The sequence below is a fragment of the Microbacterium sp. H37-C3 genome, from assembly GCF_027157935.1.
Lineage (GTDB): Bacteria > Actinomycetota > Actinomycetes > Actinomycetales > Microbacteriaceae > Microbacterium > Microbacterium plantarum.
In genome coordinates, this window is sequence record NZ_JAPVLR010000003.1 from 510287 (window position 1) to 567190 (window position 56904).

Here is a 56904-nt window from a genome sequence, read left to right on the forward strand (position 1 = left end):
GGTGAAGATGTCGCGCAGGTTCTCGGCCATCTTGAGCGTGACGGTCCGGTTGGCGGCGATCACCCCGCCGAATGCGGACACGGGGTCGCACTCGTGCGCGCGCAGGTGCGCGGATGCGATGGGGTCGAGCGCCTGCGGTGCGGTGACGGCGATGCCGCACGGGTTCGCGTGCTTGATGATCGCGACGGCGGGCTTGACCATGTCGAACGCGGCGCGCAGTGCGGCATCCGCGTCGACGTAGTTGTTGTACGACATCTCCTTGCCCTGCAGCTGCTCGGCCTGAGCGATGCCGTGGCCGCCCGCGCGCGTGTAGATGGCGGCGCGCTGATGCGAGTTCTCTCCGTAGCGCAACGTCGCCAGACGCTCGGCGCGGATCGTGAGGTGCTGCGGCAGCTCGTCGCCCTCGAGGGTCGACTCGGCGAACCACGTCGCGACGGCCCGGTCGTACTCCGCCGTGTGCGCGAAAGCGCGGGCAGCCAGGTCGCGGCGCTGCGCGAGGCTCGTGCCGCCGGCGGAGACCGACTCGATGATGGCCGGGTACGACGAGGGCGAGACGACGATCGCGACGTTGGCGAAGTTCTTCGCCGACGCGCGCACCATCGCGGGCCCGCCGATGTCGATCTGCTCGACGACGTCGTCGGGCGCAGCGCCCGAGGCCACCGTCTCGACGAAGGGGTACAGGTTCACGACGACGAGGTCGAACGCCGAGATGCCGAGCTCTCCGAGCTGGGCCTCGTGGCTCTCGAGTCGCAGGTCGGCGAGAAGACCGGCGTGAACGCCCGGGTGCAGCGTCTTCACTCGCCCGTCGAGCGACTCCGGGAACCCGGTGACCTCGGCGACATCGGTCACGGTCAGGCCCGCATCGCGGAGCAGCGCGGCCGATCCACCGGTCGAGACGATCTCGACACCGGCATCGGCGAGAGCCTGTGCGAGCGGCAGAAGATCGGTCTTGTCGCTCACCGAGATGAGCGCTCGGCGGACGGCGACGAGGTCGCGCGCGCGGTAGAGGGCGGGGTCGTGGCTCGGTCCGGCCATGGCGGTTCTCCTCGGGTGCGGTGTGGGGCCTGCGGTGCGTCAGGCGGTCGGAGCGGTCGGGTTCGGGGATGCGGGCGCGGCGAGGTCGATCTCGCCGGTGGCGATGCGCCGCACGACGTCGATGAGCAGTCGGCGTTCGACGGGCTTGATGCGCTCGTGCAGCGACGCCTCGTCGTCGGAGGGGAGCACGGGCACGCGCTCCTGGGCCAGGATCGGCCCGGTGTCGACGCCCGCATCGACGACGATGACGCTTGCCCCCGTCAGCTCGGCACCGGCGGCGAGCGCATCGCGCACGCCGTGAGCGCCCGGGAACTCGGGCAGATACGCCGGGTGGGTGTTGATGATGCGGGGCGACCACGCGTCGACGACCGCGGCGGGCAGCAGCCGCATCAGCCCGCTGAGCACGATGAGGTCGGGGGCCCAGGCCGCCAGCTGGCGAGCGAGCTCGTCACCCCACTCCTCACGCGTCGGGTACTCGCGGAACGGGACCGCGAAGGTCGGGATGTTGTACGCGTCGGCATGGGCGAGACCGTCGGCGGGCCGGTCGGCTCCGACGACCACCACGCGGGCGGGGAAGTCGGGCTCGGCCGCGGCGTCCAGGAGGGCCCGCAGGTTCGACCCGCCACCGGAGATGAGGACCGCGACCGTCAGCACCGTCCTACTCTACCCACGCCTTTCCGGCGGTCTGAGCCGGGTGTTCGGCATCGGCTGCCGAGGGGGCGTCGCGCCCGGGTTCGCGATGCGACGACCGCGGGCCGAGGAGGGCGATCGCGGCACCGATGCCGATCTCGACCGCGAAGGCGAGGCCGACGGCGCCCGCGGACGGGCCGATCTGGTCGAGCCGGTCAGGACCGAACGCGCCGGATGCCGACATCGACAGCACCGCGACGGCGAGACCGCCTCCGACCGCTAGAATCGCGGCGGCGATGAGCCGGGGCGCGACGGGCTCGGCGGCGAGAGCGGATGCCGGCGCCGGAAGCCTGCGCCGTGCCGCCGCCCCGGCGACGAACCCCACCGCGACGAACAGCAGCGCCGCGAGCAGCAGCATCGGCGGCGTCGCCGGCGGGACGGCTCCCAGCACGGGGATACCGGGGATCACACCCAGCTGCGTACCGGAGGCGGCGACCGTCGAGCCGGCGCCGAGCGAGAACCCCGGGCCGGCCGCGAACGCGCCGCCCCACACGAAGAAGGTCGGCAGGTACGCCGCCTGGCCGATGGTGATGACCGTCGCGCCGATCGCGTCGACGTTGGCCGCCTGGAAGAGCGCCACGATCTCTCCGCCGCGGACGAGCACAGCGACGCCGACGAGGAGGGCACCGACCGCGACGAAGCCGAGAACGGCGATCGCGAGGCCGCGAGCCCCCGCCGATACCGCGGCGGCATGACCGCTGCGGTCGAGCCGCACGAAGAGCGAATCGACGGGGCCGTCGTCGCCGTCGCGCCACGCGCGGGTCACGGAGCCGAGCAGGGCCGGCACCGCGAAGACGGCGGTGGGCAGCAGGACGGCCTGCCAGGTCTCGACGACGGCGTACGGAGTCGAGGCTGTCGCGGCGAGGATGGCCGAAACGACGGCGACCGTCGCCGCCCCCGCGAGCACCCCCGTGAAGCCGGCTCCGGCTCCGGCGGCGCGCGATCCCGACCGCGCGGCGAAAAGCGCCATGAGCAGCGCCACGGCGAGGGGCGCGAGCGAGAGCGAGAACGACATCGCGTCGGCGCCGATACCGGTTCCCACCGTGTACTCCTGCGGCAGCGTCACCTGCAGCGGCACCAGGTTCCCGAACTGCCAGAGGCGCACCGACGCGGGCCAGAGCGACGACCAGTCGGCTCCACCACCGAAGGCGACGGCCCAGAGGACGGTCAGCGGCGCCAGGGCCGCGGCAACGCCGACGGCCACCGCGACGAGGGCGTCGAAGGCGGAGAGGAGGGCGACGAGCAGGCGATTCATGCCTGATCGACCCTACCCAGCGAGCCTGTGCGTGTCGGGCGGACGCGCGCGGGGCGCTACCGTCTTCTCGGAGGATTTTGTGAACACTACGCAATCGCGCGCGCCCCAGGGTGCCATCGACCGCTTCTTCGACATCAGCCGACGCGGCTCGACGATCGGCACGGAGGTCCGCGGCGGCCTCGTGACCTTCGTCACGATGGCCTACATCGTGATCCTGAACCCGATCATCCTGTCGGGCAAGCCGGATGTCGCGGGGACCACCCTCGACTTCGCGGCGGTCAGTGCCGCGACCGCTCTGACGGCGGGTGTCATGACCATCCTGTTCGGGCTCATCACGCGTCTGCCCTTCGCCTTCGCCGCCGGCCTGGGCATCAACGCCTTCGTCGCGTTCGGGGTCGTCGGCGAGGTCACGTGGGCAGAGGCGATGGCGCTCGTCATGATCAACGGCGTCATCATCGTGCTGCTGGCGGCCACCGGCCTGCGCAAGCTCATCTTCGACGCGGTGCCCGTGCAGCTGAAGCTCGCGATCACGGTGGCCATCGGCCTGTTCATCGCGTTCATCGGTTTCGTCAACTCCGGGTTCGTGACCTCGACCGGACAGGCCTCTCCCCCGGTCGGTCTCGGCGTCGGCGGGTCCGTCGCGTCGGTGCCGACCCTGATGTTCGTCATCACCCTCCTGCTGACCGGCATCCTCGTCGCTCGCAAGGTCAAGGGCGGCATGCTCATCGGCATCGTCACGGGCACGGTCCTGTCGATCGTCGTCGAGGCGATCTGGCACCTCGGCGCGGCCACCGAGAACCCCGGCGGGTGGGGACTGACCGTCCCGGCCCTCTCCGGCTCGCCTGTCAGCGTCCCCGACCTGAGCCTCATCGGCGCAGTCGACTTCGGGTTCGACCTCGGCAAGGTGAGCATCGTGACCCTCGTCATGCTCGTCTTCACCCTCGTCTTCTCCAACTTCTTCGACGCGATGGGCACCATGACCGGACTCGCGAAGGAGGCGAACCTCGCCGACGCGAAGGGCGACTTCCCGCGCATCAAGTCGGCGCTGATCGTCGAGGGCGTCGGTGCGATCGCGGGTGGCGCGACGAGCTCGTCGTCGGCCACGGTCTTCGTCGAGTCCGGCTCGGGCATCGGCGAGGGCGCGCGCACGGGCCTCGCCAACGTCGTGACGGGCCTCGTCTTCCTGCTGGCGATGTTCTTCACGCCGCTGACCTCGATCGTGCCCACCGAGGTCGCCGCGGCGGCACTGGTCATCGTCGGAGCCATGATGCTGTCGCAGATCGCGCACATCGACCTGACCGACTTCCGCGTCCTGCTGCCGGTGTTCCTCACGGCGACCGTCATGCCGCTCACCTACTCGATCGCCAACGGCATCGGTGCGGGCTTCATCTCGTGGGTGCTCGTCAACGCTCTCTCGGGCCGCGTCAAGCAGATCAGCCCGCTGCTGTGGGTCGTCGCCGGCGGATTCGTGATCTTCTTCGCCCGCGGGCCCCTCGAGGCGCTCCTCGGAGTCTGACCCGACCGCGGCGCGCCGCCGCCGGGCGCAACTCCGGAGAACAGCGAAGGGGCGGATGCCGCAGCATCCGCCCCTTCGTCGTATCCCGAAGTCAGAGCTTCTCGATGATCTCCCGCATGAGCGCGGCGGTCTCGGAAGGCGTCTTGCCGACCTTGACTCCGGCGGCCTCGAGGGCCTCCTTCTTCGCCTGCGCCGTGCCCGCCGAGCCCGAGACGATGGCGCCGGCGTGGCCCATGGTCTTGCCCTCGGGGGCGGTGAAGCCCGCGACGTAGCCGACGACCGGCTTGGAGACGTGCGCCTTGATGTACTCGGCCGCGCGCTCTTCGGCGTCGCCGCCGATCTCGCCGATCATGACGATGGCCTTCGTCTCGGGGTCGGCTTCGAACGCCGCGAGGGCGTCGATGTGCGTGGTGCCGATGATCGGGTCGCCGCCGATGCCGATGGCGGTCGAGAAGCCGAGGTCGCGCAGCTCGAACATCATCTGGTAGGTCAGGGTGCCCGACTTCGACACGAGGCCGATCGGGCCCTTGCCCGTGATGTTCGCCGGCGTGATGCCCGCGAGAGCCTCGCCGGGCGTGATGATGCCGGGGCAGTTCGGCCCGATGATGCGGGTCTTGTTGCCCTTCGACTTCGCGTAGGCCCAGGCTTCGGCCGACTCGCCGACGGGCACGCCCTCGGTGATGACGACGAGGAGGGGGATCTCGGCGTCGATGGCCTCGACCATGGCGTCCTTGGTGAACGCGGGCGGCACGAACGCGACCGAGACGTCGGCGCCGGTCTTCTCGATCGCCTCGGCGACCGATCCGAACACGGGCAGCTCGACGGCGTTTCCGTCGGCATCGGTGTGCGAGACGGTGGTGCCGGCCTTGCGGGCGTTGACGCCGCCGACGATGTTGGTGCCCGCCTTGAGCATCAGCGCGGTGTGCTTGGTGCCCTCACCGCCCGTGATGCCCTGGACGATGACCTTGGAGTCCTTGTTGAGGTAGATAGACATGTCGTTGGTCCTTTTCGCGTCCGGAGCTCAGGCGTTCGCCAGCTCGGCGGCCTTGTCGGCGCCCTCGTCCATACCGGCGGCGAGGGTCACGAGCGGGTGGTTCGCGTCGGCGAGGATCGCGCGGCCCTCGTCGACCTGGTTGCCGTCGAGACGCACGACGAGCGGCTTGGTCGCCGAGTCGCCCAGGATCTCGAGGGCCTTGACGATGCCCTCCGCGACGGCGACGCACGACGTGATGCCGCCGAAGACGTTGACGAAGACGCTCTTGACCTGCTCGTCGCCGAGGATGACGTCGAGACCCGAGGCCATGACCTGGGCGTTCGCGCCGCCGCCGATGTCGAGGAAGTTCGCGGGCTTGACGCCGCCGTGCTTCTCGCCGGCGTAGGCGACGACGTCGAGGGTCGACATGACCAGACCCGCACCGTTGCCGATGACCCCGACCTGACCGTCGAGCTTGACGTAGTTCAGGCCCGATTCCTTGGCCTTGGCCTCGAGCGGGTCTGCGGCGCCCTTGTCCTCGAGCTCCTCGTGCTCGGGGTGGCGCACTTCGCTGGCGTTCTCGTCGAGCGAGACCTTGCCGTCGAGGGCGACGATGTCACCGGCGCCCGTGCGGACGAGCGGGTTCACCTCGACGAGGGTCGCGCCCTCGCCCTTGTAGACGTCGTAGAGCTTGACGAACACGTCCGAGACCTTCTCGACGAGGTCGTCGGGGAAGTTCGCGGCCCGGGCGATCTCGACCGCCTTGTCCTTGTCGATGCCCTGCAGCGGGTCGACCTCGATGCGCGCGAGCGCCTCGGGACGCTCGACGGCGAGCTCCTCGATCTCCATGCCGCCCTCGACCGAGCACAGGCTCAGGTACGAGCGGTTGGCGCGGTCGAGCAGCACCGAGAAGTAGAACTCCTCGGCGATGTCGGCGCCCTGCGCGATCATGACGCGCTGGACCACGTGGCCCTTGATGTCGAGGCCCAGGATGGCCTCGGCTGCGGCGTATGCCTCGTCGGGGGTCTTGGCGACCTTGACGCCGCCGGCCTTGCCGCGACCTCCGGTCTTGACCTGAGCCTTGACGACGACGACACCGCCGATCTTCTCGGCCGCCGCCTTCGCCTCCTCAGGGGTGTCGGCGATGATGCCGGCGAGCACCGGCACCTCGTACTTCTCGAACAGGTCTCGGGCCTGGTACTCGTAAAGGTCCACTGCAATCCTTCGCTGGGCGACGGTGGGTGATGGGCGTGAAGAATCTCGATGTCGAGAGATCGCCCGATCGGAAAGCCTACTACCCGCGCCTGACGGCCCCGTGTCCGCTCCCCGCCGAACGGAGGGGGCGGTGTCAGATCCAGCCGCGCTCGCGCGCCATGATCGCCGCCTGCTGCCGGGTGGCGAGATGGAGCTTGCCCAGCACCGACGAGACGTGGTTGCGGACCGTGCCCGCCGACAGATGCAGCGTCGCCGCGATCTCGGCGATCGTCTCGCCTCGGGCACCTGCCCGCAGCACGTCGAGCTCCCGATCGGTGAGGGGGCTCCGCTCGTCGCTGAGGGCATCGGCGGCGATCTCGGGGTCGACGTAGCGTCGCCCCGCGGCGACCTCGCGGATGACGGCGGCGACGTCGTCGGCGCGGCGGGATTTCGGCACGAAGCCGTCGACGCCGGCGCTCAGCGCGCGTCGCAGCACGCCCGGCCGCGCGTGCCGGGTGACCACGACGCAACGCGCCGGAACCCGCTGCCGGATGCGGGCCGCCGCCTCGACCCCGTCGATGCCGGGCATCTCGAGGTCGAGCAGACAGACGTCGGGGCGCAGCTCGAGCGCCCGCTCCACCGCGCTCTCGCCGTCGCGGCATTCGGCGATCACCTCGAGGTCGTCCTCGAGCCGGAGCAGCGCGGCGAGGGCGGAACGGATCATGTCCTCGTCGTCGGCGATGAGCACGCGGATCATCGCGGCATCCCCTCGTCCGCTCGCCCCCGCCTCGCGGCGGCCACCGGGGTTTCCGCCGGCACCGAGACGACGACCTCGAACCGGTCGTGCTCGCGGCGGGTCCGCAGATCGCCGCCGGCCACCCCGACCCGGTGCGAGATGCCCGCGAGCCCCGAGCCTGCGCCGAGCGACGACGTCGGACCCGGGTCGTTGGCGAAGACGAGGCGCCAGTATCCGCCGTCGCGATCGAGCCGCACCTCCGCCCACCGGCCGCCGCCGTGCTTGAGGACGTTCGTCGTGCACTCCCGGATCACCGGACCCAGAAGGTCTGCGGGCGCGAGGACCGCATCGGCGTCCACATCCGACCGCACCGCGATTCCAGCCGCGCGCAGCAGATCGGCGGCGTTGGCCAGCTCGTCGGGCAGGGGCACGCCGCGGAAGCGTCCGGCGAGCTCGCGCGTTCCCGCACGCGCCGCATCGACCGAGGCGCGGGCCAGACGGATCTGTTCGCCCGCGGCATCCGGATCGCGCTCGAGCATCCGCTCGGCGAGTTCCAGCTGCAGCGCGATCACCTGCAGATGGTGCCCCTGCAGGTCGTGCAGCTCCCCCGCCAGGCGCAGCCGCTCCTGCGTCGCGGCCAGGCGCGACTCGGTCGCACGCGCACGATCGAGCTCGAGCACGACGTCCCAGGACCACAGCGACAGGGCGATGGAGGCCGGCAGGGCGACGGCGAAGACGAGGAGAGCGAACGTCAGCGAGCCTGCGCCCTCGATACGGGCGCGCTCGGCGAACCAGAGCGCGACGAGCGCGGCCTCGACGAGGATCACACCGCGCCACCGGATGCCGGGCCCCCAGCGCACCAGGCACAGGATCGTCGCCAGGACCGAGGCCGCGAACAGCACCGACACGGTCGCCGCGCCGAGCAGCACCGACCCGCCCACACCCAGCAGAACCGGCCACGACAGGAAGCGGCGCAGGCGGGGCGGGCGATCGGCCTCGCCGACATCGCCGTCGGTGCGGTATCGAACGAGCAGCACGACCGTCGAGACCAGGACGGCGACCGAGCCGACCGCGTACCCGACGATCACCGCCGGATCCTCCAGGCGGGTACGGACCAGCAGCGCCCACAGGCCCCAGATGCCGAGCGCCGAGATCATGAAGAACACCACGGATGCGGCGATGTACCACGAGGTGGCCACGACCTCGCGGGCGAGCGTCGTGCTGCGCGGCGCGGCTGCCGGTCGGGGGTCGCGGTCGTTCACGAGGCCCACAGTACGACCATGACGTTTGTCACGGTCCGGGTCGCGGAACCTCCCGGACTCCCGTGACGCCCCGGCACTCCCGCGAGCGTCGGGCCGCCGCTGGGATGGATCCATGACCAATCCCTTCGCAGACCTCATCCTCGGCTTCCAGGACCTCGTCGCCCGGATGCCCGACATCCTCCAGCCCGTCATCGTCGCCCTCGCCGGCGCGGTGCCTTTCATCGAGGGCGAGGGCGCCGCGGGCATCGGCATCATCGGCGGCATCCACCCCGTCGTCGCCGCGCTGGCCGGCGCCATCGGCAACTTCGTCTGCGTCGCGGTCGTCGTGCTCGTGGCCGCTCGTGTCCGCACGGCTGTGACGACGCGCGGCGGGGCGTCCGAGAAGCCGAAGTCGGCCCGAAGCGAGAAGTTCCAGAAGGCGTACCACCGCTACGGCACCCCGGGCGTGAGCCTACTCGGTCCGCTTCTGCTGCCCACGCAGTTCACCGCCGCCGCCCTGACCGCCACCGGAGTGCCCCCGCGCACCGTCCTGCTCTGGCAGGGAGCGGCGATCGCGATGTGGACGACGATCATCACGCTGTTCATCACCGGAGTGCTCTACGTCGCCACCTGACGCGCACGCAACCCCCAGGCCGTATTCAGCGGCGGGCATGCCGCGGAATGCAGGATGGGGACATGACCGCCCTCGAGTCCCGCCCGTGGCTGTCGGCCTACGCCGACGGCGTCCCCGCCGAGATCGACGAGGTGACGCAGACCCTGCCGGAGATGCTCGCCGCGACCGTCGAACGGCACGGCAACCGGACCGCTCTGGGATTCTTCGGCGCCACCATGACGTATCGCGAGCTCGGCGCGAACGTCGACCGGGCCGCCGAGGGGCTGCGCCGGCTCGGGGTGACCGCGGGCGACCGGGTGGCGATCGTGCTGCCCAACTGCCCGCAGCACGTCGTCGCGTTCTACGCCGCGCTGCGCCTCGGCGCGATCGTCGTCGAGCACAACCCGCTCTACACGGCCCGCGAGCTGCGCCACCAGTTCGAGGACCACGGCGCGCGCTTCGCCATCGTGTGGGACAAGACCGTCGACACCATCGCCGACTTCCCGACCGATCTGCGCGTCGAGCGCATCATCAGCGTCGACGTCACCGAGGCGCTCCCCCGCGGCAAGCGGATGCTGCTCCGGCTGCCGATCGCGAAAGCACGGGAGTCGCGCGCCCAGCTGACCGCGAAGCCGCGGACCAAGGATGCACTGCCCTGGTCGAAGCTCGTCGACCACCGCCCCCTGTCGCGTCGTGTGGCGGGCCCGGCCCTCGACGACACGGCGTTGCTCCAGTACACCAGCGGCACGACCGGCATCCCCAAGGGCGCCGTCCTGAGCCACCGCAACCTGCGGGCCAACGCGATGCAGGGGCGAGCGTGGGTTCCCGGGCTCGTCGAGGGCGAGGAGACGTTCTACGGCGTCCTGCCGCTCTTCCACGCCTACGGCATGACGCTCTGCCTGACCTTCGCGATGAGCATCGGAGCCAAGCTCGTGCTCTTCCCGAAGTTCGATGTCGGCCTCATGGCGGATGCCGCGAAGAAGAGCCCGCCGACGTTCCTCCCCGCCGTGCCGCCGATCTACGACCAGCTCGCCCGCGCAGCATCCCGCGGCACCATCGACCTCTCGCGCGTGCGGTTCGCGATCTCGGGAGCGATGAGCCTGCCGGTCGCCACCGTCCGCCGCTGGGAGGACACCACGGGCGGGCTGCTCGTCGAGGGCTACGGCATGACCGAGTCCTCGCCCGTCGCGCTCGGCAATCCCATGGGTCCCTCACGCCGCCCCGGCACCGTGGGGGTGCCGTTCCCGAGCACGGACATCCGCATCGTCAACCCCGACGACCCGTCGGTCGACCGCGAACCGGGCGAGGAGGGCGAACTGCTCCTGCGCGGTCCCCAGGTGTTCTCGGGCTACTGGCGCCGCCCCGCCGAGACCGCCGACGCGCTGCTGCCCGGCGGCTGGCTGCGCACCGGAGACATCGCCGTCGTCTCGCCCGACGGTTTCGTCACGATCGTCGACCGGCTCAAGGAGCTGATCATCACCGGCGGGTTCAACGTCTCGCCCAGCGAGGTCGAAGACACCCTGCACGCGCACCCCGACGTGGAGGCGGCGGCCGTCGTCGCGGCTCCCCGCTCATCCGGTGGCGAGGAGGTCGTCGCCGCGGTCGTGTTGCGCGAGGGCGCTTCGCTCGACGTCGAGGGGCTCCGCGACTTCTGCCGGACGCGTCTGGCCGCGTACAAGGTCCCGCGCCGCATCGTCGCGGTCGACGACCTGCCCCGGTCGCTCATCGGCAAGGTGCTGCGACGTCAGGTGCGCGAACAGCTGCTCGCGCGGGACTGACATCTCGGGTCAGCGCAGACGTCGCAGGCCCGTCGAGGCGGGACCCTCGATGCGCTCGCCGTCGGGGGTGAAGCGCGACGCGTGCAGCGGGCAGTCCCACGTGCACTCGAGGTCGTTCCACTCGAGCACACCGCCCATGTGCGGGCAGATCGCGCTGACCGCCCGCGTCTGACCGTCGACCGTCGAGACGCCCACCGGCCGAGCGTGGTGCTGCGCGACGGTCCCTTCGCCTTCCGCGGGCTGCGCGACCGGGGTGGACCGGGCCAGCGCCGCGGTCCAGCCCTGCGCGGCGACGGCTCCGACCTTCGCGTTCTCGGACACCCCGCGCGCCAGGTCTGCGGGCACCGTCAATCGCGTTCCGATGACCGTCATCCAGGTCGGCCGCTCGCGCATCTTCTCGCCGCGCAGTTCGCTGGCGATCCGCAGGGCCGCTGCCGGCGCGTTCGTGAGCCCCCACTTGGCGTAGCCGGTCGCGAAGCGCACGCGACCGAGCGAGCGCGGCATCGAGCCGATGAACGGCACGAGGTTGTGCGAGGTGTAGTCCTGCGCCGACCAGCGGTGGGTCTCCGCGCCCACCGGGAACGTGTCCCGGGCCCACGCGATGAGCTCGTCGAGCTTCGCGAGCTCGCTGTCGATCCGGCCGACCGGGTGTCCGGCGCCGCCGACGATGAGCTGCGGTGACCGCTCCGGGCCGGCGCCGTCGGCGGCCGTCGCGGTGCGCACCGACCGGGTGGGGCTGTCGGCCGACAGGTACATGCCGGCGTGCACCTCGCCCTCGAGGTCGAACGACACGCACGCCGACCGCATCCCGCTCACCTTGGCGAAGTAGAGCCCCCGATCGGTGATGGGGGCGCCCGTGGCGAGCACGATCTTCCCGGCGAACAGCGGGCCCGCCTCGGTGTCGACCCGCGGCCTCGGCACGACCCGTACCCGGCTCGCCGCCGTGCCCAGGTGGAGCCGACCTCCGGCCGCGACGAACGCGGTCGCCAGTGCCGCCAGCAGGCTCATGGGGTCGATCGCGCGCTGATCATCCAGAGCGACGGCGCTGGTCATGTGGACGGGACTAGCGGCGAGCTCGTCGGCGCTCGCGAGCCGCACGTCGAGGCCCGCCTCCCGGGCCGCCCGGTACTCCTCGGTCACGGCCGCCACGCCCTCGGCCCCCTGCGCATGCGTGTACGCGGTGCGGGTCGTGGTCGAGACCCCGAGCTCGTCCGCGGCGCGGGTGATCCACTCGAAGCCGTCGCGGTTCGCGTCGACGTAGGCCCGGACGAGGGATGCCGGGTGGTGACGGCGGAGCGATGACAGCGTCGTGCCCTGCAGAAGCGAGATCTTGCCGGTGTTCGAGCCCGAGGCGAGCTCGCCGATGCCGCCGCGCTCGACGATCGCGACATCCATGCCGCTCCGGACCAGCTCGAGGGCGGTGGCGAGGCCGGTCAGCCCCGCGCCCACGATGATCACGTCGTGGCGTCGACCGGGTTCGAACGGCGTTCCGGCGGGCACGGCGACGTCGGACTTCCAGAGCGCGGTCATCCTCGCAGTCAACGCCGAGCGCCGGACGGCGGCAAGCGACTTGACACTAGGCTCGGTGCCCATGACCGAGGCCTCCCGCACCCCCGGCGACCCTCTGGTGGCCGCGGCCGTCGCGATGTTCGACGAGCAGGGGTACGAGCGCACCTCGGTCGACGACATCGCGCGGGCGGCGGGTCTGTCGCGGTCGACGTTCTTCCGGCAGTACGGCGGCAAGGACGACGTGGTCTTCGCCGACCACGACGTCGCGATCGCGACGCTGCGCACGCTGCTCGAGACGCCGCACGAGAGCCCGTGGCGGGCCGTGTGCGACGCCGCCCTCGCCGCCTTCGACCACTTCGCGGGCGACGTCGAGCTGGCGCGGCGTCGATACCGGGTGGTGCGAGGCGTCCCCGCGTTGCGCGAGCGCGAGATCGTGATGGTCTTCCGGTACGAGCGGCTCTTCGGCGACCACCTGCGCGAACGCCTGCCCGGCCTCGACCCCGCCGAGGCCGTCGCCTTCAGCGCGGCCGTGACCGCGGTGCACAATCATGTCCTGCGCCGCCTCTTGCGCGGCGACGACGCCGTCACGCGAGCCACGGTGGAAGCCGCGCTGGACGACCTGCTGCATCGCTTCGGCGTGCACCCCGACGGTCAGGCGCCCGCCGCCGACGACGTCGTGGTGGCCGTCTTCCCCCGCCGCATGCCGCTCGCCGAGGTCACCCGCCGTCTCCGCGCCGATCTCTCCTGAGTGCAACCGGTGACACTCAGTGCCATTCGAGGCGATACTGGATGTCATGAGCGATGAAGCCGACCGTGATCTCGACGCGCTCCCCGGCGAGCGCGTCGCCTCGTATGTCCTGACGGGACGCCGCGACACCGACTACTACGGCGTCTTCGCCGACGTCGACGACGAGGACCGGGCCGCCTGGAACCGCGCCCGCGCCTTCGTCGACGAGGTGGGCGACCGGATGCAGCAGGCCTGGGACGCCGCGACCTATCCGCTCGATCTCGTGCGGCGGATGGGTGAGCTCGACCTCTTCGTCGACGGCATCGAGCATGCGGACCTGACGCGCATCACGCCGCTCGGGGCGGGCCTGGTGACGATGGAGATCTCCCGCGGCGACGGCTCGCTCGGCACGGCGCACGCGGTGCAGGGCGGGCTCGCGCTGCGCACCCTCGCGCTGTTCGGCTCGCCCGCCCAGCAGGAACGCTGGCTGCGCCCCCTCGCGACGGGCGAGGTGCTGGGCAGCTTCGCCCTCACCGAGCCCGACCACGGCTCCGACTCGGTCTCGCTCGAGACCGTCGCCCGCCGCGAGGGCGACGAGTGGGTGCTCCGCGGCGCCAAGAAGTGGATCGGCAACGGCGCCTCGGGCGGCATCACGTTCGTGTGGGCACGCGTCGACGACGAGGGCGATGATCTGCACGGCTCGGTGCGCTGCTTCCTGGTCGAGCAGGACCGCCCGGGCTACACCGGCACTGTCATCGCGGGCAAGGCATCGCTCCGCGGCATCCACCAGGCTCACGTGGCCCTGCGCGACGTGCGGCTTCCGGCCGACGCGGTGCTGGCGGGCACGAGGTCGTTCCGGGATGCCTCGACCGTCCTCTACGCCACCCGCTCGGGGGTCGCGTGGTCGGCGCTCGGCCACGCGACGGCCTGCTACGAGGCGGCGGTCACCTATGCCGGCGAACGCATCCAGTTCGGGCGGCCGCTCGCCCGCTCGCAGATGGTGCAGGAGCGCCTCGCGCAGATGCTCGACGAGCTCACCGCGATGCAGCTCTACTGCCGCCGCCTCGCCGACCTCGAGACCGCCGGCGGCCTGCGCCCGACCCAGGCCTCCCTGGCGAAGTACCACAACACCCGCGCCGCACGGCGGATCGCCCAGGTCGCGCGCGACCTGCTCGGCGGCAACGGCATCCTGCTCGAGAACGGGGTCATGCAGCACATGGCCGACATCGAGGCGATCCACACCTACGAGGGGACCGAGAGCGTGCAAGCGCTGTTGCTCGGCCGCGACATCACCGGCGTCGGCGCGTTCACCTGAGCGCCGGCCGGCGAACTGCGGCTCAGCGCGCGCGCCGGCGCAAAACGATGACCGCCACGAGCGCGATGATCCCCGCGCCCAGCACGACGACGGCGATCGACGACCAGGGCACAGCCGGCGTCGAGAACCCCGAGGATGCCGCTTCGGGCAGCGGCACGCGATCGTCGCCGAGCGAGATCGGGGTCACTGCGACCTCGCCGGCGGCGAAGAACAGCGGCGTAATCGGCAGCTCGATGCGCTGCGTCGCCGAGCCGCCGGGCAGCACCTCGAGCGCTTCACCGGCGCCGCCGCCCGGCATGAGTCCGAGCGGCCCCGCGGCCTCGGCGGCGGCGCTCGCCCCGAACCGGACGTTGCCGGTATTGGTCACCTGATACTCGACCGTCAGGGTCCCGGGCGCGAACGGAATCCACGACGGTGTGAAGCTCGCCGTGGCGGCGTCGATCCGCAGCGCGGGGGCGATATCGCCGGCAACCTGCAGGTGCACGCGCACCCCGACCCGGTGCGTCACCGTCACCCCCGCCTGGTCGGCGCTGAGTCCGACGACGATCCCCGCGGGGTGGTCGCCGGGTGTCGCGTCCGCCGGGACGGTGATCGTCACCGGCAGCACCCGGGTCTCGCCCGCCGCCAGGGCCAGCGACCCGCCGTCGAGCCCGTCGACATCGATCCAGGCGCCGCCCGCCGCCGGCGCGTCCGTGCGGACGTCGTAAGCACCGTCGGCGCCGACGACCCCGTCACCGGCGGTGACGGCGAAGACGGCGGGTTCGGCGGAGTGGTTGGTGACCGCGACGGCGTCGGTGATCGCGGCGCCCGGGTCGATGGTGTGCCGCAGCGACACCCGGCCGTCGGGTCCTGCAGCGTCGGCGGGGACGACGCCCCACTCGATCGCGGGGGACTCCGGCGCGGCAGCCGATGCCGGAACGACGGTGAGTGAAGCGGACGCCGTGAGCGCGACGAGGACGCCGGTCGCCAGCAGCACGGCACGGACGAGAGGGATGCGGGGCATGGTGTCTCCGGTGAGCGTGGGCGGGGACGGGCGGGAGCCCGCCCCCGCCGATGGGGGTGTGCTGCGCGGGACGCTCAGTCCTGCGCGAACAGGGTGAGCGTGATCTCGCTGCCGTAGCGACCGCCCGCTGCCTCGGCGGGGATCGACAGGTCGAGATCAGCGCCCACGACCGTCGCGCCCAGGCGCGACGTGCGGTCCGCCGCCGCCAGAGTCGCGGGAGCCTCGAGGGTCGCGCGCCCGCCCGCGGCGGCGCCCGACTCCGACCGGACCACGCGCGGCGTCCAGGCGAGGTTCTCTGCCGCGAGCGTGCGGTTGCCCGCGACGAAATCGGTCGCGGAGCCCGCGAGCGTCCAACCGCGTCCCTGAGCGCGGACCTCATTGCGCGTATCGGCGACCGTCACGAGCGGCAGAGCGGCGTCGAGCCCCTCCCCCGAACCGCTGAACGACACGCGCTCGCCGTGGCCGGCGACGCTCAGGCTCAGGGCCCCCTCCGCCTGACGCCCCGCGACCGTGGCCTCGAGCGCCACCGCATCCGCCGAGCTGCGCTCGCCGTGTCCGAGGAAGTCGAAGATCGTCTCGCCGATCGCGGTGTTGTCGAGATAGGCGCCGCGGACGACGTCCCACTGATCGGCGCGCGCCTCGAGCACCTCGGCCCCGGCGCCCTTGGCGAAGAGCGGAACGAGCGCGTTGGTGTGTCCACCCGAGTGCCAGGTGAGGTCCGGCAGCTGACCCGCCGTTCCGGTCATCGGCGTCCATCCGGCCTCGGGACCGGCGCCCGCACCCGCGAGGTAGCCGGTCTCGTGGTCTGCGGTGACGACGACGAGCGTCTCGTCCCAGCTGCTGTTCTCCTCGACCCACGCCTCGACGGCCTCGACGGCGTCGTTGAAGGCGATCTGCTCCTCGATCAGGCGCGTGGTCTGGTTCGCGTGGCCGGCCCAGTCGACCGCCCCGCCCTCGACCATGAGGAAGAAGCCCTCGTCGCCCGTGTCGAGCACGTTGAGCGCGCCGCGAGCGAGCGTGTCCAGGTCGGGGACGTCGTTCGCGGGATCGGTGTACGGCAGCACGGCATCGTTGGCGAGACCGGGACGGTTGTACTGCAGCGTCTCGGCCACCTGCGCGAGGCCGAACACCTTCTCGGGGACGGCGGTGCCTGCGGCGAGAGCTTCGAAGTCGGCTCTGTCGTCGATGAAGCTGTAGGGCGTGGCGCCCGTCGACACCCGCTCGTAGTCGTTCTGCGCGATCCAGGTCCAGTCGGCGGCACGCGACTGGTGTCCGTCGGTGTACATCGGGTGCCCGCCGCCCATGAGGACGTCCACGCCGCTGTCGATCATCTCCGCCGCCAGGCCCTGGTAGTCGTTGCGGTCGGCGTTGTGGGCGATGAAGCCCGCGGGGGTGGCGTGGTTGAAGGGCACGGAGGTGACGAGCCCGACCTTCTTACCGACCTCCTGCGCCTGCTCGCCGACGGTGAGCAGGCGGTCCCCGCCCGGCTCGAAGCCGAGGGTCCCGTTGTTCGTCTTCACACCGGTTCCGAGCGCCGTGCCCGCTGCCGCGGAGTCGGTGGCGCCCGAAGCGACCCAGTCGAAGTCTCCCCACGCCTTCTCGGTGACGTACTCCGCCCGACCCGAGGCCGAGTAGTGCGACTGGGCGACCTGAACGGGCCAGGTCTCGTAGGCCTGACCGGGCGTGGCCGCCTCGTGCGCGATCGCGCCGGTCGCGGGATCGACGGTGACCTGGTGCGCGCTCGTTCCGTGCTCATACAGGCTCGCGGCGTCGAACTGGTTGTAGCCCGCGCCGTCCGAGATCATCAGGATGACGTTCTTCGGAAGGGATGCCGGGTCGGCCTCGGTCGCGCCCGCGGCGATGGCGGGTGCCGACGCGAGGGCGAGGCCGGTGACGATGCTCGTCGCCGTCAATGTGCAGGCGCGCGTGTGCGCTCTCCGTTGCATGGAGATCCTCTTTCGTATCTGGGGGGAGGTGCGAAAGCCGCCGCGTGCGGGCGGCCCTTCAACGGTGGTCGGCGCAGGTGGCCACCCGCCGACACCTGAGCGACGGGTCGGTGAACGGGAGGAGCCGCGGACGTGACCGCCGTCGCCGCTGCCCTGCCCCGCGAGCGCCTCGAGCGCAACCCCGCGTCAGGGGCGTCGCGGTCCGCTAGCGTCGTCGTCATGAGCCTGTTCCGACGGAGACCGCGGCCCGAGATCGTGCTGGCGGATGCCATCGACCGCGACGCCGAGCGACCTCCCGCAGGCCTGTGGGCCGACGGCTTCGGGCGGCTGGCCATCCGCGGAGTGCAGATCATCGTCCTGGTAATCCTCGCGATCGGCGTCGTCTACGTGCTGCGCCAGGTGTCCGTCGTCGCGATCCCGCTGATCCTCGCGCTCATCTTCGCGTGCGCGTTCGCGCCGGCCATGAGCTGGATGCGTCGGCACGGCGTACCGTCGCTGCTCGCGACGATCATCACCCTGCTCACGATCGTGCTGCTGCTCAGCGGCCTCTCGTGGCTCATCGTGTGGGCGGTCCGCGACCAGTGGGACGATCTGTACTCGCAGGCCGAGGAAGGATTCCAGCAGCTCGTCGCGTGGGCGCAGACCCTTCCCTTCTCGATCGATCAGAGCCAGATCGACGAGTGGCTGGGCGCCCTCGGCGACTTCGTCACCAGCGCTCAGTTCGGCTCGGGCGCCATCGCCGGCGTGAGCGCGGTCGCGACCTTCATCACCGGCGCGGTGCTGATGGTGGTGATCCTGTTCTTCTTCCTCAAGGACGGCCCGCGCATGTGGGAGTTCCTGCTGCGCCCGTTCCGCGGGGCGAACGAGCAGCGGGCTCGCCGTATCGGCGACAAGACGGTCGTGGTGCTCGGCTCCTACATCCGCGGCACCGCCGCCGTCGCCTTCGTCGACGCGGTCGGCATCTTCATCGCGCTGCTCGCCCTCCAGGTTCCGCTCGCCATCCCCCTGGCCGTGCTCGTCTTCCTCCTGGCCTTCATCCCCATCGTCGGTGCGACGCTCGCCGGCATCCTGGCCGCGCTCGTCGCACTCGTCGCGAACGGCCCGCTCAATGCGGTCCTCGTCGTCGGTGCCGTCGTGCTCGTCAACCAGCTCGAGGGCAATTTCCTGCAGCCGGTCCTCATGGGCCGCACGATGAAGCTGCACTCGTTCGTCGTGCTCGTCGCTCTGACCGCCGGCACCGCGATCGGCGGCATCCTGGGCACCCTGCTCGCCGTGCCCATCACCGCCGTCGTCTGGGGGATCGTGCAGGTGTGGGACGGGCCGAACCTGCCCGCCCGCTGGGCCCGACCGAAGCCGCGCGAGCAGCTGCGCGCCTGAGGAACCGCGATGACCTACGACATCCCCGCGCCGATGCTGGCCAAAGCGGTGCCCGCCATTCCGGATGCCGGGCCCCGCGGCGCGGGGCTGTCGTTCGAGCCGAAGTGGGACGGATTCCGCGCGATCGTCTCCTGGGACGGCGAGAGGGTCGAGATCGGAAGCCGCGGTTCGAAGCCGCTCACCCGGTACTTCCCCGAGCTCGTCGACGCCTTCTCGAGGCTGCTCCCCGAGCCGTGCCTCATCGACGGTGAGATCGTCGTGGCCACCGACACCGGTGCCGGCCGGCGGCTGCAGTGGGAGGCTCTGTCGCAGCGGATCCACCCCGCGGCCTCGCGCGTGGCGCTGCTGAGCGAGCAGACACCTGCCATGTTCATCGCGTTCGATCTCCTGGCCCGCGGCGAGCGAGACCTGCAGGCCGAGGCCTTCTCACGGCGGCGTGAGGAACTCGTCGAGCTGCTGCGTGACGTGCCCGATCCGATCCACGTGACGCGCGCGACCGACGACGTGCGCACCGCGCGTCGCTGGCTCGCGGAGTTCGAAGGCGCCGGCCTCGACGGCGTCGTCGCCAAGCCCGTGGATCAGCCCTACGCCCCGGGCAAGCGCACGATGCTCAAGATCAAGCATGCCCGCACGGCGGACGTCGTCGCGATCGGATACCGCATCCACAAGTCCGGCACCGGGGTCGGCTCCCTGCTCGTCGGGCTGTACGGCGATGACGGCGAGCTGCACGGGGTCGGCGGGGTGTCCGCGTGGAGCGACAAGCGGCGCCGTGAGCTGATCGACGAGCTCGAGCCGCTGGTCGAGCGGGATGCCGCCGGGGCGGCCGTCACCGGCGAATCCGACCGCTCGCGCTTCGCATCGTCGAAGGATGTCTCATTCGTGAGGCTGCGACCCGAGCTCGTGCTCGAGGTGCGCTACGACCAGCTCGAGGGGCGGCGGTTCCGCCACACCGTGCAGTTCGAGCGGTGGCGCCACGACCGGGATGCCCGCTCGTGCACCTTCGACCAGCTCGAGACCGTCGCCGCCTACGACCTGGCCGACGTTCTGGACTGACGGCGGGCGACACCGGCCGTTCACGCCGCGGCCACCGATCGTTGTCGGCGCCTTCCTAGCGTTCGGGGGTCGATCCCCCCTGCATCCGAAGGACACTGCATGCACCTCGCTCCCTCTGGTTCCGATCCATCCCGGCGCCGCACGGGCATCCCCCTGGCCGTGGCGGCCCTCGCCGTCACGACCCTCGCTCTCGGCGTCGCCGCGCCCGCGAACGCGGCCGCCGGCGATCTGCTCGACGAGAACGCGATCGCACCGCACGCCGCTCCCTACGGCACGTTCGTCGACGTCTACACCGCGAACAGCTCCGCCAACACCACGCCCGAGACGAACCCCGCGATCGGTGTGCTCTCGGGAATGCTCGACCTCTGGCAGCCGGGAGCCACCTGGGACACCGGCCGGGCGACGGCTGCCGGCTCGGCGGTGCTCGACGCCAACATCGCGCGCAACGTGGAGGTCGCGCGCACCCGTACCGCAGCGGATGAGACCGCCGCGTGGATCTTCGACCGCCGTCATCAGAGCTACAGCGCCATCGACGGACTCGGCCCGGCAGCCTCCGCCTTCCGCGAGGCGATGAATGCCGGCACCACGATCCCCGACGCCATCCCCGCCGACGCCACGACGGTGCGCTACGACGACGCCGGCAACGCCTCGGGCCGCTGGGCAGACCCGAACTCCGAGCTCGGCTCGGTCGTCGCGCTCGTCGACACGGTGCGCGGTCCCTCGGCCTCGTCGAACCCGTCGAAGAACTTCTTCAGCTACAAGCGCCCCTTCCGCTGGGTGGACGACTCGATCATCGTCCCCGCGCTGATGCCGGTGCGAAAGCCCGACAGCGAGGCGGCGAGCGACGGCGGCTTTCCGAGCGGTCACACCAACGCCGCCTACCTCGCCTCGTTCGCCCTCGCCGACGCGGCGCCGCAGTACCAGGACCTCCTCATCGCGAACGCCGCCGAGATCGGCGACAGCCGCACCGTCGCCGGGATGCACTCGTCGCTCGATGTCATCGGCGGTCGCGTGCTGGCGACCGCCCTCGCCGCCGCAAGCCTGAACGATCCCGCCAACGCCGAGCTGCGTGCCGCCGCGTCGACCGAGGCCCAGGGTCTGATCGACACGCTGCCCGCCCCGGCATCCACATCCACGCTCGACGATGCCGACTACGACGCGCTCGCGCAGCAGTACCGCGATCGCATGACCTACGGGCTGCCGAGCACGGGCATCGCCGGCCTGCCCGCACGCGTCCCGGCAGGCGCCGAAGTGCTGCTCGAGCACCGGCTGCCCTACCTCGACGCCGAGCAGCGCCGCTGGGTGCTCCACTCCACCGCCATCGACTCCGGCCACGCCGTGCTCGACGACCCCGAGGGCTGGGGACGACTCAACCTGTTCGAGGCGTCGAACGGCTACGGCGCCTTCGACACCGATGTCACGGTGACGATGGATGCCGGCTCCGGCGGCTTCGCCGCAGCCGACGAGTGGCGCAACGACATCGACGGTTCCGGGTCGCTGACGAAGGACGGCTCCGGCACCCTCGTCCTGTCGGGCGAGAACACCTACACCGGCGGCACCATCGTCGGCGACGGCATCGTGCAGGCGACCTCCCCGACGGCCCTCGGCACGGGCGACCTCTCGGTCACCGGCGGATCGCTCGTCGAGGCGACCTCCGGGCTCGCCGTGGGCGGCGACTTCACGCAGGCGAAGGATGCCGCGCTTGAGCTGTCGGTCGAGGACGCAGCGCCGGCCCTCTCGATCGCGGGCACCGCCACGCTCGGAGGCACCCTGCGCGTCGACCTTCCCGCGGAGGCTCCGACCTCTCCCCTGCGGCTGATCGCGTACGGCGCGCGTGCCGCCCACACGACGTTCGACGCGGTCGAGCTCACCGGCGCCGGCGCGGGCTTCGACGGCGCACTCGAGTACCGCGCCGACGGGGTGTATCTCGTCGACGTCACCGCCCCCGGGGAGACGCCCGGCGAGACGCCCGGCGCCCCGGCGCCCGGCATCCCGGCGCCCGGCGTTCCGATGCCCGGAGCTTCCGACACCGCTGCCGGAGGCGACTCCGCTGCGGCGATCGGTACGAGCGCGGCGCGACCCACCACCGACCGCATCGCGCGGACCGGCGGCGAGGGCTCGCCGGCCGGTCTCCTGATCGGCGGAGTCCTCCTGGTCTCCGCCGGAGGCGTCGTGCTGCTCTCGCGGCTCCGTCGCCTCGCGCGCCGCTGACAGCACGGCGACCCGATCGACCCGATTGGTCCGGCCGATCCTCCCACCCGAGCAGCCTCCTCGGGTGGGAGGATCGAACCATGCGGGATGACCAGCGCGACGACGTCCCCGACGGCACCGCCGAACTGCACCTCGAGCCCCTGCGGTTCATCGCGCGGACGGATGCGGTCCTCCGCCTCGGCACGCTGATGCTCGGCGCGGGCGCTTCCTCGGCCCGTGTGCGCGACACGATGGACCGCACCGCTCACGGGCTCGGCCTCGATCGCCTCGAGTCGCGCGTCGGGATGACCGACATCGTCATCACCGCGCAGCGGGGACAGCTCTTCCGCACGAGGGTGGCCGACGTGCGGCATCCCGTCGTCAACTCCGAGCGGATCGCCGAGGTCATGCACCTCTCCCATCGCGTCGCCGGCGGCGTCACCGCGGACGACCTGCAGCGCGAGCTCGACCGGATCGAACGGATGCCGCCGCGTTACCCGACCGCGGTGCGGGTGCTGGCCGCCGCGGCGGCCTGCACGGCCTTCGCGTTCCTCAACAACGGCGGATGGGCCGAGTGCCTGAGCGTGGCGCTGGCCGTCGCGCTCGGCCAGTACGTGCGCGTTCGCGGAGCCCGGCTGCAGGTCAACGAGTTCTTGCTGGTGTTCCTGTCGGCTTCGGCCGCGCTGCTCACCTTCCTGGGCGTCTCGCATCTGATCGAGCTGCTCGGTGCGCCCTCGCCGCAGTACGGCGCCGCGCTGACGAGCGCCGTGCTCTACCTGGTGCCCGGATTCCCCCTCGTCACGGGTGCCCTCGATCTCGCCCGCCTCGATCTCAACGCGGGAGTGAACCGCGTCGTGTACGCCTGCCTCGTGCTGCTCTCGACAGGCTGCGCCGTGTGGGCCGTGGCCGCCGTGTTCCAGACGAGTGCCGTCGCCGTCGCGGCCCCCGAGCTGGCGGAGCCGCTGCTCTCCCTCGGTCGCCTCATCGCGGGGTTCGTCGGCGTGATGGGCTTCGCTCTGCTGTTCTCGACGCCCTGGCGCATCGCCCTCGCGGCCGCGGCGATCGGCACGGTCGCCAACGTGGGCCGCCTCCTCATGATCGACCACGGCACGATGCAGCCGGTCGCGGCCGCCGCAGCCGGTGTCGCGGTCGGATTCGGAGCGTTCGCCGTGTCGCGCTTCGTCCGGGCGCCGCGCATCACCCTCACCGTGCCCGCCGTGCTGATCATGGTGCCGGGGGCCTCCGCCTACCGGGCCATCGTCGGGACCATCGAGAGCGACACCATCAGCGCGGTGCAGTACGGGGTGACGGCGGTGTTCGTCGTCGTCGCTCTGGCGGTGGGCCTCACCGTTGCGCGCGTGGTCACCGAGCGCGAGTGGCAGCGACCCTCCGCCCGGTGAGCGGCGGGATGCCGGCTAGTCGGCGCCGGGCTGTCGGGCACGACTCGGCTGCACGCGCGGCGGCTCTCCCGGCATCTTGGGGAACTCCGGCGGGAAGGGCAGCTCGCCGAGACCGGCGTCGAGGTCGCGCTGCCACCACTCCAGCAGGGTGTCGATGCGGCCGGGGTCGGCCTGCAGCTCGGCCCAGGGATCGCCGATGTCCGCCAGCCGCTGCGGCACGGTGCGGACCGTGAACGAGGACGGTTCGACTCCGGCCTCGAGCTCCTCCCAGGTGATCGGTGTCGCCACCGTCGCCGCCGGCAGCGCGCGTGCGCTGTAGGCGCCCGCCATCGTGCGGTCGCGGTTCGCCTGGTTGAAGTCGACGAAGACGCGCTTGCCCCGTTCCTCCTTCCACCAGTTGGTGGTCACCCGGTCGGGCATCCGGCGTTCGAGCTCGCGCCCGGCGGCGATGACCGCGTGCCGCACATCGAGGAACTCGTGCGTCGGCTCGATCGGACAGAAGACGTGCAGGCCGCGATTGCCGCTCGTTTTGAGGAACGCCGTCAGGCCGGCCTCGGCGAGGACTTCACGCAGAGCCGGCGCGACGGATGCGGCATCCGCGAAGTCCGTGCCCGGCTGCGGGTCGAGGTCGATCCGCAGCTCGACCGGGTTGTCCGTGTCGGCGGCGAGCGAGGCCCACGGATGGAAGACGACCGTGTTCATCTGGACCGCCCAGACGACGGCGGCGGTCTCGTTCAGCACGACCTGGGGATGCCGCCGCCCGCTGTTGTAGGTGCACACGACCTGATCGACGTAGCCCGGGGCGCCCTTCGGCGGATTCTTCGAGAAGAATCGCTCGCCGTCGATCGAGTCGGGGAAGCGCTCCAGCGAGACGGGCCGATGACCGTTCGCACGGAGGAACGGCTCGGAGACGGCGATCGCGTACTCGGCATACTCGTGCTTGGTGATGCCGAGCTCGGGCCAGAGCACCCGATTGGGACTCGAGAGGCCGACCTCACGGTCGCCCTCGGGGCCGGGCACGGTCAGGGTGATGCGCTCGCTCGCCATGGCCCGACCCTAGGGCGTCGGCGCCCGGTGACCTACCCCCTGGACAATCCCGTCGGCGGAATGCTCGGCGACGGAGCGAGCGGATTGATACACCTGCCGGACCGGCGGTGCTGGTGAGCCCTCGCACGCGGCGTGTGGGCTCAGCGGCACCGGCGGCCCGACGGATGTATCAGCGCGAGGACGTCGTCAGGACGCCGGCGGCTCGGAGGCCGGCTCAGCCGGTGCGGCCGGAGCGGGCTCGGGGTCGGGCTCGTCGGCCCGCGCGAGGACGGGACCGAGGTCGGCGCGGTCGACATGGATCCAAGGCCCACCCGGGTCGACGATGACGCCGTTGAGCGCGGGGTTGGACTGGAGGGCACGCGCCAGCTGGGGTGCGGTCACCGGCACGGGGCGGTCGCCGCGCTGCAGCACGAGCACCTCGAGCGGGTGCGAGTAGACCTCGAGGCGCCGCTCGCCCGATACGGTGCGCGACTCGGCGAGACCGAGCTGGCCGCTGTCGCCCGCGAGACCGGCGGCCACCCACAACGGTGCCTGCGCGAGAGCCTCGCCGACCGCAGCCGCCGTCTCGGCGCTGCGTGGTCCGGCGAGCAGGTTCTTGATCGTGAAGGCGGGATCGCCCTCTTCGAACGCCTTCGTGATGAGCTGCACGGGCAGGACGATGCGCGATCCGGCGACCGCGTGATCGATGATGAGGCCCTCGTACGGACCCTCGATCGCGTTGCGGAACACGTTCGCGACGGGAAGCCCCAGCGCCGAGGTGTCACGGTCGCCGTCGGCCTCGACGCTCGCCCGCAGCGATGCACCGCCGGTGAAGGCGAGGAGGAAGCGGGCACCGTCGATCTGCGAGACCGCGAGCGTGATCGGCTTGCCTTCGGCCGTCAGGGCCCGCGCGTCGCCGCGCACGCGAACGTACATCGTGCCCTGCATGCTCTGACGCATGACGTTCATGACGTCGACGTTGCCGGGCTTCTCCGGCAGCGACGCCAGGGCCGCCTGCACGAGGGTGTTATCGGGCATGCCCGTCACCGTCTCGGTGCGGGCGGGGGCCTCAGCCGGCGGGCGTGTGACCGTCCGCTCGGGCTGCGCCGGGGCTGCGGCCTGAGCGGGCGCACCGAAGGTCGACACCGAGATGCCCACGTGGGGCACCACCTCGGCAGGTGTCTCGGCGTCGGGGGTGACGGCGGAGTCGCCGTCGACGTCGGCAGCGCCCTCGTCGGCGTTCGCGGGCTGGCTCGTGGTGTCTCGCGCGGAGCGCTTGAAGATCGCCATGTCCCCGAGCCTAACCCGCACCCCCGCGCCGCGCGGAGGGTTGCGTCACAGCTTGACGATCGGTGCGATCTTGATGAGCAGCTTCTTCGGGCCGGCCGAATCGAAGCGGACGTGCGCGACGCGCTTCGCCCCCTCGCCGGTGACCGCGTCGACGCGACCCTCGCCGAAATCGTCGTGTCTGATGCGGTCGCCGGGACCGAGCTCGAGGTCGCCGTTGTCGCGGACCTTCGCCGGGATACGGTTGGCGAACTTCGCGATGTCGCCGCTCTTCTCCTTGCGCGGAAGGGGCACGAGGTCGTCGCCGTAGCGCTTGCCCGAACCGCCGAACCCGCCACCGGAGCCGCCGGAACGGCGTCCGTTGAGCGCACGCGACTGCGAGCCCCCGCGCGAGTTCACATCACCGGGCGACTGCCGCCAGTCGATGAGGTCGTGCGGGATCTCCTGCAGGAACCGGCTCGGCATCGCAGCCGAGACCTCGCCGAACTGGGCACGGGTCATCGCGAGCGAGAGGTGCAGGCGCTTGCGGGCACGGGTGAGTGCGACGTAGAAGAGCCGCCGCTCTTCCTGCGGGCCGCCGGGCTCGTTGGCCGAGATGCGGTGCGGAATGAGGTCTTCCTCCACGCCCGTGACGAAGACGGCGTCGTACTCGAGCCCCTTGGCGGTGTGCATCGTCATCAGCGAGACGGTTCCGGACGCATCGTCGAGGTCGTCGGCGTCGGCGACGAGAGCGACCTCGGTGAGGAAGTCGAGGATGGTGCCCTCGGGGTTGTTCCGCGCGAACTCGCGGGTCACGGCGATCAGCTCGTCGAGGTTCTCGAGGCGCGCCTCGTCTTGCGGGTCGCGGCTCGCCCGGAGGGCGTCCATGTACCCTGACTTGTTCAACAGCACCGTCAGACCTTCGGTCACGGAGGTCGGCGGGGCGATCTCGCCCGAGCTCGGCAGCATGATCTCGGACGCCTCGGCGAGCACGGCGTCGAGCTGCGCGATCGCGGCTTGAATCTTCGGACCCACGCCCAGCGCCGAGGCGTTGGCGAGCGCATCGCGGAAGGTGATCTGCTGGTCGGCCGCGTACCGGGCGATGGACGTCTCGGTGACGTCGCCGATGCCGCGGCGCGGGCGGTTCAGGATGCGGCGCACCGCGAGCTCGTCGGCGGGGTTCGCCACCGCGACGACGTAGGCCAGCGCATCCTTGATCTCGGCACGGTCGTAGAACTTCGTGCCGCCCATGATCTTGTACGGGATCGCCGCGCGGATGAAGATCTCCTCCAGCGCTCGCGACTGCGAGTTCGTGCGATAGAAGACCGCCATCTGCGAGTACGGCACCGACGAGCGGTGCAGCGCTTCGATCTCGTCGGCGACGAACTGCGCCTCGTCGTGCTGCGAGTAGCCGGTGAAGCCGACGATCGCGTCGCCCGCGCCGACATCCGTCCAGAGCTTCTTGTCTTTGCGGTCGAAGTTGTTCGAGATGACGGCGTTCGCGGCGGAGAGGATGTTCTGCGTCGAGCGGTAGTTCTGTTCGAGCAGCACGACCTTCGCGCCGGGATAGTCGCGCTCGAACTCGGTGATGTTGCGGATGTCGGCGCCGCGGAACGCGTAGATGGACTGGTCGGAGTCGCCGACGACGGTCAGTGACGCTGCCTCGACCTCGGGGGCCGACTCGGGCTCGAAGATCATCATGCCGCCCGACGAGAACGCGTCGCCGCCCTGCCCCTGGACGGGGCGCGTGAGCTCGTGGATCAGCGCGTACTGGGCGTGGTTGGTGTCCTGGTACTCGTCGACGAGGATGTGCCGGAACCGCTTGCGGTACACATCGGCCACATGCGGGAACGCCCGGAACAGGTAGACCGTCTGGGCGATGAGGTCGTCGAAGTCGAAGGCGTTGGCCCGCTGCAGGGCGGACTGGTAGGCGCCGAAGAGCTCGACGAAGACGCGCTCGGCGGGATCCGACATGTTCGCCTGGCGCGCGTACGAGTCGGCGTCGGCGAGCTCGTTCTTGAGCTTCGAGATGCGGCTCTGGACAGCCGCCGGCGTGAGTCCGAAGGCGTCGGCCTCGTGCTCTTTCACGAGACGCTTGATGAGCGCGCGCGAATCGCCCGAGTCGTAGATCGTGAAGTTCTTGGTGAAGCCGAACTGCTGCGCCTCGCGCCGGAGGATCCGCACGCACGCCGAGTGGAACGTCGAGATCCACATGCCCTGTGCGCTGTCGCCGATCAGCTGCTGCACGCGCTCGCGCATCTCGCCGGCGGCCTTGTTGGTGAAGGTGATGGCGAGGATCTGGCTCGGCCACGCCTCGCGGCCTCGGAGCAGCGACGCGATGCGATGTGTGAGCACCCGGGTCTTGCCCGAGCCTGCGCCCGCGACGATCAGCAGCGCCGGGCCGCGATAGGTCACCGCCTCGCGCTGGGGCGGGTTGAGCCCCTCGAGGAGGTCGGCGTCGGGACGCTCGCCCGAGGAGGCGCCGGGGCGCACGGATGCGGCGGACCCGACGATGACGGGCTTGATGGGCTCTGGCATGACCACTCGATTCTACGTTCGGCCACCGACACCCGTCCGGCCCGCGACGCCGGACGAGTCTCCGCGGGGTCCGCGCTCGAGCCTGCGAGACGCCGGAGCGTCACACGACGTAGCACGGCGTCTCCGGCCTTCACACCCCTGGCGACCCGGCGGACGCCCACGTAGCGTGAAGGCATCGCGGCGATCCGGGTGGTCCCGGGCATCGGCTCATAACCGATCGCGTTGCGGGTTCGACTCCCGCCGTCGCGTCCATTCGGGTCTCAATCCCCGTCGAGCGCATCGAGTCGCCGCAGCGCGTCCCGCGCCCGCGCGAGGCGGTCGCCCTCGGGCTCGTCCCACCAGTACGGTCCGCGCTCTCCCAGGCCATGCTTGGCCAGGCCCACGCGCTTGCGCGCTGCGGCGACCGCCTCGTCGTCTCCGCGCCGCTTCGCGGCTCCCACCGCCGATCGGCCGCGTCCGAGGTGGGACTTCAGCGCAGCGACGAGATCATCGGGCAGCGAGGGGTCGGTGCGCCGCCAGCGTCTCCCGTCGATGACGAGCCAGCGTTCGGAATCGACTTCGGCCACGGACTCAGTATGAGCCGTGGCCGACGTCGAGGGATGCTGCGCCTCAGGCGCGACGGAACTCCGCGCGCATGGGGCAGTCGAACGGGTCGCGGGCGGCGAGTCCGACGCGGTTGAGGTAGTCGATGACGATGGCGTAGGAGCGCCAGAGTGTGGTCTCGGTGTACGGCACGTTCAGGGCGTCGCACTGGTCCTTCACGATCTCGCGAGCGCGGGCGAGTGCCGGCCGCGGCATGTTCGGGAAGAGGTGGTGCTCGATCTGGTAGTTGAGGCCGCCCATGAGCCACGTCGCCCACCAGCCGCCGCCGATGTTGCGCGAGGTGCGCACCTGCTTGCTGAAGAAGTCGAGCTTCGCGTCGGGCGCGATGATCGCCATGCCCTTGTGGTTCGGCGCGAAGGAGGCGCCCATGTACAGCCCGAAGACGGCGACCTGCACGCCGAAGAAGGCGAAGGCCATACCGATCGGCAGGAAGATGAAGATCGGAGCGACGAAGACCGCGAACCGCGCGATGATCAGCGTGATCTCGACCGCACGCTTCTTCACCGGGCCTCGGCTGAAGAGGTGGCGCATCGACAGCGCGTGAAGGTTCAGGCCTTCGAGCAGCAACAGCGGGAAGAAGAACCAGCCCTGGCGCTGCGTGATGAATCGGCGGATGCCGCGCGCAGTGGCCGCGTCCTCTTCGATGAACGAGATCGTGTCGATCTCGATGTCGGGATCCTTGCCCACCTTGTTCGGGTTCGAGTGGTGCCGGGCGTGCTTGGACGTCCACCACGACAGGCTCATGCCGACGACGCCGACGGCGAGGAAGCGGGCCAGGCGGTCGTTCGCGGGGCCGGAGGCGAGAACCTGCCGGTGGTCGGCCTCGTGTGCGAGGAAAGCCACCTGGGTGAAGACGATGCCGAGGGCTGCCGCGATGAGCAGCTGGAACCAGCTGTCGCCGAGCAGGACGAATCCGGTCACGCAGCCGCCGATCGCGAGGATCAGGGCGAGGCCGACGAGGCCGTAGAACCAGGGTGTGCGCCGCAGCAGACCCGATTCCCGAACGACGCGGGAGACATCGGTGAAGGCCTTGGCCATCGGCGGGAAATCGGCGGTTCCGGCGTAAGTGGTGCGGATGGGGCCGAGACGCGACTCGACGACGGATGAAGCGATGAGAGCACCTGCTGACTCGTTCGTGACCGGGAAGGTCGGGAGCAGAAGGCGGATGCCGACGGCTGTGGCTCACACTACGGAGCGCTGGATCGCCGGAGCGGTATATGCCCCGGTCTCACCGGCGATGCACGGCGGTCGCACAGGCGGGACGCTCGGCGCCCCGCTACTCCGCGCCGTCGAGGAACGCGCCGTTACGGGGCGATTCCGGCGGCTCGGGAACGACGTACAGGCCCGTCGGCGAGTTCGCCGTGTATGTCAGCGCCTCGAGCCATGCGCGATTCAGCGACGGCGTCCGGCTGCCGTAGTACTTGAAGACGAGGCCGCAGCCCGGGTGCAGCCATACCGTCGTGCGGCCGTCGCCGATGCTCACGTCGTCCTTCCAGGTGAGCGTGAAGGCTTCGCCCCGGCGGAGCTTCGTCGTGATCACGGCCTGGAGGTGCGCGAGCGTCCGATCCTCGAAATCTGCGCGGATCTGGTTCTCGTAGATGAATCTGCCCATCGCACTTCCTTCCCGTGCTCGACCTGACAATAGTGATCAGCGCGGTCCTGCCGCATCCCCTTGTGATTCCTCAGCTGATCGGTAGTCTCGCCTGACACGGCGGACTCGACGCCGGTGGAGCGAAGGGCGAAAGCGTGTCGAAGAGAGTGGATGTGTTCTATGGCGGTCGCCCGTACAGCATCGGCGGTCGCGATATCGAAGACGTCCGCGCCGAGATCGCGGCGGCACTCGCGCTCGGTCACGGCTGGCTGACCGTGAACGATGGCGAAGGCGTGGCGCAGTCCACCGATCTGCTCATCACCTCAGGGGTGGACGTCACACTCGCCGCCATTCCCGGTGATTAACGTGTTACGTAATCATCCGTAAAAGTCAACCCCCTCCCGCTCCCTGACAACTGCCTGAAATCTGCGGTGGCACAGCACGGCTGTGCGCGTCGCGGACAGAGCGCGCGCGGAACGGACTCTTCCGCGCGGCGTCGTGACCCGATCGCGGAAGCTGATGATCGCGCCGAATGGCGCGTGAGGAGGAATATTGGGCAGGTTTGTTTACGACGGCAACAATCGCGTCGAGATCGAGGACCGCACGCTCGCACACCTCCAGATGACCATCGGTGCGAAGCTTCGTCGCGGTGAGGCGTTCTTCTTCACCTGGAAGGACGACGTCAGCGTCGGCAAGGGGCGGACGACCGTCTGGATGCACGCCGGAGCCTCTCTCGTCTTCACGTTCCACGGCAGCCGGACCCCCGCGATCAACCGTGCCTGGCTCGAGGCGCTGATGTACACGGCCAACTCCCCCAGCGGACTTCACGTCGTCCCCGAACCGGCAGAGTCCGCATCCGACAAGCTCGTTGTTGAATAGCGAGCCCGTTCGGCGGGGGTTGCAGACCGACGACCCCGGTCGGGCACAGGAATCGGTCAGCTCGCTGTACGAGACGCCGGTGGCGCTCGCGGTCGACGGGTCCGCGCCATTCCGCTACGAGATGGCGGCACTCGCCCACCCGGCCGCAGCCGCCGCCGCTGTGCGGTTCACGGGGACGATGCGCACCACGACGCGGGCTTTTCCGCGTCTCATCGTGGCGCACGCGGCGCGTGGCAGCCACCGGTGGCAGGTCGGAGGCGAGTCCGGCGACGGCCGGACCCCCTTCATCGTGCCGCCGGACACCGAGTTCACCGCCGAGTTCGGTCAGCTGCACCTGCGCACGTTCAGCGTCACCACGGAGACGCTCGACCACGTGCTGCGCGGCATGATCGGCGACGACCCTCACCATCTGCAGTTCTCCGGACTGAACCGCCGGGCCGAGAACCCACGGCTCGTCGCCGAGACCCTGCGCTTTCTCGAGGCGACCATGCTGGCCGACGAGAAGGTCGCCGCCTCGCCTCTCATGCGCACTCAGCTCATGCACCAGGCAGTCGCATCGCTCGTGACGGCGTTCCCCGTCATCGACCCCGAAGAGGGGGAACGCCGACGCCCGACCGCGCGAGCCGTGCGCCGCGCTGTGGCGTTCATGGAGGAGAACGTCAGCAACCCCATCAGCATCAGCGACATCGCGGTGGCCTCCGGAACATCGGTCCGCGCACTCCAGAGCGCCTTCCACAAGGCGTTCGAGATCCCGCCGAGCACCTACCTTCGCCGCCTGCGCATCGAGGGCGCCCACCGCGAGCTCCGCGCTGCGCCGCCCGGGTCGACGACCGTGCGGGATGTCGCTCTGCGCTGGGGGTTCGCGCACACGGGACGCTTCGCGCAGCTCTACGCCGCGATGTACGGCGAGCACCCCTCGCACACGCTGCGCCGCTGAGGCGCGCGACTCAGGCGGCGGTCGCCGCGGGGTCCGGCAGGAGGATCCAGACGCGGGTGCCGCCGAGCGGTGAGTCGTCGAGACCGATGCGCCCGCCGTGCGCCTGGATCACCCGTCGACAGGTCGACAGGCCGATGCCGAGACCCTCGGCCTCGGAGTCCCCTCGCTCCATCAGCGCGAAGACGCGTTCGCGGTCCGCCGGGGGCACCCCGGGACCGTTGTCGTCGACCGTGATGCGCCAGCCGCCGTGCACCGCGTGCGCCTCGACACGCACCTGCGGGACCTTCCCCGCGGCCGCGGTGAACTTCACCGCGTTCGCCACGACATTCTGGAGCACCGCGCGCAGGAGCGTGGGATCACCGGCGGGCTCGACCTCGATGTCCTGACGGATGTCGGCGCCGGAGGCCGAGATGGACGCGTCGAGATCCTCGACGACGGCGTGCATCACGGCACCGAGATCGACGCGTGCCCGTTGGGGGCTCGCACCGCCGATGCGGGCGTAGGCGAGGATGTCGGAGATCATGGCGTTCATGCGGTCGGCCGCCGACTCCGCACGGGCGAGCACGCGCGCCGCCTCGGGCGCGTTGTCCATGTCGGGGCTGTCGATCGCGAGCTCGAGGAAGCCGGTGAGGGCCGTCAGCGGATTGCGGAGGTCGTGACTGATCTGCCCCGCGAAACGCGAGAGCTGATCATTCGACTCGCTCAAAGCGCGGCTGATCCGGCGCAGCTCGAGCAGGTCGACCACCTGATGAGCCAGCAGATCGAGCGCCTCGCGAGCCGATTCGTCGAGGTCGCCCACGGAGTCGTTGAAGACGCAGAGGGTGCCGATGGCGACGCCCGCCGGTGTGACGAGCGGACTCGATGCGTAGAAGCGCACGTGGGCGATCTCACCGGTGACGAAGGGGTTGTGTGCGAACCGCTCGTCGAGCCGCGCGTCGGGCACGATGACCCGACCGGGACGCGCGATGACGGCGGCGCACATCGAGTCTTCGCGTGAGCAGACCGCGGGTTCGAAACCGACCGCGGCGATCTGATGCTGCGAGCGGTCGTCGATGATGTTGATGACGGCCGTGTCGACGCCGCAGACGGTGGCTGCGAGGCGGACGATCCCCTGCAGGTCGGGCGCGGGGGCCTCGCCGATCACGTGATAGGCGTCGATCGCCTCGCGGCGGGTGATGTCGAGTTCGGTGACCATGGCACTCTTACGCTATCCGCGTTCCGGGCGGCAGGGCTCGGGCCGGCGTCCTCGTCCGCGACCACGCTCCCGCCACGAGCAGACCCGCGACCACGATCTGCCCGGCCAGTCCGACGAACCAGCTCGGCGCCGTTCGTTCCCGGATCTCCGCCGCGGTCGGCACGGCGCCGTCTGCGGCCGGCCGGCACTCGTCGTACCCCGTCTCGAGATCAGGTGCGACCTGTGCCTGCCGGACGCCGGATGCGATCTGACCGAACAGGTCGACGGGGTAGCCGAACCGGTCGTACTCGGCAGGCGTCGCGTCGGCGAGGATGACGAAGGGGTTGGCCGCGAGCACCCACCACACACGATCGAACCGCGGCACGGTGTAGGTCGATGTCTCCGGCTCGCCGCAGACCATGCGAGCGGGATCGTTCCAGCAGTCGTCCGCCCCGTCGATGCACTGCGGCGACCCGTCGGCGTTGTACTGCGCCGGCCGGTAGGTCGCGGTCGCCTCGCTCGAGAACGCCGTCGCGCCGAGGCCGAAGGCGATGAGCGTTCCGAAGACGAGCGCAGAGACGACGAGGTACGTCGCGGCGACCGAGAAGAGAGGCCGGGCGATGAGGCCGCTCAGCCCGACGCCGATGGCAGCGATGATGCCGATCTCGATCACGAGGACGACCAGCGACACCACGACGACGACAGGGTCCACTCCCCCGGCCAGGGTCGCGATGACGAGGAACGGGGCGGCCACCGCGGCGAACGCGAGACCCGTGACCCATGCCGCGAGCACTTTTCCGAGCAGGATCTCGGAGGTTCGCGCGAGCGTCACCTGGACCGGTGCGAGGGTCGCGGCATCCCGGTCGCCGTTGACGGAGTTGCCGCTGAGTGTGGGCGAGACGAGGACGACGAGCAGCAACGTGATGATGACGATCGTCGAGTAGATGCCGGCGCCGCGCTGCTCGCCCTCCGCGATGCCCCCGCCGAAGGCCAGGAACGACAGCGCGGTGACACCGATCAGCAGCACGGCGAAGATGCCGAGCAGGACGTACCACGACACCGTGCGCACCCGTTGGAGCAGCTCGAGCCGAGCGACCGTCCACAGCCGGGCGACGCTCATGACGCCTCCTTCCCCTCGGTGCCCAGATCCCGGCCGGCGCCGAGATCGAGGAAGGTGTGCTCGAGCATCCCGGTCGCGGCCGAGAACTCGGCGACCGCGATGCCCGCGCCCAGCAGCGCCCGCAGACCGGCGGCAGCCTCGGCCTCGGACGAGAACGGGATCAGGACATCACGGCGGTCTGTCGGCACGCGCGCGACGTCGAGCCCGAGGGCCGTCGCGATCGGGAGCACGGCAGCCTGCGCATCGAGATCGGCGACGCGGACGCGCCAGGTGCGGGTGCGGCGAGCCGCCGCCGCGACCCGGTCGGGACTCACGGTCGCGCCATCGAGCAGGAACACCGCGTCGTCGACGACCTCCTCGAGCTCGGAGAGGATGTGGCTGGAGATCAGCACGGTCTTGCCTGCAGCGGCGAATGCACGCAGGAGTCCGCGCAGGTCTACCCGCGCCTGGGGGTCGAGGCCCGAGGCAGGCTCGTCGAGGAGGAGGACGGACGGGTCGTGCACGAGAGCTCGCGCGAGACCGAGGCGCTGCTTCTGCCCGCGCGAGAGCACACGGGCGGGCGACTCGGCGAGATCGACCAGACCGACCTGATCGAGAAGCTCCCGCGCGCGGCGAGCCGCTTCGGCTCTGTCGAGGTCGTAGAGCCGGGCGGTCATCTCCAGCGTCTCCCGCACGGTGAGCGAGCCCCACGCGCCCAGCGCGTCGGGCATCCATCCGAGCCGCGCCCGGGCTTGGGCGGGATCGGTCACCGGGTCGACGCCGGCGATCCGGATGCTGCCCTCGTCCGGCTGGAGAAGCGACGCGAGCATCAGGAGCAGCGTCGTCTTACCGGCGCCGTTGGGGCCGACGAGTCCGGTCACCGCTCCCGCGCGAGCGTCGAGATCCACTCCGCGAACGGCTTCGACGCGCCCGAACGATCGACGGACATCGCGGACGGTGATCCCGGCGGTGAGCATGTCCGACACCCTAGGGGACGGCGGTGACGTGATCGAGAGGCGGAGGGGCGTCCGGCAGGCTGGCCCGCGGCAGCCTCACGACGGCGGCGGTACCGCCCACCCGCCCGGGCGTCAGCCGCACCTCGCCGCCGTGGGCGCGCGCCAGCCCGCGCGCGAGAGCGAGCCCGAGCCCGAGCCCCTGCGCGGCGCTCCGACGCGAGCGCGTGGTGCGATAGAACCGCTCGAACGCCTGACGGCGCTCGGCAGGGGTCATGCCGGGGCCCTCGTCGGTCTCCGAGATCTCGACCTCGTCGGCTCTCATCGCGATCGAGATCTCGACGACGCCGGCGGGAGGCGACACCTGCCGCGCATTGTGCAGCAGCTCGGTCATGATCGCATGCAGGTCGCGGGCTGCGATGCGCGCGTGCGCCGTGGCTCCCATGACGGTCACGGCCACGTCGGAGTCGCCGTCGGCCGATTCGGCGACGACCCGGTCGACGACGGCACGGACCTCGCACGCCGCCGTCCCGGGCATCGCGTCCGCTCGACCCGTCGCGAGGATCAGCTCGACGGTGTGCTCCAGCCTCTCGGCGGCGCGGTGGATCGTCTCCCAGCGGTCGCGATGCTCCGGCATCGCCCCGGCGAGCGCGAGCTCGGCATTGCCGAGGATCACCGTGAGCGGCGTCCGCAGTTCATGGCCCACCGTGTCGAGGAACCGATCGCGGACGTCGACGGCTTCGACGAGCTCGGTCACGTCCTGGGCGACCACGAGGACACCGATGGGCTCGCCGTCGAGCGAGATGGGGCGGGCGACGAAGCGCAGCGCCACCTGATCGCCCGGCTCACCGACCCACACGCGACGCGCCTCGGCGAGTTCACCCGAAAGGATGATGTCGCGCAGGTCCGCGCCCACCCCGACCGGGGTGATCCGGTCTTCCTCGTAGACGGACGTGCGCCCGTCCTGGTCGAGCGAGATCGCGATCCCCGCACGCTGGGCCAGCGCATGCGCGGGGGCGTTCGCGACCAGCACCGCGCCGTCATCGCCGAAGAGCACGATCGCGTCCGGGCTCGTGTCGAGCAGCTGGCGCAGCGCGGCGTCGGCCCGGTTCGAGGAGTCGAGCGCCTCGGCCAATCGATGCGTGGCGCGTCGGGCCCTGGTGCGGTGGCGGCCGAGGTCGGTGGAGACGAAACGACTTCCCATCGCAAACATGCCGAGCAGCGCCGGCACCGTCGCGAGCGCCAGCCACTCCGCGAGCCCGGCGGGCGGCTCGGTCGCCGCCGCGAGAGGCAGCAGCCCCGCGAGGAGGACGCCCAGCGCCGCGACGGGCGGTGGGAACGCGAAGGCGAGCCAGGCGATCGGGAAGATGACGAGCATTCCGGTCACCGGCAGCAGATCGATGGCACCGTTGCGCAGCGGGGCGCAGGCGAGAATCGAGACGAGCGGGACGATGCACACCCAGACGGTTCCGCGAGTCGGCTTGTCGCGCCAGACGAGCCCCATCGCGACACAGGCCGCGACGATGACGCTCGCGCCGACGACGTAAGCCACGGTGATGCGCTCGGGAGCGACGACCGCGACGGTCGTGGAGATCATCACCGTCGACGCCCCCACCAGATACTGGGCGTAGGGCTGGATCCGGGGTCTGCTGAGCATCGGGGATCAGCGCCCGAACACGTCGACGCCGAGATCCGGGTGGTCGACGAAGACGCCGTCGACGCCGGATGCCGCGAGCTCGGCCCACTCGCCCGCGTAGTCTCCCCAGGCGGACCGACCGCCACCGCGTCGGTGCCGCCGGACGAGGAAGGCGTTCTCGGGACGCGCCGTCCACGTGAAGACGGCCAGCTCGCGCTCGTGCGCTGCGGCAACGAGCACCCGACCGCCGTCCGTGCCCCGCGCGGGGTCGAGAATCATCCGCTTGTCCAGGCTCACGCCGGCGACCCGCCCGCGGAGGTCGTCGAGCCCCGCGGGCGACGACCACTCCCGGTAGCTGCGTGCCCCCGCGCCCTCGGTCGCGACCAGGTCGTACGGCTCACCGTCGGCCTCGAGGAGGAAGATCCGCATGCCCCGGACGCCGGCGTCTGCCAGGCGGTCGAGGATCGTGAGCTCGAACGACTCGATCCACAGCGGCAGGTCGCCGTCGGTCCAGCCAGCCGCGTCGAGCTCTGCCGCGATGAGCCCGGACACGTCGAAGCCGGCGGCCTCCAGGAAGGTGGCGTGCTTGATCTCGAGCACGACGCCGGGCCGCCGCCCGGAGGTCTTCGCGGCATCCGTGACGAGGTCGAGGAGATCGCGCAGCCGCAGCATCGGCTCCGCGCCGTCATGACGAGCGCTGTCGGGCCGCAGCGCCGGGAGCCGCTCGCGGCAGCGCAGCCGTGACAGCTCGTCCCAGGTGAAGTCCTCCGCGAACCAGCCGGTGAGCGACGCGCCGTCGACGGTCTTCGTGGTGCGGCGCGATGCGAACTCGGGATGGTCGGCAACGTCGGTGGTCGAGCCGATCTCGTTCTCATGCCGGATCACGGCGACCCCGTCCCGACTGAAGACCACGTCCGGCTCGACGGCATCGACCCCGCTCTCGAGCGCGAGGAGATAGGAGGAGCGGGTGTGCTCGGGACGATACCCGGGCGCACCGCGGTGGCCGATCACGAGCGGGCGGGACACGACCCCAGCGTACGGGCCGATGACGCGTGATTTCGCTCAGGGCGATCGGCTTCATGGCCTGCTCACAGCGCCGCGCATATCCGGGAGGAACCGGTTCCCGTAGGCTGGGGATACACGGCATCCAGCTGTGTCGACCCTCGACTTGGAGTGTGAGAGCAGTGGCCCTCAATAACCCCGCATTCGACAATCCCGCGTTCAAGGAGCAGCGGCCGGGTCTGACGCCGCCCGCCGCCCCCGGCATGCAGACCGCCTCGGCGCAGCACGCCGGCGTGAACGCCGCTACGCAGGCCCACCTCGAAGGCATGTACGCGGCACCCGCCGCCGGTGCCCGCGAGACCTCCCGCATGACGGTCGAAGACACCGTCGTCAAGACGCTCGGGCTCTTCGCGATCCTGCTGGCCACGGCGGTTGTCGGTTGGGTCTGGACGCTCTCGCCGGTGACACGCGACAACCCCGCCCCCACGATGATGCCCTGGATCATCGGCGCGCTCGGCGGCTTCGTCCTGGCGATGGTCGTCACCTTCACCTCGCGCAAGAAGGTCCGGCCCGGCCTGATCTTCGGGTATGCCGCGTTCGAGGGCCTCTTCGTCGGCGGTATCTCCGCCTACCTCGAGTTCATCTTCCCGGGCATCGTCATGCAGGCGACCCTCGCGACCCTCGCGGTCGTCGGCGTGACCCTTGCCCTCTTCGCCAGCGGCAAGGTCCGCGCGTCGGCCAAGGCGACGAAGATCTTCATGATCGCGATGCTCGGCTACCTCGTCTTCTCGCTGCTGAACGTCGGCCTGATGCTCTTCGGGGTAATCCCGGGCGGCATGATGTTCGGCCTCCACAGCATGAAGATCGCTGGCATCCCGCTCGGCCTCATCATCGGTGTGCTCGTGGTCATCATGGCGGCGTACTCGCTCGTGCTCGACTTCGACAACATCCAGCAGGGCGTCCGCAACGGCGCACCCCGTCAGTACGGCTGGGTCGGCGCTTTCGGCATCATGGTGACGGTCGTCTGGCTGTACGTCGAGATCCTCCGCATCATCGCGATCCTGCGCGGCAACAACTGACGCTCCCCCGCGATCGCCGAAGGCCCGTCCGGTTCGCCGGGCGGGCCTTCGCCATGCGCGTGCGCAGTATGGTTCGACGGGAGGAACCATGAGACGCGGCTCGAACCTGCCGGCCGTCGGCACGTACAACCAGACGCTCGTGCTCGACCTGATCCGGCGCTCCCCCGACGGCATCAGCCGCATCGAGCTCGCCGCCCGCACGGGGCTGTCCGCCCAGACGCTCAGCAACGTCGCCCGCCGTCTCGTCGCCGAGGGCTGGGTGCGCGAGGGAACCCCGATCGTCACCGGCCCCGGCAAGCCCCGGACCCCGCTCCAGCTCGACCCGACGGCCCGGTGCGCCGTCGGCATCCATCTCGATCCGGCAGTCGAGACGGTCGTCGTGGTCGACCTTTTGGGCGAGGTCGTCGCTCAGACCGAGCGCACCCCGCGACCCGACGCGACCCGCGAGCAGATCCTCGGCGACCTCGTCGGCACCGTCGAGTCGCTGCTCGCGGAGGGCGGCCGTTCCCGGGCATCCGTGCTCGGCATCGGCGTCGCCGCTCCTGGCCCGCTCGACGCGGACGCGGGGGTCCTGTTCGAGCCGCCGCTCCTGCCGCCGGTCTGGCACGACCTCGCCCTCGGGCCGTTGCTGCGCGAGGCGACGGGACTGCCGACCACGGTCGAGAAGGATGTCGTCGCGGCGATGGTCGGCGAGCTCTGGCGGGATGCCGCGCAAGAGCTGCAGGACTCCATCTTCGTGTACTACGGAGCGGGCGTCGGCGCGGGCCTCGCCGTCGACGGCGCACCGATCCGGGGCCGTACGGGAAACGCCGGTGACGTCGCCCACCTCGTCGTCGAACCGGGCGGGCCGGCATGCGGATGCGGTCAGCGCGGATGCCTCGGCGCCGCCATCGCCCCCGAACGGCTGCTCGTCGACGGGGGCGTGATCGACGGCAGTGAGCCCGTGGCCGCACCCGCGCTCCGGGAACGTCTCCGCGAACTCGCCGCCCGGGCGCGCGCCGGCGACGAGCGCGCCGCGTCGGCGGTGCGGCGAGCCGGGTCGAGCCTCGCCCGCGCCGTCGTGCAGATCAACAACCTCCTCGACGCGGATGTCGTCGTGGTCGGGGGGCCGCTGTGGAAGCTCCTCTCGACGACGGCTGGGCCCGCTCTCTCCGACGCCGTGGCGGCGAGCACCGAGACCGCCACGGTGCGCGGCATCCGCGTGCTCGAGAGCGGACTGGCCACGGATGCCGCCGCCGTGGGCGCCGCGTGCCTCGTGCTCGATGCCGCGATGACCGCCCGCCCGACGGACCTCATGATCGCGGGCGCCCCGGACTAAACCCACCGGGAAACGTCGAGGCGAAACCTTGTTCTTTTATTCCATTTGTTTTATAAAAGACGTGCGCACGCACCAGCGCCCCTCGTCAAAGCAAAGGAGCTTCGACCATGAAGAGACCCATCACGACCGTGGCCGTCGTCGGCATCGCAGCGTTCTCGCTCGCTCTCACGAGCTGCGGCAGCGGCGGCGGGGGCGGAGACGAAGCGTCGTCCGACACGATCCGCGTGGCCTACCAGAAGACGACGTCGTTCACCGCGATGGACGAGCTCATGAAGAAGACGAAGGAGGAGTACGAGGCCGCGCACGAGGGGATGACGGTCGAGCTCGTGCCGATCGAGGCGGAGCAGGACCAGTACTTCACCAAGCTCGCCCTCATGAACGGGTCCGCGGGGACGGCGCCCGACGTCATCTACGAGGACACCTTCCAAATCCGATCGGATGCCGCCGCCGGATACCTGCAGCCGATCGACGACTATCTCGCCGACTGGGACCAGTGGGAGCAGTACGACGACGGCGCCAAGCAGGCCGGGCTCGGCGACGACGGCAAGACGTACGGCGTCTCGCTCGGCACCGACACCCGGGGCCTCTACTTCAACAAGCAGCTGTTCGCGGCGGCGGGGCTTCCCGAGGACTGGGCGCCGGAGAGCTGGGACGACGTGCTCGAGGCTGCGCGCACCATCAAGGAGAGCAACCCCGACGTCATCCCGTTCAACATCTACGCGTCGCAGGCCCTGGGCGAGGCGACGTCGATGCAGGGCTTCGAGATGCTGCTCTACGGCACCGAGGATGAGCTCCTCGACACCGACACGAACAAGTGGGTCACCGGCTCGACGGGGTTCCTCGACGCACTCGAGTTCTATCAGACGGTCGCGGAGGAGAAGCTCGGCCCCGACCCCGCGCTGGCTCTCGACGCCGGCTGGGGAACCAAGGTCAGCACGGAACTCCTTCCCCAGGGCGGGATCGCCATCGCGCTCGACGGTTCGTGGCTGCCGAGCAACTGGATCGACGGCGAGAACGCCTGGCCGGAGTGGGAGCAGACGATGGGCTTCGCCGCGATGCCGACGCAGGACGGCGGCGGTGACGGCTTCACCTCGATGTCGGGCGGCTAGACGCTCGCGATGGGCGCCAACGCGAAGAACCCGCAGGCTGCCTTCGACTTCATCGCCCAGGCGCTGACGTTCGAGAACGCGCTGATGTACCACCAGGAGGCCGGACAGATCGCCGTGCGCAAGGACGTCGCCGCCAGCCAGGAGTACCTCGACTACAACCCGTCGTTCGAGTTCTTCTCATCGCTCGTGCCGTACACCCACTTCCGGCCGGCGACGCCCGACTACTCGCAGATCTCGGCGAACATCCCGCGCGCGACGGAGTCGATCTTCACCGGTCAGGCGACCCCGCAGGATGCACAGGCCGCGTACGACTCCGCTCTCGTCGGCATCGTCGGCGAGGAGAACACGCAGGCGGGCTGATCCAGCGATGACCGCCACCGCCACCGTCACCACCGGCGGTCGGCACCGCCCGGGCCGGGAGATCACCTCCCGGTCCGGCCGGTCGGCCGGCCGTGCCGCCGCACGACTTCTCCCGCTCCTGCCCGCGGTGCTCCTGCTGCTGGCGTTCATGCTCGGACCGATCGTCTACGCGCTCTACGGGTCACTGACCGACCGCGCCATGACCGGGCCCCGCGCCGCGAACCCGCAGTTCATCGGACTCGACAACTACACGGCCCTGTTCGCCTCGGGAGAGTTCTGGCTCTCGCTCGGACTCACCGTCGTGTTCGTGCTGGCCTCGGCCGTGATCGGCCAGAACGTCCTCGGGATGCTGCTCGCCGTCCTCATCCGCAACTCGGTGAAGCCGCTGCGTTCGCTCGTCGGCGGACTCGTGGTGCTGGCGTGGGTGCTGCCCGAGATCGTCGCCGCCTTCGCCCTCTACGCCTTTTTCCAGACCGACGGCACCCTCAACACCTTCCTCGGCTGGTTCGGGCTGGAGGGGACGAGCTGGCTGTACTACTTCCCGATGCTCGCGGTGATCCTGGCGAACATCTGGCGCGGCACGGCCTTCTCGATGATGGTCTACAACGCGGCGCTCTCCGAGGTGCCGCCCGAGCTGATCGAGGCCGCGACGATTGACGGCGCAGGCGCCTGGCAGCGCTTCATCCGCGTCACCCTCCCCGTCATCCGGCGGTCGATCTCCACCAATCTGCTGCTGACGACGCTGCAGACGCTCGGCGTGTTCACGCTCATCTGGGTGATGACCGGGGGCGGTCCGGGAACGCAGTCGTCGACGCTCCCCGTGCTGGCGTTCCAGGAGGCGTTCAAGTTCGCCCAGGTCGGATACGGCACCGCGATCGCCGTCGTGACGCTCCTGATCGGCGCCGTCTTCTCCGCCGTCTACATCCGCATCCTCAAGCCGGAGGTCGACTGACATGGCCACCATCGCCACCTCGGTCTCGGCACCGCGGAAGCGGGCTCAGACCGTGCTGTCGTCGATCATCCTCGCGGCGATCGGCGTGCTCTTCCTCGTGCCGCTGCTGTGGATCGTCTTCGCTTCCTTCGACGGCGACGCGAAGGTCACGATGAAGGTCCCCGAGACCTGGACCCTCGAGAACTACACGCAGGTGATGACGTGGGAGCTCACGTTCCAGCCTCTCCTGAACTCGATCCTCGTCTCGCTGGGCACCGCCGTCATCACCGTCGTCGTCGGTGTGCTCGCCGCCTACCCGCTGTCGCGCTACGCGATGCGGTTCCAGAAGACGTTCATGTACGCGATCCTCTTCGGCACCGGGCTGCCGATCACCGCGATGATGGTGCCGGTCTACGCGCTGTTCGTCTCGTTCGGGCTGCTCGACTCGGTGTGGGGCGTCATCGTCTTCATGGCCGCGACATCTCTGCCGATGGCGATCTGGATGCTGAAGAACTTCATGGACTCGGTGCCGATCTCTCTCGAAGAGGCCGCCTGGGTCGACGGGGCCGGGTCGATGCAGGCTCTCGCGCGCATCGTCATCCCGCTCATGCGCTCAGGCATCGGCGTCGTGTTCATCTTCGTCTTCACGACCGCCTGGGGGAACTTCTTCGTCCCCTTCGTGCTGCTCTTCACGTCGTCGAAGTTCCCGGCGGCGGTGTCGATCTTCAACTTCTTCGGTCAGTACGGCTCGATCGCCTACGGACAGCTCGCCGCCTACTCGGTGCTCTACGCCGCACCGATGGTGGTGCTGTACGTCCTCGTCCAGCGATTCTCGGGCGGCTCGTTCGCCCTCGCCGGCTCCGTCAAGGGCTGACCCGCTTCCTCCTCGAAAGGCTCCTCCATGCACGACCGCTCCACTCTCGCGCTGCTGCGCATCGACCGATTCGTCCGGGAACGTCTGGCCCCGGCGATCCACCGCGACTCCCGCCCGCTCGCGGTCAGCTGCTGGGAGGCGCCGGCCGAGCCGGTCGCCTTCGACGAGGCCCGCGACGGCGCCTACCGTCCGATCACGGTCGGTGAACCGTGGGGACGCCCGTGGGGGACGACCTGGTTCCGCGTCACGGGCGAGGCGCCGGACGAGTGGTTCGACGGGGGCGAGCCGATCGCCGGGACGCGACCCGAGCTCGTCGTCGACCTCGGATTCACGACCGGACAGGCGGGCTTCCAATGCGAGGCGATGGTGTGGTCGGTCGACGGCCGGCCGCTGCGCGGCATCGCGCCGTTCAACAACGCGGTGACCGAGGCGGTGTCGCCGGGCGGTGCGATCGACGTCTTCGTGGAGGGCGCCTCCAACCCCGACGTCGGGAGCATCTTCACTTTCGCGCCCACACCGGTCGGGGACCGAGAGACCGCCGGGGACGATCCCGTCTACGTGCTGCGGACGGTCGATGTGCGACTGCGCGACCTCGAGGTCACCGCTCTCCTGGACGACACCTCGGCGCTTCGGGGACTTGCGGCGCAGCTCGACCCGGCGTCGGCCCGCCGTGCCGACCTCCTTCTCGCCTTGGAGCGGATGATCGACGTCGTCGACCCGCACGACGTCGCCGGTACCGCCGCCGCGGGCCGCGCCGTCCTCGCTCCCGTGCTGGCCGCGCCGGCCTCGGCGAGCGCACACACCCTGCATGCCGTCGGGCACGCCCATATCGACTCGGCGTGGCTGTGGCCGGTGCGCGAGACGGTGCGGAAGGTCGCTCGCACGTTCTCGAACGTCCTCTCGCTCATGGACGAAGACCCCGACTTCGTCTTCGCCGCGTCGTCGGCGCAGCAGTACGCATGGGTGAAGGAGCACTACCCCGACCTGTTCGAGCGCATCCGCGCGCGTGTGGCGGAGGGCCGGTTCGTGCCGGTCGGCAGCATGTGGGTCGAATCCGACACGAACCTGCCCGGCGCGGAGGCCCTTGCGCGGCAGTTCATCGCGGGCCAAGGCTTCTTCGAGCGCGAGTTCGGCATCGACACCCCCGAGGTGTGGCTTCCCGATTCGTTCGGTTACAGCGGGGCTCTTCCGCAGATCGCGAAGGCCGCGGGCGCCCGCTGGTTCCTCACGCAGAAGATCTCGTGGAACGAGACGAACCGGATGCCGCACCACACCTTCCGGTGGGAAGGCATCGACGGCACCCGCCTGTTCGCCCACTTCCCGCCGGTCGACTCGTACAACTCGATCGTGTCGGCAGCCGAGCTCGCGCACGCCGAACGCAACTACGCCGACAAGGGGCGCGGCACGGTGTCGCTGCTCCCCTATGGATTCGGTGACGGCGGGGGCGGCCCCACGCGCGAGATGACGGCGGCGATCGCGCGGACGACCTCGCTGGAGGGCTCACCCCGTGTCGTTCACTCGACACCGCAGCGGTTCTTCGAGACCGCCGAAGCGGAGTACCCCGAGCCCGAGGTCTGGGTCGGCGAGCTCTATCTCGAGTTCCACCGCGGCACCTACACGAGCCAGCTCGCCACGAAGCAGGGCAACCGCCGCAGCGAGCACCTGCTGCGCGAGGCCGAGCTGTGGGCGACGACCGCGGCTGTGCGCACCGGCACACCGTATCCCGCCGAGAGGATCGCGCGGGCGTGGGAGACGGTGCTGCTGCAGCAGTTCCACGACATCCTGCCGGGATCGTCGATCGCCTGGGTCTATCAGGACGCCGAGCGCAACTACGCCGCGGTCGCCCGCGAGCTCGAGGAGATCATCGGCGACGCGTTGACCGCTCTCGCGGGACCGCCCGAGTCGGGCGAGGCCACATCCGAGCTCAGGGTCAACGCCGCGCCGCACGCGCGCGGCGGGGTTCCGGCGCTCGGAGCCGTACCCGTTGCCCCGGCATCCCGCGTGCGCCCCGAACGCTCGCCCGAGGGTTGGGTGCTCGACAACGGCATCGTGCGCGTGGTGATCGACGATCGCGGCCTGATCGTCTCGGCGGTCGATGTGGCGAGTGGTCGCGAGAGCGTGCCGCCGGGCGCGGCATCCGCTCTTCTGCAACTGCACCGCGACACCCCGACGCAGTGGGATGCCTGGGATGTCGACGTGCACTATCGGAACACCGTCACCGACCTCACCGACATCGACGGCCTCGAGCTCGACGGCGACGAGGTCGTCGTCACCCGATCGTTCGGCTCATCGCGCGTGACCGAGCGCATCGGACTCGATGCCGGGTCGCGCACCCTGTCGCTCGGGTTCGAACTCGACTGGCACGAGACGCAGAAACTGCTCAAGCTCGCGTTCCCCGTCGACGTGCACACCGACAGCGCGACCTCGGAGGTGCAGTTCGGCCACATCGAGCGGAAGACCCACACCAATACGTCGTGGGATGCCGCGCGCTTCGAGACCGTCGCGCAGCGGTGGGTGCGCGTGGGCGAACCCGGCTTCGGCGTCGCGGTCGTGAACGACTCCACCTACGGTCACGACATCACGCGAGCCGAGCGCTCGGTCGGCGGCGGCACGGTCTCGGTCGTCCGGCTGTCGCTCATCCGGTCGGCGCTGTTCCCCGATCCCACGCAGGATCAGGGCACGTATGCACTGGGGGTCGGCCTGGTCGTCGGCGCGGACGTCGAGGATGCCGTCGTCGAGGGCTATCGGCTGAATCTGCCCGAACGGGTGGTGAGGGGGACCGCATCCGCGATCGAGCCGATCGTGACGGTGGCGGATCCGGGGGTCGTCGTCGAGGCGGTCAAGCTCGCCGAGGACGGCTCGGGCGACGTGGTCGTGCGGCTGTACGAGGCGCTCGGTCGCCGTGTCGACACCGTCGTGCACCCCGGTTTCGACGCGCTCGGGGTGGTTCGGACCGATCTGCTCGAGCGCGAGGTCGCGGCCTCCGCCCTCGTCGACGATGCCGTTCCCCTCTCCCTCCGCCCGTTCGAGATCGTGACCCTCCGCTTCGCCCGCTGACGGCTGACGCGCGTGGTGCGCCGGGATTTGTTCCGGCGCGCCACGCAGATCAGGCACATCATGTAGTGGCTGAATCGAGACCCGACCCCCATATCTGGGGAGTCTCGACGAAGGAGCTCACATGACCGCGCGATCCATCTCCGTCCAGGCGACCGTGGAGGAGTACCTCGAGAGACGCGACTGGCGCGTCAACGCGAACGCGAATCAGGGCTACAGCCTCGGCGGGCTCATCCTCAACGCGTCTGGCAAGCTGATCGCCAACTACTGGCTCGACGAGGTCTACGCGCCCGAGGCCGGAGCCGCGCACCGCGACGGCGACATCCACATCCACGATCTCGACGTGTTCGCCGGCTACTGCGCCGGGTGGTCGCTGCGCCAGCTCCTCGAGCAGGGCTTCAACGGGGTTCCGGGCGCGATCTCGTCGGCCCCGCCGAAGCACTTCTCGAGCGCCCTCGGCCAGATCGTCAACTTCCTCGGCACCCTTCAGAACGAGTGGGCCGGAGCGCAGGCGTTCAGCTCGTTCGACACCTATCTCGCACCCTTCGTGCGGCTCGACCGGCTCGACGAGCGAGCGGTGCGCCAGGGCATCCAGGAGCTCGTCTTCAACCTCAACGTCCCCTCGCGATGGGGCACCCAGACCCCGTTCACCAACCTGACCTTCGACTGGGCCTGCCCCGACGACCTCGCCGACCAGCGCCCGCTCGTCGGCGGGCGCCTCGCCGACTTCACGTACGGCGATCTCGCGCCCGAGATGGCGATGATCAACCGCGCGTTCCTGTCGGTGATGACCGAGGGCGACGCCGACGGCCGGGCGTTCACCTTCCCCATCCCGACCTACAACATCACGAAGGACTTCGACTGGGACTCCCCCGAGGCCGACGCGCTGTTCGGGATGACGGCGAAGTACGGCCTGCCCTACTTCCAGAACTTCGTGAACTCCGACCTCGACCCCGGCATGATCCGGTCGATGTGCTGCCGCCTGCAGCTCGACCTCACGGAACTCCTCAAGCGCGGCAACGGGCTGTTCGGCTCGGCCGAGCAGACCGGGTCGGTCGGGGTCGTCACGATCAACTGCGCGCGGCTCGGATTCGTGCACGCCGGCGACCGCGCGGGCCTGTACGCGCAGCTCGACCGGCTGCTGGAGATCGCCCGTGACAGCCTCGAGGCCAAGCGCACCGTCATCGGACGCCACCTCGACGCGGGCCTGTTCCCCTACAGCCGGCGCTACCTCGGCACCCTGGACAACCACTTCTCGACGATCGGCGTGAACGGGCTGAACGAGGCCGTGCGCAACTTCTCCGGCGACGCGGATGACATCACGACCGAGGAGGGGATGCGGTTCGCCGCAGACCTACTCGATCACGTGCGCGCCCGCATGGTGGAGTTCCAGGAGCAGACCGGGCACCTCTACAACCTCGAGGCCACCCCGGCCGAATCGGCGACGTACCGCTTCGCCCGCGCCGATATCGCGCGCTTCGCGGGCATCCGTCACGCCGGCACGACCGCCAACCCGTACTACACGAACTCGTCGCAGCTGCCGGTCGCGTTCACCGACGACCCGTTCCTGGCGATGGAGCTCCAGGAGGGGCTGCAGCAGAGGTACACCGGCGGCACCGTCCTGCACCTCTACATGGGAGAGGCCGCACCGACGGCGGCGGCGTGCAAGACCCTCGTCCGCCGTTCGCTCGAGCGGTTCCGCATCCCGTACATCACGATCACACCCACGTTCTCGATCTGCCCCCAGCACGGGTACCTCTCGGGCGACCACGCGTCATGTCCGCAGTGCCGTGCCGAATGCGAGGTGTGGACGCGGGTGATGGGCTACTTCCGCCCGGTCTCGTCGTTCAACATCGGCAAGAGAGGCGAGGCCGCCGAGCGTGTGGCGTTCTCGTACGAACGCGCCGCGGCGGTCGTGTGACGTGTCCGCTGTGGCGGGTCGCAGCGCTTCCGAGCTGCGCATCGCGGGACTCTCGCGGTTCTCGACGGTCGATTGGCCGGGGCACCTCGTGGCGACGGTGTTCCTGCAGGGATGCCCGTGGGACTGCCGCTACTGCCACAACCCCGATCTGATCGATCCGCGGACAAGCGGGGTGATGCCGTGGGCGGACGTCGCCGCCTTCCTCGGCGAGCGCCGCGGCCTGCTCGACGGGGTGGTCTTCTCGGGCGGTGAGCCGACGATGCAACGCGCCCTCCCCGACGCGATCGCACGCACCCGCGAACTCGGGTTCGACGTCGGACTGCATACGGGCGGCGCCTACCCTGACCTGCTCGAAGCCGTGCTGCCGGCCCTGTCGTGGATCGGCCTCGATGCGAAAGCGGGGGCCGACGACTACGCCGGCGTGACGGGCCGGGGTCCGAGCGGACGCGCCGCACTGCGCTCGCTCGACCTCGTGGTCGCCGCTCAGCGCGAGCGCGCCGCCTCGCCGCATCCGCTCGATGTCGAGGTCCGCACGACCGTGCATCCCGACCTCATCGACGACGCCCGGCTCGGCGATCTCGGCGAGCTGCTGGCCGACCGCGGGGTGCGGCAATGGGCGATCCAGCGATTCCGTGCGGCGGGCAGCCGGTGCGGCACGCCGGTCGCCGCCCCGCTGCGGCTCGACCGCGTGCCGCGAGAACGGTTCGAGCGCGTCGACGTGAGATGAGGCGCCCCGGTTGCGCGGACTCGGCGCGAGTCAGCGCACGCCCCGCGCCGTGAGAGCGTCGCCGAGGTCGTCGGCGTGTTTCAGCGCGAGGACGATGAACGCCAGCGCGGAGGAACGGATGCCGCCTCCCGCGCCCCGCGCGCGGTGCGCGTCTCGCACCTCGCCTGCCAGGCGCGCGAGCGTCGGCACGGAGCCGAGCGCGACGACGAGGAGGAGGGAGATGCGCTCGGGGTCGGCGCCGATCGCCCGGGCGGGACGGAGGGCACGCTCGAAGAGGTCGAGCAGCGCGGCGACCGGCGTCGTCAGCGCCAGCAGGGCGGCGAGCAGGATCGCGGCCAGGATGCGCACGGTTCCGACCACGGCGGACTCGAGCCCCAGGAAGATGAGCTGGCCGGCGAGCGCGATGATCATGAGCCACCGCAGCGCCCGGATCTGTCGGACCAGCTCGCGCCAGCCCGTTCCGGGGACGGCGTAGCAGGCGAGGCACAGGGCGGCCGCACCGGCCGCAGTCGCCGGTGCGGCCGGTGCGGCCGGGAGCAGCGACACCGTCGTCACCAGGCCGAGGAGGAGCAGGGTCTTCGGCCCCGCCGGGAGCCGGTGCCACCCCCGCGCATCCGGACGGTAGAGGGTCAGCATCGTGCCGCACCCGCCTCGGTAGACGTCATCGCCAAGTCCTCGCGTATGAATCGACGACCTCGGCCGCGTCTCCCACGTCGACGATGCGTCCCGCGGCGACGTGCACGCCGACCTCGCACCGCCGCGCGAGATCGAGGTCGTGGGTCACGAGCAGCAGTCGGTGGCCGGTGTCGCCGAGAAGATGACCGGCGATGCGGGCGGCGTTCCGCCCGTCGAGGAACGCGGTCGGCTCGTCCGCGACGACGAGCTCGGGGTCGCGGACGAAGGCTCCGCACAGCGCGAGCAGCTGCTTCTGCCCGCCCGACAGCTCGTGCGCGGGGTGGTCGCGGAGATCGGTCAGGTCGAACCGATCGAGCGCCCGGTCGACCCGTGCAACGCGGTCGGCGCGCGAGCCGCGATCACCGCGAAGCGAGAAGGCGACGTCCTCGGCGACCGTGGGCATGACGATCTGCGCGTCCGGGTTGCTGAAGACGATCGCGACGCGGCGCCGCAGCTCGGCCGCATCCCGGACCGGGTCGCAGCCGAGCACCCGGACGGCTCCCGAGGTCGGCCGCACGAGTCCACCGATGAGTCGGGCCAGCGTCGACTTGCCCGAACCGTTGTCGCCGACCACCGCGATCGTGCGCGCGTCGAGGCCGACGGTGAGGGATTCCAGCACCTGCACGTCCCCGAGGCGGACGGCCGCGGCCTCGAGACGGATGCCGACCGTCATGCCGGGGCGGCGGTCCGGGTCGGCGCATCATCGCCGGTCCGGGTGCTCGCACGCGGCGCCCACGTGCGCCGGAAGGCGCGAGGGTAGCCGCGCACGAGTGCTCCGATCACGAGCATCGCGACGACGACCTTGACGATGTCGCCCGGGACGAAAGCGAGGTTCGCCAGCGCCGCCTGCTCGAGCGGCAGGCGCAGGACGAGGCTCTGGACCGGGATGCCGCACGCATACACGACGAGCACCCCGCCGATGAGGAGCCCGGCCGCGGTGCGCCACCACACGGGTCGCCGCCCGCCGGTGTGGACGATCAGCCCCACCACCACGGCGCCGACGAGCCAGCCGACGAGGTAGCCCGCCGTCGGACCGGCGAAGACCGCGAGCCCGCCGCGGCCGCCCGCGAGGAGCGGAAGCCCCACGGCGACGAGAGCGAGGAAGGTGCCCACCGAGGCCGCGCCGACGACGGGCCCGAGAACGGCGCCGGCGAGCATCACGCCGAGGGTCTGCGCTGTGATCGGCACACCCCCGAACAGCGCGAACGAGCCGGGCAGCCCGAGCACGGCGATGAGGGCCGCGAACACCGCGGCGCGGGCGAGGTCGGTCGCATCGAGCGCGGCGCGCGACGCGGGGATCGGCGGGGTCATGGTTCCTCCTGAACACCGTTCACGTGAACGGCGTTCAGGTAGAGTAGCGCCATGATCGCCGACGATTCAAACCGCGGAGGTCGCGCGCCCCGACGCTCGAGGGACGACGTGGTCGACGCCGCCCTCGAGCTGCTCGACCGGGTCGGCCTGCCCGATCTGTCGATGCGGCGCCTCGCCGAGCATCTCGGCGTGCAGCCGAGTGCCTTGTACCGGCACGTCGAGAACAAGCAGCAGCTGCTGGCGGCCGTGAGCGCGCGTATCCTCCGTCCGGTCAGCGCAGCTGACGAGGCGGGCACGAACCTCGACGTCGCCGCCCGAGACGTCGCCGTGCGCCTGCACGACAGCCTGCTCGCCTACCGCGACGGGGCTGAAGTCGTCTCCAGCTCGCTCGCGCTCGGGCTCGTCGAGCCACCCGTGCACGCGCGGCTCCGGGCCGCCGCGATCGAGCGCGGCGAGCCGTCCGCTCTCGCCGACACGATCGCCGACACCGTCACCCATTTCGTCGTCGGTTTCACCTTCCACCAGCAGCAGCGCCGCAGCGCCGACGCGTGGGGCGCGGCCTCGGGCGACGTCGCCGCCTCGCCCGCGCGCATCGCCGCCGGCGACGATGACGGCTTCACCGCGGCGCTCGACCTGATCATCGCGGGGGTGGCGACGGTGCTCGCCGGCGGCGCCACACAGCATCCAGCGCCCCGGTGATGACGATCGTCACGACGTAGACGAGCAGGTCGCGCGCGTCGAACACCGTCCCGAGCACCAGGACCGCCGGCGGGAAGACCGTGGCCGCCCGCGCGGGCAGATCGCTCAGCTGCAACAGCTCGACGGCGATGCACCAGATGCCGGCGACCGCCGCGACGACGACGGTTGCGGCACGGGGTGCGACGGCGACGACGAGAGCGTAGATCAACACGGCGTAGAGCGCGTCACCGGCGATGTCGGTCGCGGCGGTGTCGGGCAGGATGCCGTGGACCACGAGCCCTGCCGCGACGACAGCGACGGCCAGCGCGGCCGCGCCCCAGCGCCGGGCTGCGCGGCCGGTGGTCACAGCCGGTCGCGGAGCCACGACGTCGAGACCGCCCGGGCCCCCACCGCCTCGACGCGAGCGCGCAGCTCGCGATCCGACGTCACGACGCTGACCCGCTCACCCGCGGCCACGGCGGCGGTGGTCGCGTCGACGATCGCATCGTCACCGGCGGCCGGTGCGCGAGCGAGCTCGACCCCCGCGGGGGCGGTGACGTCGCGCGCCTGCCCCTCGACGACGGCGACCACGCGCGGGAACCAGATGTCTTCGGGGAGCTCCAGGTCCGCGGCATCCATCCCCCGCTCGGCCAACGCCGCCACCTGGGCGAGCAGCCGCTCGGCGGCACCGGCCCGATCGCGCCACCAGCCGTCGGGGACCGAACCGACCACGTTCGCGACGTCGACGATGACGGTCGGGCGTAGCGAGAGCAGGCCGCGCAGCCGGGGCCAGGATGCCGCGAACCCGGGATGCAGCGGGAAGGACTCGACCTCATCGATGGAAACCCACGCGAGCTCGCGACTCTCGGGATCGCTGATGACCGGGTGGAAGGGCGTCGTGACATCGACCACGAGGGTGCCGTAGGTCCACACCCCGACATCCAGCACGGACAGGAACCGCGGCGCAACGGCGTCCGCGGGAACGCCGGCTTCCTCCGCCGACTCGCGCAATGCTCCGTCGCGCGCGGACTCCCCCGCGTGACGCGCGCCGCCGGGAAGACCCCAGGTGTCGCCGAAGTGGCTCCACGACACCCGATGCTGCAGCAGCACGCCCCGCTCCGGATCGATGGCCAGCAGGCCCGCGGCACCGAAGCGCCCCCAGTACCGCTCGCCCGACGGCGCCACGACCCACGCGTCGCCGGGATCGCGCGGGCCGTGCGGCGGGCGCGGGGCGGCGGCGGGATCGTCGGTCATCCTCACAGCCTGACACAGCCGCGGTCCGCGGGCCCGTGATTGGCATCGTGTTACCAGCCGGGTCTCCCCGGTGCTGCGGCGCACAATGGGGACGTGGAGTACGAGATCGATGACTCACCCGCCCGCATCCAGCTCGACGTCGTATGGCGCTGGCTCTCGTCCGAGGCCTACTGGGGCCGCTGGCGCGAGCGCTCCGTGCTCGAGGCGCAGCTCGACGCGGCCTGGCGGGTCGTCGGGGCCTATCGCGCCGACACCGGAGAACAGATCGGCTTCGCCCGCGCGGCATCCGATGGCGCGAGCTTCGCCTATCTCGCCGATGTCTTCGTCGTCGCCGAGCACCAGGGCGCGGGCGTCGCGCACCGTATCCTCCGGCGCATGATCGACGAGGGCCCCGGGCACGACTTCCGCTGGACGCTGTTCACGCGCGACGCGCACAGCCTCTACGCCGAATTCGGCTTCGAGACCCCCGACGAGACCGCGATGGTGCGTCGCGCGTCACCCGCCAAGCGCTGAGGCAGAAACCGGTGAACGCGCTCCGGCAGCGATCAGCACGGCGCTGCCTGTGGATAGTCGAGGCGCGATGTCGGAGGCCCGTGACACTATTCGAACATGTATTCGAATGATGGGCTCGGCGGCGGAATGGGCCGCGACGGTGACGTCGATGCCCTCGCTCAGCTCGTCGCGGATGCCGAGGGCGTATCGGATGCCGCGCGGGCGGTGCAGATTCGTGAGGTTCGGGTGCTCGCGGCGGCTGGTGTGCTCGCGGAGAAGCAGGCGGCTGGGGCATCGGAGAAGGTCAAGGCGCGCGAGATGGCGTTGCGGGGCATCGCCGCGGAACTGGCCGGAGTGTTCGTCGCGACCGACCGGACGCTGCAGCGCCGCATCGACGAGGCGCGCGATCTGGTCGACAACTTCCCGCTAACACTGGCCGCGTGGGAGGACGGACGAATCGTCCGCGGGCATGTGCGGGTGATCCAGGAGATCGGCTGCATCGTGCCCGTGGCGGATCGAGCGGAGTTCGAACGCGTCGCGGTCGAACGGTGTGAGGACGAGACACCCAACCGGGTGCGCGACGCGTTGCGGATGCTGGCGGAGCGGATTCCCCCGCGGACGTTCACCGAGCGGCACGAAGAAGCCGCCGCGGGACGGTGCGTGCGGGTGCAGGCCGGGCCGGACGGGATGTCCGACCTGATCGCGACCCTGCCGACCGTGATCGCCGACGGAATCGTGGACCGGCTGACGCGTCAGGCCCGGGAGATCATCAATGCGCGGGCCCAGGCTGACGTGCCTGGCACGCCTGACACTCGAGCCGACGCGAACGGCGCTTTACCCGATGCCGACACGACGATTCGCGACGGGTCGTCGTTCGTCGACGATGCGCGCACGATCGATCAGGTCCGCGCGGACGTGTTCTCCGACCTGCTCCTCGCCGGGTCGCCGGCCCTCGATCCCACCGGCACCGGTGACGGCGACGGGACGCTCGGAGCGATCCGGGCCCACGTGCAAGTCGCCGTGTCCGCACTCACGCTGATGGGTCAGGACGACGGGCCCGCTGACTTGGCCGGGCGCTCGCCCATCGACGCCGCCACCGCACGCGAACTCGCGGGCAACGCAACCTCCTGGGACCGGCTGCTGACCGATCCGGTCACCGGGACGGTGCTCGAGTGCGACAGCTACCGCCCCACCGCCGCGATGGTACGGCTGCTGCGGGCGAGGGACCGGCACTGCCGGTTCCCCGGATGCCGACAACCCGCCATCCGCTGCGAACTCGACCACACCATCGCCGCATCGGACGGCGGTGCCACCCACGTGTGCAACTTGGCGAACCTCTGCAAACGCCATCACGACGTCAAACACCACACCCGATGGCGAGTACGACAACTCCCCGGCGGAAGGCTGATCTGGACATCACCGACCGGACGGATCTACCGCGAAGACGCACCACCACCCCTCGTCGCCTTCACGACCACGGATCCACCCGGCCCGGGGCTCCACCGTTCTGAGCACGAGCGGCCGCGGGGTGCTGCGCCGGGCGTCAGCGCTGGCGCTTCTCGCGCACCCGCATGTTCGTCACGATCGGCGTGCCCTCGAAGCCGAAGATCTCGCGCAGCCGTCGCTGGATGAACCGGCGGTAGCCCGGGTCGAGGAACCCGGTCGTGAACAGCACGAATGTCGGCGGACGCGTCGACGCCTGGGTCCCGAACAGGATGCGGGGCTGCTTGCCGCCGCGCAGCGGGTGCGGGTGCTCCGCGACGAGCTCGGCGAGGAACGCGTTGAACTTGCCCGTCGGGATGCGCTGATCCCACGACTGCAGCGCGGTCTCGAGAGCGGGAACCAGCTTGTCGAGGTGACGACCGGTACGGGCCGAGAGGTTGACGCGCGGCGCCCACGTGACGTGCGCGAGGTCCTGCTCGATCTCGCGCTCGAGGTAGCGGCGACGGTCGGCGTTGTCCATGTCGGCGTCGTTGAGGCGGTCCCACTTGTTGAACGCGAGCACGAGCGCTCGACCGGACTCGAGCACGAGGTCGATGATGTTGAGGTCCTGCACGCTGATCGACTCGGTCACGTCGAGCACGACGACGGCGACCTCGGCCTTCTCGAGGGCCGCTGACGTGCGCAGCGACGCGTAGAAGTCCGCACCCTGCTGCAGGTGCACCCGTCGACGGATGCCGGCCGTGTCGACGAGTCGCCACAGCTTGCCGCCGAGTTCGACGACCTCGTCGACGGGGTCGCGGGTCGTGCCCGCGAGGTCGTTCACGACGACGCGCTCCTCGCCCGCGGCCTTGTTGAGCAGCGACGACTTGCCGACGTTCGGGCGCCCCAGGATCGCGACGCGACGGGGTCCGCCCAGCTCGTTCTTCGCGACGGCCGAGACCTCGGGGAGCACCTTCATGATCTCGTCGAGAAGATCCGCGACTCCACGCCCGTGGATGGCCGAAACGGGGTGCGGCTCGCCCAAGCCGAGGTTCCACAGCGCCGCAGCCTCGGGCTCCTGGCGCGCGTCATCGATCTTGTTCGCGATGAGGAAGACCGGCTTGTCGCTCTTGCGCAGCAGACGGACGACGGCCTCGTCGGTGGCGGTGGCCCCGACCATCGCGTCGACGACGAACAGCACGACATCCGCGAGGTCGATCGCGACCTCGGCCTGCGCGGCCACCGAACGGTCGATGCCGCGGGCGTCGGGCTCCCACCCGCCGGTGTCGACGAGGGTGAAACGGCGGTCCATCCACTCGGCCTTGTAGCTGACGCGGTCACGCGTGACACCCGGGGTGTCCTCGACGACGGCTTCGCGCCGACCCAGGATGCGGTTGACCAGCGCCGACTTCCCGACGTTCGGACGCCCGACGATGGCGACCAC

The 56904-nt window shown here is 70.7% G+C and carries 51 protein-coding genes and 1 tRNA gene (2 of these 52 only partly in view); 25 read left to right on the top strand and 27 right to left on the bottom strand.

From position 1 onward, the window contains the following. The 3 genes in view from purH to O1W71_RS11445 are tightly spaced (at most 39 nt apart) and all read right to left on the bottom strand, a layout consistent with a single transcriptional unit that may run on beyond the window. A protein-coding gene (gene purH / locus O1W71_RS11435; RefSeq protein ID WP_112617475.1) for a bifunctional phosphoribosylaminoimidazolecarboxamide formyltransferase/IMP cyclohydrolase crosses the window boundary here: on the bottom strand, positions 1-1035 show its 5' portion. It extends 570 nt beyond the left edge of the window; only the first 1035 of its 1605 coding nucleotides appear in the window; the start codon lies at positions 1033-1035; the stop codon falls past the left edge of the window. Between the two features lie 39 nt (positions 1036-1074). Further along, on the bottom strand, positions 1075-1689 hold the full coding sequence (purN, locus tag O1W71_RS11440) for a phosphoribosylglycinamide formyltransferase (RefSeq protein ID WP_269267964.1): 615 nt from the start codon (positions 1687-1689) through the stop codon (positions 1075-1077). 4 nt (positions 1690-1693) lie between these two features. Beyond that, the gene (locus O1W71_RS11445) at positions 1694-2980 is read right to left on the bottom strand and encodes a cell division protein PerM (RefSeq protein WP_269267965.1); all 1287 of its coding nucleotides are present in this window, start codon (positions 2978-2980) and stop codon (positions 1694-1696) included. Between the two features lie 79 nt (positions 2981-3059). Between O1W71_RS11445 and O1W71_RS11450 the strand changes: the two genes are divergently transcribed. Next, entirely contained in the window at positions 3060-4496 is a 1437-nt protein-coding gene (locus O1W71_RS11450; RefSeq protein WP_269267966.1) for an NCS2 family permease, read from the top strand. Between the two features lie 91 nt (positions 4497-4587). Here the strand turns inward: O1W71_RS11450 and sucD are convergent, their stop codons facing one another. The 4 genes from sucD to O1W71_RS11470 all read right to left on the bottom strand — a co-directional run bounded on the left by sucD (position 4588) and on the right by O1W71_RS11470 (position 8661). Continuing rightward, the gene (sucD, locus tag O1W71_RS11455) at positions 4588-5490 is read right to left on the bottom strand and encodes a succinate--CoA ligase subunit alpha (RefSeq protein WP_112617478.1); all 903 of its coding nucleotides are present in this window, start codon (positions 5488-5490) and stop codon (positions 4588-4590) included. A 27-nt stretch (positions 5491-5517) separates the two neighbouring features. Beyond that, the gene (gene sucC, locus O1W71_RS11460; protein WP_269267968.1) at positions 5518-6684 is read right to left on the bottom strand and encodes an ADP-forming succinate--CoA ligase subunit beta; all 1167 of its coding nucleotides are present in this window, start codon (positions 6682-6684) and stop codon (positions 5518-5520) included. Between the two features lie 133 nt (positions 6685-6817). Further along, complete coding sequence (locus O1W71_RS11465) at positions 6818-7420, bottom strand: response regulator transcription factor (protein ID WP_023955690.1); 603 nt, start codon at positions 7418-7420, stop codon at positions 6818-6820. Beyond that, positions 7417-8661, bottom strand: a complete 1245-nt coding sequence (locus tag O1W71_RS11470) for a sensor histidine kinase (protein ID WP_269267969.1) — start codon at positions 8659-8661, stop codon at positions 7417-7419. The genes O1W71_RS11465 and O1W71_RS11470 overlap by 4 nt, the downstream gene beginning before the upstream one ends. 112 nt (positions 8662-8773) lie before the next feature. On the opposite strand from O1W71_RS11470, the gene O1W71_RS11475 reads away from it, so the two are divergent. Further along, on the top strand, positions 8774-9274 hold the full coding sequence (locus O1W71_RS11475; protein WP_269267971.1) for a small multidrug efflux protein: 501 nt from the start codon (positions 8774-8776) through the stop codon (positions 9272-9274). A gap of 62 nt (positions 9275-9336) precedes the next feature. Continuing rightward, positions 9337-11031 carry a long-chain-fatty-acid--CoA ligase gene (locus O1W71_RS11480; protein WP_269267972.1) on the top strand — a complete coding sequence of 565 codons (1695 nt, stop codon included), beginning with the start codon at positions 9337-9339 and terminating at the stop codon, positions 11029-11031. A 9-nt stretch (positions 11032-11040) separates the two neighbouring features. On the opposite strand, the gene O1W71_RS11485 is transcribed toward O1W71_RS11480, so the two are convergent. Next, entirely contained in the window at positions 11041-12561 is a 1521-nt protein-coding gene (locus O1W71_RS11485) for an FAD-dependent oxidoreductase (protein ID WP_269267973.1), read from the bottom strand. Between the two features lie 61 nt (positions 12562-12622). On the opposite strand from O1W71_RS11485, the gene O1W71_RS11490 reads away from it, so the two are divergent. Further along, complete coding sequence (locus O1W71_RS11490) at positions 12623-13288, top strand: TetR/AcrR family transcriptional regulator (protein ID WP_269267974.1); 666 nt, start codon at positions 12623-12625, stop codon at positions 13286-13288. A gap of 46 nt (positions 13289-13334) precedes the next feature. Next, positions 13335-14582 carry an acyl-CoA dehydrogenase family protein gene (locus O1W71_RS11495; protein WP_269267975.1) on the top strand — a complete coding sequence of 416 codons (1248 nt, stop codon included), beginning with the start codon at positions 13335-13337 and terminating at the stop codon, positions 14580-14582. Between the two features lie 22 nt (positions 14583-14604). On the opposite strand, the gene O1W71_RS11500 is transcribed toward O1W71_RS11495, so the two are convergent. Together O1W71_RS11500 and O1W71_RS11505 are read right to left on the bottom strand one after the other, a co-directional pair. Beyond that, positions 14605-15585 carry a hypothetical protein gene (locus tag O1W71_RS11500; RefSeq protein ID WP_269267976.1) on the bottom strand — a complete coding sequence of 327 codons (981 nt, stop codon included), beginning with the start codon at positions 15583-15585 and terminating at the stop codon, positions 14605-14607. A gap of 74 nt (positions 15586-15659) precedes the next feature. Then, entirely contained in the window at positions 15660-17531 is a 1872-nt protein-coding gene (locus O1W71_RS11505; RefSeq protein ID WP_269267977.1) for an alkaline phosphatase, read from the bottom strand. Positions 17532-17750: 219 nt separating this feature from the next. Here O1W71_RS11505 and O1W71_RS11510 point away from each other — a divergent pair, with 219 nt between their 5' ends. From O1W71_RS11510 to O1W71_RS11525, 4 genes are all read left to right on the top strand, one after another. Continuing rightward, positions 17751-18908, top strand: a complete 1158-nt coding sequence (locus O1W71_RS11510; RefSeq protein ID WP_269268045.1) for an AI-2E family transporter — start codon at positions 17751-17753, stop codon at positions 18906-18908. 9 nt (positions 18909-18917) lie between these two features. Continuing rightward, positions 18918-19961: an ATP-dependent DNA ligase gene (locus O1W71_RS11515; protein ID WP_269267978.1), complete on the top strand. Its 1044-nt coding sequence runs from the start codon at positions 18918-18920 to the stop codon at positions 19959-19961. A gap of 99 nt (positions 19962-20060) precedes the next feature. Continuing rightward, positions 20061-22172 (top strand): phosphatase PAP2 family protein, encoded by a 2112-nt coding sequence (locus tag O1W71_RS11520; protein WP_269267979.1) that lies wholly within the window; start codon positions 20061-20063, stop codon positions 22170-22172. Between the two features lie 80 nt (positions 22173-22252). Continuing rightward, positions 22253-23551 (top strand): threonine/serine ThrE exporter family protein, encoded by a 1299-nt coding sequence (locus O1W71_RS11525; protein WP_269267980.1) that lies wholly within the window; start codon positions 22253-22255, stop codon positions 23549-23551. Between the two features lie 15 nt (positions 23552-23566). On the opposite strand, the gene ligD is transcribed toward O1W71_RS11525, so the two are convergent. From ligD to O1W71_RS11540, 3 genes are all read right to left on the bottom strand, one after another. Beyond that, positions 23567-24598 carry a non-homologous end-joining DNA ligase gene (gene ligD, locus O1W71_RS11530; RefSeq protein ID WP_269267981.1) on the bottom strand — a complete coding sequence of 344 codons (1032 nt, stop codon included), beginning with the start codon at positions 24596-24598 and terminating at the stop codon, positions 23567-23569. A 186-nt stretch (positions 24599-24784) separates the two neighbouring features. Further along, on the bottom strand, positions 24785-25867 hold the full coding sequence (locus O1W71_RS11535; protein ID WP_269267982.1) for an SseB family protein: 1083 nt from the start codon (positions 25865-25867) through the stop codon (positions 24785-24787). Between the two features lie 45 nt (positions 25868-25912). After that, positions 25913-28381 carry an ATP-dependent helicase gene (locus O1W71_RS11540; RefSeq protein ID WP_269267983.1) on the bottom strand — a complete coding sequence of 823 codons (2469 nt, stop codon included), beginning with the start codon at positions 28379-28381 and terminating at the stop codon, positions 25913-25915. 176 nt (positions 28382-28557) lie between these two features. Here O1W71_RS11540 and O1W71_RS11545 point away from each other — a divergent pair. Continuing rightward, positions 28558-28633: transfer RNA gene (locus tag O1W71_RS11545), tRNA-Met, on the top strand. Between the two features lie 8 nt (positions 28634-28641). Here the strand turns inward: O1W71_RS11545 and O1W71_RS11550 are convergent. The 3 genes from O1W71_RS11550 to O1W71_RS11560 all read right to left on the bottom strand — a co-directional run bounded on the left by O1W71_RS11550 (position 28642) and on the right by O1W71_RS11560 (position 30596). Further along, positions 28642-28947: a biopolymer transporter Tol gene (locus tag O1W71_RS11550; RefSeq protein WP_269267984.1), complete on the bottom strand. Its 306-nt coding sequence runs from the start codon at positions 28945-28947 to the stop codon at positions 28642-28644. Positions 28948-28990: 43 nt separating this feature from the next. After that, positions 28991-30097: a fatty acid desaturase family protein gene (locus O1W71_RS11555; RefSeq protein WP_269268047.1), complete on the bottom strand. Its 1107-nt coding sequence runs from the start codon at positions 30095-30097 to the stop codon at positions 28991-28993. A 163-nt stretch (positions 30098-30260) separates the two neighbouring features. Further along, positions 30261-30596 (bottom strand): DUF7882 family protein, encoded by a 336-nt coding sequence (locus O1W71_RS11560; RefSeq protein ID WP_269267985.1) that lies wholly within the window; start codon positions 30594-30596, stop codon positions 30261-30263. Between the two features lie 134 nt (positions 30597-30730). Here O1W71_RS11560 and O1W71_RS11565 point away from each other — a divergent pair, with 134 nt between their 5' ends. The 3 genes from O1W71_RS11565 (at position 30731) to O1W71_RS11575 (ending at position 32391) form a co-directional block, all read left to right on the top strand. Further along, complete coding sequence (locus tag O1W71_RS11565) at positions 30731-30940, top strand: hypothetical protein (protein ID WP_269267987.1); 210 nt, start codon at positions 30731-30733, stop codon at positions 30938-30940. A 187-nt stretch (positions 30941-31127) separates the two neighbouring features. Continuing rightward, positions 31128-31454: a DUF7882 family protein gene (locus O1W71_RS11570; RefSeq protein WP_269267988.1), complete on the top strand. Its 327-nt coding sequence runs from the start codon at positions 31128-31130 to the stop codon at positions 31452-31454. 19 nt (positions 31455-31473) lie between these two features. After that, complete coding sequence (locus O1W71_RS11575; protein WP_269267990.1) at positions 31474-32391, top strand: helix-turn-helix domain-containing protein; 918 nt, start codon at positions 31474-31476, stop codon at positions 32389-32391. 10 nt (positions 32392-32401) lie between these two features. Here O1W71_RS11575 and O1W71_RS11580 read toward each other — a convergent pair whose 3' ends face one another. Genes O1W71_RS11580 through O1W71_RS11600 form a run of 5 tightly spaced genes read right to left on the bottom strand, consistent with a single transcriptional unit; the run spans position 32402 to position 38279 of the window. Beyond that, a complete protein-coding gene (locus O1W71_RS11580; RefSeq protein ID WP_114588629.1) occupies positions 32402-33586 on the bottom strand; it encodes a sensor histidine kinase in 1185 nt (394 codons plus the stop codon). 7 nt (positions 33587-33593) lie between these two features. Then, positions 33594-34685, bottom strand: coding sequence for an ABC transporter permease (locus tag O1W71_RS11585; protein WP_112617501.1), 1092 nt, complete (start codon positions 34683-34685; stop codon positions 33594-33596). Then, complete coding sequence (locus O1W71_RS11590) at positions 34682-35641, bottom strand: ABC transporter ATP-binding protein (protein WP_269267991.1); 960 nt, start codon at positions 35639-35641, stop codon at positions 34682-34684. The genes O1W71_RS11585 and O1W71_RS11590 overlap by 4 nt, the downstream gene beginning before the upstream one ends. A 10-nt stretch (positions 35642-35651) precedes the next feature. Further along, positions 35652-37274 (bottom strand): sensor histidine kinase, encoded by a 1623-nt coding sequence (locus O1W71_RS11595; RefSeq protein WP_269267992.1) that lies wholly within the window; start codon positions 37272-37274, stop codon positions 35652-35654. 6 nt (positions 37275-37280) lie between these two features. Next, positions 37281-38279, bottom strand: a complete 999-nt coding sequence (locus O1W71_RS11600) for a glycerophosphodiester phosphodiesterase family protein (RefSeq protein WP_269267993.1) — start codon at positions 38277-38279, stop codon at positions 37281-37283. A gap of 158 nt (positions 38280-38437) precedes the next feature. Here O1W71_RS11600 and O1W71_RS11605 point away from each other — a divergent pair, with 158 nt between their 5' ends. From O1W71_RS11605 to O1W71_RS11645, 9 genes are all read left to right on the top strand, one after another. Further along, positions 38438-39334, top strand: coding sequence for a Bax inhibitor-1/YccA family protein (locus O1W71_RS11605; protein WP_269267994.1), 897 nt, complete (start codon positions 38438-38440; stop codon positions 39332-39334). Between the two features lie 88 nt (positions 39335-39422). Next, a complete protein-coding gene (locus O1W71_RS11610) occupies positions 39423-40652 on the top strand; it encodes an ROK family transcriptional regulator (protein ID WP_269267995.1) in 1230 nt (409 codons plus the stop codon). Between the two features lie 107 nt (positions 40653-40759). Further along, positions 40760-41761, top strand: coding sequence for an extracellular solute-binding protein (locus O1W71_RS11615; protein ID WP_269267996.1), 1002 nt, complete (start codon positions 40760-40762; stop codon positions 41759-41761). 9 nt (positions 41762-41770) lie between these two features. Next, positions 41771-42121 carry a hypothetical protein gene (locus O1W71_RS11620; protein WP_269267997.1) on the top strand — a complete coding sequence of 117 codons (351 nt, stop codon included), beginning with the start codon at positions 41771-41773 and terminating at the stop codon, positions 42119-42121. A gap of 7 nt (positions 42122-42128) precedes the next feature. Next, the gene (locus O1W71_RS11625; protein WP_112617506.1) at positions 42129-43073 is read left to right on the top strand and encodes a carbohydrate ABC transporter permease; all 945 of its coding nucleotides are present in this window, start codon (positions 42129-42131) and stop codon (positions 43071-43073) included. 1 nt (position 43074) lies between these two features. Then, positions 43075-43926 carry a carbohydrate ABC transporter permease gene (locus tag O1W71_RS11630; protein WP_112617507.1) on the top strand — a complete coding sequence of 284 codons (852 nt, stop codon included), beginning with the start codon at positions 43075-43077 and terminating at the stop codon, positions 43924-43926. Positions 43927-43953: 27 nt separating this feature from the next. After that, a complete protein-coding gene (locus O1W71_RS11635; RefSeq protein WP_269267998.1) occupies positions 43954-46983 on the top strand; it encodes an alpha-mannosidase in 3030 nt (1009 codons plus the stop codon). 121 nt (positions 46984-47104) lie between these two features. Further along, complete coding sequence (locus O1W71_RS11640; RefSeq protein ID WP_269267999.1) at positions 47105-48901, top strand: ribonucleoside triphosphate reductase; 1797 nt, start codon at positions 47105-47107, stop codon at positions 48899-48901. Positions 48902-48911: 10 nt separating this feature from the next. Beyond that, entirely contained in the window at positions 48912-49628 is a 717-nt protein-coding gene (locus O1W71_RS11645) for an anaerobic ribonucleoside-triphosphate reductase activating protein (protein WP_269268001.1), read from the top strand. Positions 49629-49658: 30 nt separating this feature from the next. Here the strand turns inward: O1W71_RS11645 and O1W71_RS11650 are convergent, their stop codons facing one another. From O1W71_RS11650 to O1W71_RS11660, 3 genes are read right to left on the bottom strand one after another with little or no spacing between them, the layout of a single operon-like run. After that, on the bottom strand, positions 49659-50264 hold the full coding sequence (locus O1W71_RS11650; protein WP_269268002.1) for a CbiQ family ECF transporter T component: 606 nt from the start codon (positions 50262-50264) through the stop codon (positions 49659-49661). 25 nt (positions 50265-50289) lie between these two features. After that, entirely contained in the window at positions 50290-50976 is a 687-nt protein-coding gene (locus O1W71_RS11655; protein WP_269268003.1) for an energy-coupling factor ABC transporter ATP-binding protein, read from the bottom strand. After that, positions 50973-51614: a biotin transporter BioY gene (locus O1W71_RS11660; protein ID WP_269268004.1), complete on the bottom strand. Its 642-nt coding sequence runs from the start codon at positions 51612-51614 to the stop codon at positions 50973-50975. Before O1W71_RS11660 ends, O1W71_RS11655 begins: the two co-directional genes overlap by 4 nt. Before the next feature lie 51 nt (positions 51615-51665). On the opposite strand from O1W71_RS11660, the gene O1W71_RS11665 reads away from it, so the two are divergent. Beyond that, a complete protein-coding gene (locus tag O1W71_RS11665) occupies positions 51666-52313 on the top strand; it encodes a TetR family transcriptional regulator (RefSeq protein WP_269268005.1) in 648 nt (215 codons plus the stop codon). Here the strand turns inward: O1W71_RS11665 and O1W71_RS11670 are convergent. Beyond that, positions 52252-52659: a DUF2809 domain-containing protein gene (locus O1W71_RS11670; protein ID WP_269268006.1), complete on the bottom strand. Its 408-nt coding sequence runs from the start codon at positions 52657-52659 to the stop codon at positions 52252-52254. The genes O1W71_RS11665 and O1W71_RS11670 overlap by 62 nt on opposite strands. Then, positions 52656-53546, bottom strand: a complete 891-nt coding sequence (locus tag O1W71_RS11675) for an NUDIX domain-containing protein (protein ID WP_269268007.1) — start codon at positions 53544-53546, stop codon at positions 52656-52658. The genes O1W71_RS11670 and O1W71_RS11675 overlap by 4 nt, the downstream gene beginning before the upstream one ends. Positions 53547-53639: 93 nt before the next feature. On the opposite strand from O1W71_RS11675, the gene O1W71_RS11680 reads away from it, so the two are divergent. Further along, positions 53640-54059 carry a GNAT family N-acetyltransferase gene (locus O1W71_RS11680; RefSeq protein ID WP_269268008.1) on the top strand — a complete coding sequence of 140 codons (420 nt, stop codon included), beginning with the start codon at positions 53640-53642 and terminating at the stop codon, positions 54057-54059. 96 nt (positions 54060-54155) lie between these two features. Continuing rightward, the gene (locus O1W71_RS11685; RefSeq protein WP_269268009.1) at positions 54156-55670 is read left to right on the top strand and encodes an HNH endonuclease signature motif containing protein; all 1515 of its coding nucleotides are present in this window, start codon (positions 54156-54158) and stop codon (positions 55668-55670) included. Here O1W71_RS11685 and der read toward each other — a convergent pair. After that, positions 55582-56904, bottom strand: the 3' portion of a protein-coding gene (gene der, locus O1W71_RS11690) for a ribosome biogenesis GTPase Der (protein WP_269268010.1). The gene runs 204 nt beyond the window's last position; 1323 of the gene's 1527 nt are visible here — the last part of the coding sequence; the start codon falls outside the window, past its right edge — the gene reads right to left on this strand; the stop codon is at positions 55582-55584. The two genes, O1W71_RS11685 and der, sit on opposite strands and share 89 nt — an antisense overlap.

What these genes read in the sequence shown, in the direction of transcription:
- O1W71_RS11625 (WP_112617506.1), top strand. Translation starts at nt 42,129, where the DNA reads ATGACCGCCACCGCCACCGTCACCACCGGCGGTCGGCACCGCCCGGGC.
- O1W71_RS11540 (WP_269267983.1), bottom strand. Translation starts at nt 28,381, where the DNA reads ATGCCAGAGCCCATCAAGCCCGTCATCGTCGGGTCCGCCGCATCCGTG.
- O1W71_RS11685 (WP_269268009.1), top strand. Translation starts at nt 54,156, where the DNA reads ATGTATTCGAATGATGGGCTCGGCGGCGGAATGGGCCGCGACGGTGAC.
- O1W71_RS11465 (WP_023955690.1), bottom strand. Translation starts at nt 7,420, where the DNA reads ATGATCCGCGTGCTCATCGCCGACGACGAGGACATGATCCGTTCCGCC.
- O1W71_RS11650 (WP_269268002.1), bottom strand. Translation starts at nt 50,264, where the DNA reads ATGCTGACCCTCTACCGTCCGGATGCGCGGGGGTGGCACCGGCTCCCG.
- O1W71_RS11490 (WP_269267974.1), top strand. Translation starts at nt 12,623, where the DNA reads ATGACCGAGGCCTCCCGCACCCCCGGCGACCCTCTGGTGGCCGCGGCC.
- O1W71_RS11560 (WP_269267985.1), bottom strand. Translation starts at nt 30,596, where the DNA reads ATGGGCAGATTCATCTACGAGAACCAGATCCGCGCAGATTTCGAGGAT.
- O1W71_RS11495 (WP_269267975.1), top strand. Translation starts at nt 13,335, where the DNA reads ATGAGCGATGAAGCCGACCGTGATCTCGACGCGCTCCCCGGCGAGCGC.
- O1W71_RS11510 (WP_269268045.1), top strand. Translation starts at nt 17,751, where the DNA reads ATGAGCCTGTTCCGACGGAGACCGCGGCCCGAGATCGTGCTGGCGGAT.
- O1W71_RS11445 (WP_269267965.1), bottom strand. Translation starts at nt 2,980, where the DNA reads ATGAATCGCCTGCTCGTCGCCCTCCTCTCCGCCTTCGACGCCCTCGTC.
- O1W71_RS11520 (WP_269267979.1), top strand. Translation starts at nt 20,061, where the DNA reads ATGCACCTCGCTCCCTCTGGTTCCGATCCATCCCGGCGCCGCACGGGC.
- O1W71_RS11640 (WP_269267999.1), top strand. Translation starts at nt 47,105, where the DNA reads ATGACCGCGCGATCCATCTCCGTCCAGGCGACCGTGGAGGAGTACCTC.
- O1W71_RS11535 (WP_269267982.1), bottom strand. Translation starts at nt 25,867, where the DNA reads ATGGCGATCTTCAAGCGCTCCGCGCGAGACACCACGAGCCAGCCCGCG.
- O1W71_RS11630 (WP_112617507.1), top strand. Translation starts at nt 43,075, where the DNA reads ATGGCCACCATCGCCACCTCGGTCTCGGCACCGCGGAAGCGGGCTCAG.
- O1W71_RS11505 (WP_269267977.1), bottom strand. Translation starts at nt 17,531, where the DNA reads ATGCAACGGAGAGCGCACACGCGCGCCTGCACATTGACGGCGACGAGC.
- O1W71_RS11610 (WP_269267995.1), top strand. Translation starts at nt 39,423, where the DNA reads ATGAGACGCGGCTCGAACCTGCCGGCCGTCGGCACGTACAACCAGACG.
- O1W71_RS11615 (WP_269267996.1), top strand. Translation starts at nt 40,760, where the DNA reads ATGAAGAGACCCATCACGACCGTGGCCGTCGTCGGCATCGCAGCGTTC.
- ligD (WP_269267981.1), bottom strand. Translation starts at nt 24,598, where the DNA reads ATGGCGAGCGAGCGCATCACCCTGACCGTGCCCGGCCCCGAGGGCGAC.
- O1W71_RS11585 (WP_112617501.1), bottom strand. Translation starts at nt 34,685, where the DNA reads ATGAGCGTCGCCCGGCTGTGGACGGTCGCTCGGCTCGAGCTGCTCCAA.
- O1W71_RS11525 (WP_269267980.1), top strand. Translation starts at nt 22,253, where the DNA reads ATGCGGGATGACCAGCGCGACGACGTCCCCGACGGCACCGCCGAACTG.
- O1W71_RS11635 (WP_269267998.1), top strand. Translation starts at nt 43,954, where the DNA reads ATGCACGACCGCTCCACTCTCGCGCTGCTGCGCATCGACCGATTCGTC.
- O1W71_RS11500 (WP_269267976.1), bottom strand. Translation starts at nt 15,585, where the DNA reads ATGCCCCGCATCCCTCTCGTCCGTGCCGTGCTGCTGGCGACCGGCGTC.
- O1W71_RS11620 (WP_269267997.1), top strand. Translation starts at nt 41,771, where the DNA reads ATGGGCGCCAACGCGAAGAACCCGCAGGCTGCCTTCGACTTCATCGCC.
- O1W71_RS11660 (WP_269268004.1), bottom strand. Translation starts at nt 51,614, where the DNA reads ATGACCCCGCCGATCCCCGCGTCGCGCGCCGCGCTCGATGCGACCGAC.
- O1W71_RS11485 (WP_269267973.1), bottom strand. Translation starts at nt 12,561, where the DNA reads ATGACCGCGCTCTGGAAGTCCGACGTCGCCGTGCCCGCCGGAACGCCG.
- O1W71_RS11515 (WP_269267978.1), top strand. Translation starts at nt 18,918, where the DNA reads ATGACCTACGACATCCCCGCGCCGATGCTGGCCAAAGCGGTGCCCGCC.
- O1W71_RS11480 (WP_269267972.1), top strand. Translation starts at nt 9,337, where the DNA reads ATGACCGCCCTCGAGTCCCGCCCGTGGCTGTCGGCCTACGCCGACGGC.
- O1W71_RS11590 (WP_269267991.1), bottom strand. Translation starts at nt 35,641, where the DNA reads ATGCTCACCGCCGGGATCACCGTCCGCGATGTCCGTCGATCGTTCGGG.
- O1W71_RS11675 (WP_269268007.1), bottom strand. Translation starts at nt 53,546, where the DNA reads ATGACCGACGATCCCGCCGCCGCCCCGCGCCCGCCGCACGGCCCGCGC.
- O1W71_RS11475 (WP_269267971.1), top strand. Translation starts at nt 8,774, where the DNA reads ATGACCAATCCCTTCGCAGACCTCATCCTCGGCTTCCAGGACCTCGTC.
- sucD (WP_112617478.1), bottom strand. Translation starts at nt 5,490, where the DNA reads ATGTCTATCTACCTCAACAAGGACTCCAAGGTCATCGTCCAGGGCATC.
- O1W71_RS11655 (WP_269268003.1), bottom strand. Translation starts at nt 50,976, where the DNA reads ATGACGGTCGGCATCCGTCTCGAGGCCGCGGCCGTCCGCCTCGGGGAC.
- O1W71_RS11665 (WP_269268005.1), top strand. Translation starts at nt 51,666, where the DNA reads ATGATCGCCGACGATTCAAACCGCGGAGGTCGCGCGCCCCGACGCTCG.
- O1W71_RS11595 (WP_269267992.1), bottom strand. Translation starts at nt 37,274, where the DNA reads ATGCTCAGCAGACCCCGGATCCAGCCCTACGCCCAGTATCTGGTGGGG.
- O1W71_RS11580 (WP_114588629.1), bottom strand. Translation starts at nt 33,586, where the DNA reads ATGGTCACCGAACTCGACATCACCCGCCGCGAGGCGATCGACGCCTAT.